This window comes from Oceanisphaera marina (assembly GCF_014643915.1).
Lineage (GTDB): Bacteria > Pseudomonadota > Gammaproteobacteria > Enterobacterales > Aeromonadaceae > Oceanimonas > Oceanimonas marina.
Map to the genome: position 1 here is coordinate 1 of NZ_BMKE01000017.1, position 57,339 is coordinate 57,339.

Sequence of the window (57,339 nt, forward strand, 5' to 3'; positions counted from 1 at the left end):
GAACCAGGTATGGACCTGGGACATTAGTTATTGTCCCTCAGCTGTGCGTGGTCAGCACTGGTACCTGTACCTGATCATGGACATCTACAGTCGCAAGATCATCGCTTGGGAAGTCCATGAGACTGAATCCGGTGAGCTGGCTAAACAGTTAGTCGAGCGCGCCCTGTTGCGGGAAGGCTGCTGGCATCATCCACCGGTGTTGCACTCCGATAATGGCGCGCCGATGACGTCTTACACACTCAAGGCGCGGTTGGCTGAACTTGGCATGCTGATGTCTCACAGTCGACCGAGAGTCAGCAATGATAATCCCTACTCGGAGTCGCTGTTCCGGACCGTCAAATATTGCCCGGAGTGGCCTTCAAAGGGCTTTGCCTCACNGAACCCTGGAAAATTGCAGGAAGTTGAGAGAAATAAACTGGCTGTTTAAAAGCAGTTAGTTGGACAACTGGGTTGAAAAATGCCGTTCTGATGCACTTGGTGCTTAAGTTAACCATAAAAAAGCCCACCCCAACGGTGTTGGGGTGGGCTTTTTGCTTGAGCTACGAGGAACTTAATCGTCCCAGTCGTGCTTGCGCCAGTGTTTGTGCTTATGTTTGTGTTTTTTGCCGTGGTGATAATGATGCACTTCTTGTGGCTTGCGATGACCGCCACCGGATCTGGCACCCAGGGCTGAGCCTGCTCCGCCGCCAATGCCGGCACCGATCAGCCGGCCCGTATTGCCGGCCACTTCATTACCTAAAGCGGCACCCCCCAAGGCACCAACGGCTCCGCCCAAGGCAGCTTCGTTCTTGTTGCCTCTGTTGGCGGTGGCGGCACCACCGGCGGCTCCGCCCAACGCGGCTCCTACCAGAGCACCGGTATCACCGCCCATTTGATTGCCCAGCAGAGCACCGGCCACACCACCGGCACCGCCGCCTAACAGGGTGTTTAAATCTTCACCGGCAAATACCGGCGTGGTGGCCAGTACCAATGGCAGTAAGCCAAAGCTGATCATTTTTTTCTTCAACATAATACAGTCTCTCTTAGGCTGTTTAACTTCTGCTGACTATACAAAGGTTCTGCAGCAAAGGAAGTAGTATAGGTTGTAATAACCAAGGCAGGTTTCAGGTGGTTTTTATGTAAAGCTATGATTTTAAAGTTATTTATTATTTTTTATCTGGTTTGACCACTATTTACAGCCGACAGAAGCTGACCGCAGCAGAGCCAAGTGATCCTTTTGCGAGTGGCAATAAAGCCGTAAGCCTTACGCAAAGTACAAAGTTCGGTATTTATCTTTAGGTCGGCGGGGGCATCAAGAGTCATCCATGACTCAAGAGGATCAAAAATAAGGACGAGGACTTAATCGTCCCAGCGATCTTCATAGCGCTTTTCCCAGTGTTTACGGGCATCTTTGCGACGTTTGTATTCGTATTTACGCATTTTTTCGTGATGCTTGATTTCTTGTTTACGCATCTTCTGATAGTACTTGCGTTGTTCTTTTCGGCGTTTTCTGTCGTATTTATCGTCGTAGTAACCATCATAATCACGATGATAGCCACCGCCATAGCGATCGTCATATCCGTTATGATAGTGAGTGTTATCGCCGCGGTAATGGGTATCGCCGGTTCTGGCACCCAGGGCTGAACCGGCTCCACCCCCCACACCGGCACCAATCAACTGGCCGGTATGGCCGCCCACTTCTTTACCCAGGGCGGCACCGCCCACGGCACCCACGGCACCACCTAATGCGGCTTCGTTTTTGTTGCCTCTGTTGGCTGTTGCGGCGCCACCGGCGGCACCGCCAAGCGCTGCGCCTACCAGGGCGCCGGTTTCGCCGCCCATTTGGCGGCCAATCAGGGCGCCGGCCGCACCGCCGGCTCCGCCGCCTAAAATGGTGTTGATATCTTCACCGGCAAACACCGGCGTCGTGGCCAGCATCAGTGGCAACAGGGCAAAGCTGATCATTCGTTTTTTCAACATAATACAGTCTCTCTCAGGCTGCTTGACTCGAGATCACTATACAAAGTCTGAGGCGCAAATATAGCCACGCCAGGCTGAATGACTGAGCCGGTTGTTAATGTGTGATTGCTAAACGGTTGATATATATGAAGTAATAACTCTAATGTGGCGGTTTTTTATGCGACCAGACATGACCGATACTGGCCATCGCACCCTGTTTGGCGTTTAAGTTGCTATTAGTCTAGTCGGCGTTAAACAGCCAGACCAGAGTGCGCAGCCCTTGCTGCCCATAGCGGGCCAGACGATCAAAACGACGACGCTCCAGCGGTAAATACTGCTTGTCTACCGCACTTTCGCCGGCGGCCTCATCAATGTCCGGATCGTGAATATAGACGAATTCTTTATCGATGGCGCATACCAGCACCCAGTGCGGCGCCTTGCGGCCATCCAGATGATAGGTGCTGATCAGCACCAGGGGCAGGCCGCCTTTATTCAGGCCCTGCTCCAGTTGCTCCAGGGTAAAGTGGCCATATTCGGCTGCTATTCCTGCGTCGGCCATTTGTGCCAAAAACTGCTGGTGTACCCGCTCCAGAATCTGTTTTTTATCGGCGGTACGGACACCCCCTACAAACAAGGGCCCGGTCTGGTTAAGGGTAAGTGCTACCTTGAAACCGCGTCTGTGGGCGGCCAGCGCCAGGCCATGAGGGCCACAGCCACCGTGGCCGCTGGTCATGAATATGGTGGTGGCTTCCCGCCATAGCTGCAGCTCTTCGTCTATTTCAGGCTGGTAATGAGGAGACAAGGCACTGATGGCCATCATCATGGAGGCGGGGCCACAGGTAAAGTCGGTAGTTTGGCGATAATAGGGGACCGCCTTGCTGCCGCTATGGGGATGATAGTGATGTATTCGCTTTTGGTAGCGCAGTGCGAGTTGCTGGTCTTCATAATAGTTGTGGTATACCCCAAACTGGCGATATTCCAGCCGCTGATAGAGGTTTTGCGCCCAGATGTTATCGGCACGCACTTCCAGGCGCATAAACACGGCACCTTGCTCTTGCGCCGCCTGTTCGGCTGCCGTGATCAACACAGCGCCAAGCCCCAGCCCACGCGCTTCTGGTGAGACGGCAATCGAATAAATACGGGCCAGACGGGTATTACGACGAAACAGTACCAAAATATAGCCGAGCAATTGTTGATCCTGCATGGCCAGCAACAGCTTGTCTTGAGGATGTTCAATAAAGCGCTGAAAGCTGCGCCGACTGATCCTGTCGCCCGCAAAGCAGTGCTCTTCAAGGGCCACCAAGGGATTGAGATCGGACTTTTCGGCGGCGCGAACAAAAGGGGCAGGCATAGGGCACCAAGGGCGTGTGGCAAGTGATTCAAGATACGATAATTTACTATTGGCCGCGAGAAAATTTCACTATGCAGGCGCAGATTTATGTATAGAGTAAACGCATCTCATGGTGGCAATGTGAATGGATGATTGTGATGGCTCAACTGGTGTTAGTGGTCGATGAACTGAGTGCCTGGGCGCCGTATTTCCCCAGTGAAAACCTGGTCGATTTTCAAACCTATCTCAAGCAGGCTCCAGCCAAAAATGCGTCCCGTACCCGGGTGATTAACTTGTGTAAAAACAACAAGTATCTGTCAAACGGCTATTATTGTTCGTTATTGGCCGAGGCACGCGGCCAGCACGTGCTCCCTTCGGTGGCGACCCTGAACAACCTGCGCAATAAAGGGCTGTTCGCCTTTGGTTTTAACGGGGTAAGCGAGGCGGTGGCCGCGCTGGCAACCGATGACGACAGCAAACAAATCAAACTGAAAAGTTACTTTGGTCGCAGCCCGGTGCCCGAGCTGGAAACCCTGTGCCGAGAGCTGTTTGAACGGCTGCCGTGCCCGGTGCTGGAAATGACCTTTAAAAAGCGCACGCGCTGGGAGCTGACCGGGTTGGCGACCTTGTCGCCGCGTGAGCTGGCAGGGGAAGAAGAAGACCGTTTTGCCGAGGCGCTGGAAGCCTATTCACGGATCATCTGGCGCAAACCCAAGTCGGTAAAACGCTACCGTTACGACTTGGCCATGCTGGTCAACCCAGAAGAAGAGCTGCCGCCGTCGGATGCCAAGGCCTTGACCCGTTTTGTTAAGGCAGGGGATCGTGCCGGCGTTAATGTAGAGATGATCACCCGTAAAGATTATCAACGGCTGGCGGAATATGACGGCCTGTTCATTCGGGAAACCACCGCCATCGATCACCATACGTTTCGCTTTGCGCAAAAGGCCGAGCACGAAGGCCTGGTGGTCATGGACTCGCCGACCTCCATTCTGCGCTGTGCCAACAAGGTGTTTTTGGCCGAAAGCTTTACCAAACACGGTGTGCCCACCCCCAAAACCCTGATGGTGAACCCCAAAGGAAAAGAAACGGTGGCAAGGCTGGAGCAAGAGCTGGGATATCCATTGGTGCTGAAGATTCCCGACGGTGCTTTTTCGCGGGGTATATACAAGGTGGCCGATCGCGACGCCTTAATCGAGACCCTGGCGATCCTGCGTAATGCCTCGGCGCTGGTGCTGGCTCAGGAGTACTTTTTTACCGAGTTTGACTGGCGCATCGGGGTGTTGAATCACGAGCCTATTTTTGCCTGCAAATACTTTATGGTGAAAGGCCATTGGCAGATTTATCGCCATAACGACGGCGGTAAAGAGGCGGATTCCGGCAGTTTTGTCACCTTGCCGACCTATGAAGCCCCCAAGGCGGTGATCAGCGCCGCCCTTAAGGCGGTAAAACCCATTGGTGATGGCTTGTACGGGGTCGACATAAAAGAAGGCAAGGGGCGGGTGGCGGTGATTGAAGTCAATGACAATCCCAATATCGATCACGGCGTAGAAGACGTGTTTCTTAAAGACAAGCTCTACGACATGGTGATTGCCGACTTCGTACGCCGCTTCGAGGCGAGTTAAGCTGGCTATTCGTGAGGCGTGAGAGCGTTAACACCTCACACCTCACGATGTATTCTTTACGGTATTCTGCTGCGCAGAATATCGCAGCTGAAGCAGCGGCGACAAAAGACGGTGTTCGTCTTTAACATACGGCTTACGGCTTACGGCTTACGGCTTAACACTTACCGCTGCCCGAAGGGCTCGGATTACAGGCATTCACGCTCACCGCGACGCAAGGGGTCGGGTTTGGTGTCGTCATTGGCGCAAAACTCCAGCGAAGCAGAATTCAGGCAATAACGCAGGCCGGTAGGGGCGGGGCCATCAGGAAACACATGGCCCATGTGGCTGTCGCAGCGCTTGCAGCGAATTTCTACACGGCGCATCCCATGGCTGACATCCGACAGCTCGGTAATGTGGTCCGGATGATAGGGGGCATAGAAGCTGGGCCAACCGGTACCAGACTCAAACTTGCAGGCAGACGAAAACAGCGGCAGGGCGCAGAGTTTACACACATAGCTGCCGTCTTGTTTGTTGTCGAGCAGACCACCACAAAACGGCGCTTCGGTGCCGTGGTGCAGCAAAATACGCCGCTCGTCTTCGCTCAGTTGAGCGGCCAATTGCTCTCGCTGCTCTTCACTGGGCGGGCTTAAATCGTAAGGGCTGGGGGTGTATGCCATAAGATTACAGATCCTTTTTCAACCTATGTTTAAAAAAATGCTGCACCTTGGCCACCTTGGGTTGGGCAACGGCGGCAATATAAGGCTGGTTGGGATTGGTGGCTGCATAATTCTGATGATAATTTTCTGCCGGATAAAACTCGGTCAGTGGCTCCATACTGGTCACAATGGGTGCCCTGAACACACTGTTTTGTTCCAACAGAGCAATATAGTCGGCTACCAGCTGCTGCTCGGCCTCGTCTTGATAAAACACCGCTGAACGATATTGGCGCCCCAGGTCGTTACCCTGGCGATTAAGCTGGGTGGGGTCGTGGGCAATACCGAAAAAGACTTTCAGCAAGGTGCCGGGGCCAATTTGATGACTGTCGTATTCAATGCAAATGGCTTCTGCGTGGTTGGTTGAACCACTGCACACCGCATCGTAATTGGCGGTATCTGCACTGCCGCCGGCATAACCGGATACCACATTAAGCACGCCCTTCAGCTGGCGGTAAACGGCTTCTGTACACCAGAAACATCCGCCTGCCAATATCAGGTGGCGTACCCCCTGATCCAGAAAGTGGCCATCGTTGGCATCGGGGAAATCGTTGGGTAACAGGCTCAGCACTGAATCTGGCATCACATTTCTCCTTGGTCATGAAATGCTACGTTAACATAGCTCACTGCCAGGCAAAACGGCCTTGGGCTAAATACAGCGTTAAGCCGTCATTTCAAGCGGTTGATAATACAAAAAATCGCCCGCTCGTGCTCATCTTACGACTTTGGTTCATGGCACCTGTATTGGTCGAGTGTATGCATGTCTGCCAGGCATATCCCCTTAAGTATAAGGCGGAATTCAGGAATCTATCTCTTTTTCGAGCGCTTATGCGCTCGTAACATACTGTGAATGTTGAGTTTTGCTGTTGCTGATCCTGCCATCCTGCTAGGCTATGCGCTTTTATGCTGATGTGGAACTTTTATGGAACTGGAACTGCTTACTCTGGGGCTGTTGGCGTTAGCGGCACTGTTGGCCGGTTTTATCGATGCCATTGCTGGCGGCGGCGGACTGATTACGGTGCCGGCGCTGTTGGCCACGGGCATGTCACCCACCATGGCGCTGGCGACCAACAAGCTGCAAAGCTGCTTCGGTTCATTTTCGGCCACTTTTTATTATTTGCGCCGCGGCATGATCGACTGGCGAACCATGAAATGGGCCGTAGTGTGTACCTTTATCGGCAGCATGCTGGGGACCATTCTGGTGCAGCGTATTGACGCCTCCATCTTGCAAAAAATACTGCCTTTTCTGCTGGCGGCCTTTGCCTTGTACTTTCTGTTTTCACCTCGTGTAGGTGATGAAGACCGTCAACGCCGGTTGGGCATTATTCCTTTCGCCTTGCTGATCGGGACCGGTGTCGGGTTTTATGACGGCTTTTTTGGTCCGGGTACAGGGTCGTTCTTTGCTTTGGGCTTTATTGCGCTGGCCGGCTTTAGTATGGCCAAGGCCACGGCGCATACCAAGTTGCTGAACTTTACCTCCAATATTGCCTCGCTGTTGTTTTTTATTCTGGGCGGCCAGGTGGTGTGGGTGGTTGGATTGTCGATGGCGTTGGGGCAATTTGTGGGCGCGCGTCTGGGCTCCAAGATGGTGGTCAGCAAGGGGTCGCGCATTATCAAACCCATGCTGGTTACGGTTTCCATGGTGATGTCGGGCCATTTATTGTATCAGCAGTATCCGGCCTGGTTCAGCTGGCTGAGTCTGGCCAATTAAGAATAATGAGAAGAGAGCATGCTGGAAGCACTAATCCAACAACAGCAACGTAAATATCAATACTGGCTATGGGGGCTGGGCCTGGCGCTGCTGGCCAGTATGTTACTGAGTCTGCAACTGGGTGCGGTGGGTGTGGGCATAGAGGCACTGTGGCGGCCGGTGTCGGCGCTGGAGCAACAGGTATTTTGGCAGCTGCGGCTGCCGCGTACCTTGCTGGCGGTATTGGTGGGCGCCAGTCTGGCCTTGTGTGGCGCCGTGTTGCAGGTATTGCTGCATAACCCCCTGGCCGAGCCGGGTTTGATTGGCATTTCGAGCGGTGCCAGCCTGGCGGCGGTGCTGACCTTGTCGTTGTCGGTGTCGTTGGGTATAACGCTGCCCTATTGGAGTCTGTCGCTGGCTGCCTTCGTCGGTGCCTTGCTGGTCACGCTGTTACTGCTGGCGCTGGCGCGGCGGCGATTGGGGCCCGGGGCCTTGCTGTTGTTTGGTGTGGCTATCGGTATTCTGGCCAATGCGGTGCTGACCTGGTTGTTGTATCTGGCCGATGACGCCTCATTGCGCAGCTTCTTGTTCTGGATGATGGGCAGCCTGGGCCATGGCCAGCCGTTGTCGTTTCTCTGGTGGTTGCCGGCAGTGGCGACACTGGTGTGGCTGGTGCGTCAGGGCCGGCAGCTGGATATATTGGCACTGGGTGAAAGCCAGGCCCGATTATTGGGGCTGAATGTGCGAAAACTGCAGCCGCGATTGGTGCTGGCGGTGTGTTTGCTGACTGCTTTTAGTGTTGCCATGGCCGGGCCTATTGGCTTTGTGGGGCTGGTGGTGCCGCACTTGCTACGATTGCTGGTGGGCGGCAAACAGCGTTTTTTATTACCGGCTTCGGTGCTGGCCGGCGGTGTGGTGCTGACCCTGGCCGATGTGGCGGCGCGTACTTTGCTCGCCGTGGGTGAAATGCCCATTGGGGCCGTCACGGCGACCCTGGGGGCGCCGGTGTTTATCTGGTTATTGGTGCGTCGTTATGCTGGCGCTTAACGGTTTTGTGCAGGCCGAGCGAGTCGGGCCCGTTAGCGGCGAGTTTGCCGCAGGCAGTTTGACTCTGCTCATTGGCCCCAACGGCAGTGGCAAGTCGAGTCTGTTAACCGGTGCCGCCGGCTTGAGCCGCAGCGAAGGCAAGGGCGAAGTGCGGTTGGCAGGCAAGGCACTGTCTGGTTTCAGCCTGCACGAGCTGGCGCGGCACAGGGCCATGTTGGCGCAACAGGCGGTGTTGCCCCACGGGCTGCGTGGTTACGAGTTGCTGGCCTTGGGGGCCGAGCCGTTGGGTGGTGTCAGTGAGGCGGTATGTGAGTCCATTGCCCGACTGGCCGGCCCTCTGGGATTGGAAAAACTGTATCAACGCCAGTTAAACACGCTGTCTGGCGGCGAGCAGCAGCGATTGCTGATTGCCAGTACCCTGTTGCAGGTTGATCCGGCCATTAACTCCGATGCCCAGTTATTGTTGCTGGATGAACCCCTGGCGGGCCTGGATTGGCAGCATCAGCTCGCCTGCTTGCGCTTGCTGCGCGGCTATGCCGAGCAGGGCCTGGCAGTAGTGGCGTCCATTCACGATATTAATATGGCCTGCCAATATGCCGACAGCATCTGGTGTTTGCATCGCGGGCAATTGGCCGCGTGCGGTGGCCCAGAGGTGATCAGCCCGGAGTTGATTGCCGAGGTCTTCGAGGTCAGGGTCAAGGTCATGGAGCAAGACGGGCAACGCATTATGCTGCCGCAGGAGTAGTCCCTTGGAAACCGCGCTGAGGCGATGCCTGGCGCATGGTTTTGCCGTCATTCTGGCGATCCTCAGGATGACGGCCAAAAGAACACACCGAACATCCAAATTCGGTGTTTTCCTCTTCACTCTTCACTCTTCACAGCCCGTAACCGTGTCATACAGCGTTTTCAGCAACTGTTCGGTATCACTCCAGCCCAGGCAGCCATCGGTAATGCTTTGGCCAAACACCGGGGCCTTGTCGTCGATGACGTCCTGGCGGCCGGCTTCAATAAAGCTTTCCACCATAATGCCGGCAATATAACGGCTGCCTGCGGTCAATTGTTTACAAATATCGTCGGCCACCAGCAGCTGGCGCTGAGGTTGCTTCAGGCTGTTGCCGTGACTGAGATCCACCACCAGCCGCGTTGGCTTGCCCACATGTTTAAGCTCATCGACGGCCAGCGCTATGCTGTCGGCATCGTAATTCGGCGTTTTGCCGCCGCGCAAAATCACATGGCCAAAGGGGTTGCCATCGGTTTTATAGATGGTCATGCGGCCATGTTTGTCGGGTGAGCAAAAAATATGGGAATGGCTGGCGGCGCGCACCGCGTCCAGGGCAATCTGAATATTGCCATCGGTGCCGTTTTTAAAGCCGACCGGACACGACAGGGCCGAGGCCATTTCACGGTGCACCTGAGACTCGGTGGTGCGGGCGCCTATGGCGCCCCAGCTGATCAAGTCCGCAATATACTGGCCGGTCACCATATCCAGAAACTCGGTGGCGGTGGGCAGCCCCAGGGCATTGATGTCGCATAACAGTTTGCGCGCCAGTTGCAGGCCGGTATTCACATCAAAACTGCCATTAAGATGGGGGTCATTAATCAGCCCTTTCCAGCCCACTATGGTGCGTGGTTTTTCGAAATAGGTGCGCATCACAATACACAGTTTGTCGGCATAGCGTTCGCGCAGGGGGGCAAGGCGTTTGGCGTAGGCGAGGGCGGCAACGGGGTCGTGTATCGAGCAGGGGCCAATCACTACCAGCAGCTTGTTGCTGCGGCCGGTTAAAATGGCTTCTATGTCGGCGCGTGCACTTAGTACCGTGCTGGCCATGGTGTCGGTGACGGGGAATTGTTCGTTAAGTTGCTGGGGCGTAATCAGCTGCGCCAAGTGGCGACTTCTTAATTCATCTGTGTGTAAGGACATAGTTTCTCTACTGCAAAATGGGGTGATAGGGGCGCATGATCAAGGATACATGAGCCTCTAGAGCACTATGTTCTTACCATAACGGAAAGCCGTGGCAGGGAAAACCACGGCGAAGGGTTAATTAGGGGTTGGTAAAGCGCTGGCCGGAAATTTCTGGGTGATATATCGGCTGGATCACGTTGCCGGCAGGATCGGTCACATGAAAGCTGCGCGCACCATCACCATGATCGTGCGGTTTGTCCAGCATGGTGACGCCCTTGCTCTGCAGATATAAAAACCACTGATCCAGCTCTTCTTTGCTATCCACAATAAAGCCGAAGTGGTCCATGCTTTGCACGCCGCTGGCGGGTAAGTCGGAGCGGCCCAAAGACAGGTTGTCGTTGCCACAGGTGAGGTATACCAGGTCCTTGTGGGCGCGGCGCAGCAGCTGCATGCCCATAATTTCGGTATAAAACTGCTCACATTCTTCCAGATTGGGCATGGTGAAGGCGATATGGCGCATGCCGTTTAAACGACTGGGTCTTTCCATGGCGGAGCTCCTTGTCTATTGCTTGAAGAGTTGTGTACTATTTGTTGAATTTAAATAAACAGACGGAGTTTACAATGTATTCGATTATTGTCAAAACCAAGCTCAAGCCAGGCAAAACCGATGAATTTCTGGCGGCCATGCTGCCCAACGCCGAAGCTTCGGTGCGTGACGAATCCGGTTGCCATACCTTTGATGTATTGCAAGACAAGGCCGATCCCGAGCTGTTCTGGCTGTATGAAATCTATCAGGATGAAGCCGCGCTGGCCGACCATAAACTCACCCCTCATTATAAAGCCAGCCGCGCCGTGGTGACCGATTTGATTGCCGAGCAGTCGGTGATCCGTGCCGACGTACTGGCGGTTAACCCCAAGCGATAGCGATAAGCCAAGCCCACCGGGCAGCCATAAGCCGTACGCTGTAAGTTCAACTAAAGATTAAAAGGCGGTGTTTATCTTTAACGTAAGGCGCACAGCGTATAGTTTTCAGCTATCTTTTAACCCATTCGGCCAGCAGACTCAGGCTGTGGTGGCGGGCGCCGAGCTTGTTCATATCGTTGTTCAGTATGGTTTTGTTGATTTTATAGAGATGAATTAATGGATATCATGACGCAATTAGCGAGTTGGCAGATCAGGCCACCGCTCATTGAACACCCGCCATTATTTACCTGCGATGAGGCAGACCGGTTATTATTGGATCGACCCGGCACCCGCTTGAAAAACCTGTTTTTGCGCGATAATTACGGTCGTCGCCATGCACTGCTGTTAACGCCGCCCAGCAAGCAGGTCGACTTGAAGGCGCTATCTATTCAGTTGGGCTGGTCGCGGTTAGGCTTTGCCTCAACCGACCGATTGCAGCGCTATTTAGGCGTAGCGCCGGGGCATGTGTCTGTGCTGGCGCTGGTTAACGACACCGAGCAGGCCGTGGAGCTGTGGCTTGATAACGACTTGCGTGAGGCTGATGATTTTCACTGTCATCCGTTGCGCAATACCGCCACCGTGTTGTTAAGCAAAATCGACTTGCTGCACTTTACCGAACACACTGGCCATCCCCCGCAATGGATTGATGTACCGCAGCGTTAATCGCCAGGTAGGCAAATAAAAACACCGAGCTAATTGCCCGGTGTTTTTATTTTCTGACAGCTTAAAGCTGACGACTTACCGTTAGGGTTACATCGCTTCTATCCGTGCCGGAAGACCCTGGCGCACGGCGGCACCGCTGGTCCAGTCCAGCCAGACATTGGCCACATCTTTGCGGGTCGGATCCATCAGGCCCAGCAGGTTCTGGTTTACCCCAGCACCCAGGCGGGGGTTGGCTGCCATGGGCTCGCCGTCCACCATGTGAGTGCGAGCTCCCAACTCGGTGTGACCATAGCCGTGCTCGATGGCGACTGCACCTTCTACTATGCCGTCTCGCACCAGGGCGATGCCTTCTACCTGGCCGCCCGGGGTGATGAGTCGCACCCCCTGACCGTGCACTATGCCCGCGCGCTCGGCATCGTTACGATTGATGCTGATCGGGTTCTCCGGATGGATCATGCGCAGCCGTTCGGCGCCAATACTGGACGAACTCATCAAATGTGACTTGTAAGAGGTCACCAGTAGTGGCCAGTCCTGCGCCGGATAATGGTCTCGCATCGGACTGCCATCGGCAAAGCGCGGACCACATTCGGTGGCACAGCCGGGCAGTTTTTCACCTGTCATCGAATGAATGGTGCTGCCGATGGTCGGGTTCCAGATACACAGGGTATTTTGGGTGCGGTGTTTCATCTGCTCGCCTTCCCAGCCACTTTCAAAGGGGGCAAAACGGCCGCCTCGGCTCAATATAAAGCCCACCTTGCGTTGCTCATCGGGTGTCAGGGTATTGGCAATCAGCGGCATCATGCGCGCCGCATTGGTCAGCATCAAGTCGTCGGCACTGGCATCGGGTACCGGCTGACCATTGGCAAACGCCAGATTGGCGGCGGCGCGCAGATAAAAGTCTGACGCGGTGTGCAGGGCGTGTTGCTGGCCGTTATTATCGGTAATGGCGTTATCGCCGTAGCCGGGCAAGTCCATTTTTTTGGCCACCGCAATAATAAACGACTCCAGACCTACATGATCGCCATTCGGCAACCTGGGTGTGGCCGGTGTCACCACAGGCCAGCGGGCTGTGGTGGTTTTTTGCGGTACGCCGCTCCAGGGTTTGGTAAAACCCCAGCTCTCGTAGGTGAGGGTATCGGGCACAATATAATCCGCCAGCGCCGTGGTTTCGTTGATAAAGCCGTCGATGGCAATAAACAGCGGCAGTTGATCCGGATCTTTCAATTGTTCGCCCAAAAATGCCTGGGCGCCACCAATACCGTACAGCGGATTGGTCATGTGACTGATCCAGGCTTTCAGGCGATAGGGATAACCGGCAAACGCCGCCGCCAAGTGCTCGGTCAGCAAGGGGGACGAAAACGAGAACCAGGGCGCACGAGACGGATAGGGCGGCTCACCCGCCGCCACCTTGCGCTTGTATTCGCTGCTGTCTTCATAAGCAAAACGATTACGTGATAAAAACAGCCCTTTGGGCGCCACTTTACCTGCAAAATTCATCAAGTCGTAACGCGGACCTTCTTCGACGCCGGCGATACCCCCGGCACCGGCGGCATACCCGCCCCTGGCATTGATGTTGCCCAGCAGCGTATTCAGGGTGATCACGGCAAATGAGGTATAAAAAGCATTGCCGCTCATCATGCCGCCGTGGGCATCCACCGAGGCTTTAGTGCCGTGACGTTTCAGCGTTTGGCCCAGGCCGGCAATAATCTGTTCGGGCACGCCACAGTGGGTGCTGTACTGGGCGATGGTCTGGCGCTCGGCCGACTCTTTCAAGCACTGTAGTGATGATTTTACCTGCACCGGTACCCCGTTAATGGTCACGGTGCGAGTCACCCATATTTCGGCAGGGCTAGCCTGGGTATGGGCCATCCACTCCCCGTTGGCGGCATTCACGACCAGGTGGGTGTCGGCATCGCCGAGCCCTATATCGGCGGCGGTTAAAAAGCGGCCAGCTTCGGGGTGAGGGGCCTGCAATACCAGGTGGCTGGCATTGGAGTGGCTGGGCTGGCCGGCGGCGGCCTGAGCGGCCGGGCCGGGCTGAGCCAGATAGGCGGTATTAATGCCGTCGTTTTCCATTAACCAGCGGATCAGTGCCATGGCCAGCGCATCGTCGGTGGCCGGTTTAATGGGTACCCAGCGGCCGCGTTGTTCGTTGAGCCGACTTATGCTGTTGGGCAGCGTCGGGGCAACCACCACATAGTCCAGCTTGCCTTCGCTGCGCGCCTCGGCCAGCTGCCGACCCTGGCGCTTGAAGGGGTTACCGGCCTGTGCCGGCGAGGTGCCGATGCACAGTACAAATTCGGCGTTGTCCCAGTCGGGTTTGCCGTGGCTGAATTTTTGCAGGTCGTTGAATACCGCACCGGAGCCGGCGCGAAACCCAAAACCGCAATAGCCGCCGTGGTGGCCAAAGTTACGGGTGCCAAAGCTGTTGAAAATAAAACGTTTCAAAAAGCTGTCGCGCCCCTCGTCACCGGCGTTGGTCACCAGTAGTTGGTTGGCCCTGGGCCCAAATTCGGGGTTGTGGGCATCCACGGGAGTGGTGAGATCTCGAATGGCACGCAGCCCCTCCACATGGCCTTCGCCAAACAAATCGCCGCCTTCTACTACCTCGCTAATCAGTTGTTCAAAGCTGATGCGCTGCCATTTGGCCTCGCCGCGTTTGCCTGCGCGTTTTAGAATATGCGTCAGTCGATAAGGGCTTTGCAGCTGTTCGGCCAGTGCCGCACCACGGGCACAGGCAGTGGAGCGGTTGTCCAGCCCTGCTTCACCGGCCAGCAGCTTGAAGACTTCCCGCACCGGCGTTTCTTGCGCCGGGGCATGGGTGTTTGACAAGGGGTGATAGGGGTTACCGGCAATACGCAGTATTTTATTGGCCTGGGTGTCTACCCGAGCGCGCAGACCACACTGGGTCCAGCAGCCGAAACACTGCACCGGGCTGACAACCTGGTGTTCGCCCATCACCAGCTCATTATTTTGCGTGATCATAAATTCGGGCTGCAGGGCATTACCGGCAATAGGATCGTTGGTAGGTACGCCACTGGTGCCGTTCAGCAGGCCTTTCACCGCCTTGTTTACCGGCTCGGCATATCCCAGGGCAAAGGCTCCTGTGCCGCCGGCTATCATGCCGGCCTGTAGCAAGGTACGACGTTTCTTATCCATGACGTACTCCCATATTATCCAATAACGCCCACACGGCGCCGGCCAGGGCCAGCCACAAACCCAGGGTGCCAGCCACTATGATGCCGGCCGACGCCACTAGATCGGCGCTTAAATGATAAAGACCGGCACCATATTTAGGCACCGTTTGTACGTTCATTAACACCACCCATCTAAATCCCCAGGGGCAGAGCAGCGCGAGCAGAGCAGGGAACAGATCAACGATAGCGAGAGGTTGGTTGGCGCGAGCCAGGCACAGTATCCACAGCACAAGCCCACCGGCCAGTGACAGCAATATCAGGTCTCGCCAGAACGTGAACTGGTTAAAAATACGGTAAGCCTCCAGCCAGGAAGGTGTGCGCAACATCATGCCTGATAATGCCCACAGCACCATGGCAACGGTGAGAGCACCCAGGGTGGCGAGCAGGGCGCGGCGCAGCACCCACACCCGTTGAGCGCCGGCGTCGGGCATGAGTACCTCCAGCAACAGCAGCAAACCAAACAGTGATAGCAAGGCGGTTAGCAACAGGTTCACCGGTAACCAGGCGGTATCCCACAGGGCGCGTGAGCGCACGACCCTGATCTCCATGCCGGTATATAGCAAGATGCCCACCGCCGATAAGGCGCACAGCCAGGCCAGCAGCTGTAAACTCCGGCCTTTAGGCCACACCGGCAGTGCAAACCACCATCTTAGCCAGGGGTGCTTGGGAGTGAGCAGGTTGACCAGCATGCTGAGTGATACTACTAGCGACAAGGTGACAAACACCGGCAAGATAAGGGCGCCAATCCACATCCAGGAACTGGGAGTCAGTTGCGTATAAAAATGCCAGAATCGAAATGGTTGATGCAGGTCGGCCAGCAGGGCAATCGGGCCGGTAATGGCACTAATGCCCATAATAAAGGCCAGTCGCCAGCGCCACGGTGCCAGTGTAGAGCCTTCTCTGAGGGCCAGAGGCAGCAGCAGCGCAGAGGTCGTCGCCAGGCCGATTAAAAAGAAATATTGCACCGCCCAGGGTAGCCAGGGGGCATCTACATGAGTGGTAAGCAGTTCAATCACAGGCATAACGCCTCCTAGCTGTGTTCGGGAAACCAGAGTCCGGGCTGGCCGTCTATGCGGTCAACAAACTCGTCACCCAGACCGATGTAGTACACTTGTGGCGCGGTGCCCTGCTCGGGCTTGAGCACCTTGATGTCCTGACTGTGCTCATGCAAAAGCCGGCTGATTTTGCTGTCCGGATCTTTCATGTCACCAATAACGCGAGCGCCTCCTACACAAGACTCCACGCAGGCGGGCAGCAGGCCCACTTCCAGCCGGTGCACGCAAAAGGTGCATTTGTCGGCGGTTTGAGTGTCGTGGTTGATAAAGCGCGCGTCATAGGGACAAGCCTGCACACAATAGGCACAGCCCACGCACTGTTTGTTATCGACCACTACTATGCCGTCGGCTCTTTGGTACGTTGCCTGAGTGGGGCACACCGGCACACAGGGCGGATTGGCGCAGTGGTTGCACAGTCGTGGCAGCATCACCTGAGAGATCTGCTCGTTGCCGGCCACGGCGACTTCATATTGCTGCACCGTGGTTCGAAACTGGCCGATGGGGGGGAGGTTTTCCATGCTGCAACTCACGGTACAGGCCTGGCAGCCAATGCATTTACGCAGATCGATAACCATGCCATAACGCTTGTCGGCCAAGGCGGTTGCCGGTGCCGCTTGCAGTTCGGTAACGGGGATCAGGCTGGCGCCAGCGGTGAGCCCGGTCAAATTTCTAAGAAATTGTCGTTTACTGACGTCCATAAATAGCTCCTCGGGAGGGATGAATGCTATTGTCCCGAACCTGTGCTAACGACCTCTACTGTGGTTTACCACATAAGGGACTTTGACTTGATCTGGAACAGGTTTTTATCCGCCATTGTGCTGCTTTTGCTCAGTGCGCCGGTGGCTGCCGAGCAATATACGGTGGGTTTTTTAGCCTTCAGGGGGGAAGCCCAGGCGCGGGAACAATGGTCGGCGACGCTCAATGGGCTGAATAGCGCCACGCCAGGTCATCAATTTGCAGGGCGCTACCTTACCCAGCAGCAACTCGATGAGGCGTTGAGCGCCGGGCAGCTGGATTTTGTAGTGACCCATCCGGCGCATTTCATGTTGAGTCAAAGTCAGAAACTGAACTGGCTGGCATCCTATATTGACCCTTATTATGGCCAGGCGCGCGCCAGCGTGGCGGGCACCCTGTGGGTGCGTGCCAGCAGCCCCATTGTCGAGCCCGGGCAGTTACGCGGTCAGCGGGTAGGGGCGGTGCACGAGCAAGCTTTTGGTGGCTACTTGCTGGTGGCCGAGCAACTGCGTCGTCAGGGGATTTTGCCCACGGATCTCGACTTGCGCTTTAGTGGTTATCCGGTAGATGCCCTAGCGTATTTACTGCGCGACGGTGCCTTGAGTGCGGCCATGTTGCCAACCTGTCTGTTGGAAGACATGCAGCAAGAAGGGCTGATCGAGTTATCGAACTTTCGCGCCCTGATGATGCAAGAAGACGCGCATTGTGTACGTTCTACGCCCTTGTATCCGGGGTGGAGTTTTGCTGCCGTGGGCGTCACCGACGAACAGCTGCTTCGTGCGACCAGTCGCGCTCTTTTGAGTCTGGAGTACCAGCAGCGACCACTGTGGGGAGCGCCCATCAGGCTGGATGAGGTTGAACAGTTATTGAAAGACTGGCAACTGGGGCCGGCGGCCCCAGTGTTGCCATTGCAGTTGCTGCACCAGCTCGTTCTTCGCTACTGGCCTTTTCTGGTGACCCTGGTGATTATTGCACTGGCACTGCTGCTGCATCATTATCGGGTCACGCTGTTATTGCTCAGGCGCACTCAGGAGCGGGACAAGCTGCATACTCTGATACAGGATAAAGAGCAGGAGCTGGCACAGGCACGGCTGCGGATCTTGATGGGCGAAATGGCCACCGGCCTGGCCCATGAACTCAATCAGCCGTTGTCGGCTATTCAAGCGTATGCCCAGGCAGGAGAGTTGGTCAGTCACACCGCGCAACAGCAAGAGGCGTTTGGCCACATAGTGGCTGAAACCGAACGCGGAGCGGCGATTATTCGCCGGTTTCGTCAGTGGGCCACCCAGCCTTTACCCAGCGCCGAGCCGATGGACCTGGCCAAGGTATGTCGGGAGCTGGTGACGCGCATGCAGCCCCGGGCCGATGCGCTTTCGGTGATCTTGTCTGGCCGGTTTAGTGAAGGTTCGCTGTTGAGCGTGCGCCCGGCAATAGAGCAGATTTTGAATAACCTGTTGGGCAATGCCCTGAATGCCCACGGACGGCGGGTTGCCACCTCGGGCCGACAGGGGGGATATATCAAGATCCAGGCTCATCCCGAGCCCGGTGGCTGGCAGCTTACCATCGAAGATGATGCGGGCGGGGTCGACCCCGGTATTATTGCTGCTTTACAGCACAATCTGCCCGCTGCACATTATCACGGCATGGGTATAGGACTGCTGGTCAGCCACCGTTTGGCGCTGCGGCTGAATGGGCGGCTAACATTGGAAAATACCGACAAGGGTACCCGTGCCAGCTTGTTTATACCTGAGGAAAGTTAATGCAGATTTATATTTTAGATGACGATCAGCAGGTAGTGGCCGCCAATCGTTTCTTGTTGAATGCCATGGGCTATGCCAGCCGGGGCTGGTCGGATCCCGAGCAGTTTCTGGCTGAGCTGGATGAGCGAACTCCCGCTATTTTGTTGCTCGATCTGGCCATGCCCACACTCGATGGTCTGGCGGTACAGCAAGCCTTGTTAAAACGCCACTGTGCCATCGCCGTGATCTTGCTCACCGGCCACGGCGATGTCCCGCAGGCGGTAGTGGCCATGAAGCAGGGAGCGGTAGACTTTCTGGAAAAACCCGTCGATGCCCGACGGTTGGCTTGTGCCCTGAAACAGGCCCAAGAGCGGGTAACCTTGCTGACCGAGCAGGCAAGAGTGCGCCAACTTTTTTCTCAGTTGTCGAACCGCGAGCGAGAAGTGGTGAATCTGGTGGCCGAGGGGCTCACCAACAAGGCGATCGCCGAGCAACTGTGTGTGGCGGTGCGCACGGTGGAAGTGCACAGGGCCTCGGCCATGAATAAACTCGATGTTGGCAATATGGCCGAATTGCTCAACCACTGGCGGTTATCTCAAGGCTAAGCCCATCGGTCTTTACCCTGGCCCTTGGCTGCTACTTCATTATCTGCAGATGACGACGGGATCAGTATTCTAGGTAACATCAAGGTAAATCGGGTCCCTTTACCGGGCTCTGAATGCACCTCGATTTTGCCGTCGAGTACGCCGTATACCCACTGACGGACTAAATTGAGACCCAAGCCGGAATGACCAAACTGACGACCGCTGGTCACGAAGGGCTCAAACAGCGTCTCGATCAGCTCAGGTACTATGCCGTGGCCGTTATCCGTCACACTTAAAGAGCACCATTTCTCATCATGAAGCTGGGCATCAATCTGGACTTGACCGCGTGGCAGATCACGAAAGGCGTGCGCCAGGGCATTTTCCATCAGGCTTTGTAACACTTGTGAAATCACCCCGGGCAGACTAAACAGCGTCATCGGCTGGTCGAGCGCGCTGTGAACCGTGACCCTGGCCTGCTTGAGATTGCTGTGCATCACGTTGAGCAAATCGGTGACCACGTCTGTTAATTCGAATAACACAGGCTCTTCACTGTGCCGATCGACGGCCAGACGCTTGAAGCTGCGGACTTGCTGGCGAATTCGGCTCAGGTTATGTTCCGCCAGATCCAGCCCTTCTTGTGACTGTGTGAGAAAGCCTTGCAGTTCGGAACGGGTCATTTGAGTGTCAAAGGCCTGCTGTAGTTGTTGCCGTTGCTGTTGCAGATGGCTGATTGCCATTAACGCACCCCCGGCAGGGGTATTTATCTCGTGAGCGACGCCGGCCACCATCATACCGAGTGACGATAATTTCTGTTTTTCGACCAGCTCATCTCGCAGTTGTTGTTGCTGCTGCAGTACGGCTGAAAGTCGTTGGTTACTGTTGGCGAGCTGTTGTCGTTCCTGATCGATCAGGGAGCTTAAATGGCGTTCTTGTTGCAGTGAATGCCATTCACGACGGATCAGCCATACGCCTGTGCCGAGCAGCAGCAATGAAACCCCCACCGCGCGTAACAGCAATTCATTGTGTATTTTCTGCTGGTAAGCAGGGGTGAGCGAAGCGGCAACATACAGGCGGTTTGCTGCCACGTTGTGGGTTGTCGAGGTGGCAGACGACAAGGTGACCGGCATCACAACCTGCCCAAAGCTGCTGAACAGTTGTTTTATATTTTGCTCACTCACAATGTGCTGCCATAGTTCGGGCGATTGCTTGGCCAGAGTGAGTGATGGTTGGTCGCGCATAAAGCCCCACTCCTTATCGGGATCCGTATTGACCAACCAGTAGCCTTGTTGATCCATCACCGACAGGTTGATCTGTTGGCCCGTCATGGCGCGGACACGATCCAGAATATCGTTGAGATTGACATTGAGTAACAGCATGCCCGGCAGTAAGCCTTCCTGCTCACAGGTTCTGATACTGGCGCGAAGCGTGGCCTGAAAGGGACGAACTATGGTGTTGTTTTCCACATTCAGATCGACCGGCGACAGATAAACTTCGCCACAGGGATACTGCATGGTATGGGTAAAATAGTAGCGTTGGCGCTTTAATTGAAGGTGCTCTTTAGGGACCACCTGCGACTGACCCTCGCTGATATTGACCCTGACGCGTTCATAACCGTCGGCATCGAGCCAGCGAATTTGGGAAATGTTGCTATCAACGCGGCCCATACTGGCCAGAGTCTCGGTTAAGGCCGCCGGATCTGCCTGCTCATTTATACCCAGCCAGTGGCGTACATCCGGTACCGCATAAAGCAACCGCAAGCTGTTGCGAACATGACCCAACCCCAGATTCAGCGTTGAGGTTGCCGACGCGGCCAGATCAGAAAGGTGGATTAGATTACGCACCCGGGCCGCGCTGTATCCCTGCCAGTAAACAAGCAGGCCTATAATGAGCGCAACCAGGATCAGGCTGACTAGCCTGGGGCGAACAAACCGGAGCATCTCGTCTTTCCGAGTGCCCGGGCTATGGTCTGACATTGACAATAGCCCGTCCGCAAAGCCATTCCAGCAGGTGATCGAGTGGCATAGGCTGGGAGAACAGGTAGCCTTGTCCCATTTCGCAACCTTGATGCAACAGGTAGGCTTTTTGTTCCGGATTCTCTATCCCTTCGGCGATAATCGAGAAGCCGAACCGCTGGCCCAGTCGCAGTATCATCTCGGCAATGTGGCGCGCATTGATGTCGGTGGTAACGTCGTCGATGAAGCTTTTATCAATTTTGAGGCTGTGGGCCTGAAGATGGGTTATTTTGGACAGCGAAGAATAACCAATGCCAAAGTCGTCGATGCTGATCTGGATGCCGGCGTCGATCAGCTTGTCCAGTGCCTGGCGAAATTGAGCATAGTCTCCCATGATCTGTGTTTCGGTGATTTCGACTTCCAGCAACCGTGAGCCGGGCTGGTTCGAACGGGCAAAATCAATCAGCTCTGTCATCAGAGCACCGTCGAGCAGATCGCTGCTGGAGAGGTTAAATGCGATGGGCAGTGCGTAGCCTGCGCTGTGCAGAGTCTGTAGTGTCGAAACTACCTGTTTGAATACCAGTCGGTCGAGTAAACCGACTACGCCCGAGGCCTCTGCGATAGGAATGAATTCGCAGGGCGGCACAAAGTGACCATGGGGATGCTGCCAACGTACCAGCGCCTCCAGGCCCACCACGGCTTCATCAGCCAGGCGCACCTTGGGTTGCAGCACTATGCTGAGCTGTTGATGATTGATGGCCAGGCGCAGATCCTGCAGCAGATTGTAACCCGCAGTGGTCTTGTCGCTAAACTGCCTGTCCACATGAATGAACTGCTTGCCTGCCCTGCGTGCTGTAGTGCAGGCAGCACGAGCCAGTACCAGAATGGTTTCGGGCTGGCGGTGGATAAAATGGCGCAGCTCCAGTAGCGAGGCGGTCAGAAACAGCTGCTGGGTCACCTCATCATTCATAATAAGCCGCGGTTTGAAAGTATCGTGAGACAACTCGATTTGCCGAGGCAGCAGTAATGCAAAGGCATTGTCGCCGGTTTTGGCGATGGCGATGGCTTCCGGCAGCTGGCCAGACAGCGTTTGATAAACCTGTTCCAGCAGGCGGTTGCAGAATTGGTCGCCAAAGGCCAGCATGCTTTCATCGAAATGTTCGATTTCAACCATCAGCATCATGGTCTGTTCAATGTCTTGTGCGGCCATCAATTCCAGTTCACGTACCAGCCAGTTACGGTTGTGTATGCCCAGTATCGGATCCTTGTAGGCCAGGTCAGACAGGCGATTAAGCAGGGCTATGTTCTTGAATCCACTGTTTATGTTCTCGCAAAATACCTGCAGCATCGAATGGGAACCATCCGGCAGGGCGGTATTATGTTTGATCACCATCAGATAGGTTTCAGTTGCCTGGGTATTGAAATATAAGACACTGTACTGATCTTGCCATTGATGTTCACGACGAAGAATGGCTTGCTCTATGGCCGCTGCCGGGACATCCAGATGTTCGACAGCAAGCGGGACATTATCGGGCAGATGTTCGAACACACCGCTGCTGGCGATGACCTGCAAGGGGTGTTTGGATTGCGGATTAAGAGCGCAAATAATGCCGCCGTTGCGAAGTCCAATAAATTTGTCAACTTCGCTCAGTACGGAACGGGTAAAACAAGACAGACTTTGCTTGCTGTTGATTAAACGGGAAGCGGCGACAATCATCTGCAGGTTTTGCCGTGCGGTGTTGATTTGACTGATGTAGACCCAGGTGCGGATCTGACTGGTCAGTACACTCGATAAGCGAGAACTGGTCAGTTCGGCCTTGTCCCAGTATTCGTCAATATCGAGTTTATCCATGACCTTGCTGCGCGGCGCCCGGCTGACCGGTCAGCAGTACGATGCGGATGGCCATATTGCCGAGCGTTTCACGAATAGTGCCAACCAAACGCAGTCCGGCGGTATCGTCTTCCATCACCACGTCGAGCAATACCACGGCAATATCCGGAGTCTGGGTCAACACTGTGGCTGCTTCGGCGGCCGAAGCGGCGGTCAGCAACGAGATGGGGCGACCGTGTAAATTCAACCCTTTCAGGGAGTAGGTGAGCGAAGCCTGATAAGCGGGGTCGTCGTCCACGCTCAGCACTGTCCAGCAGGCGTCTGTTTTTTGCTCTAAGGTTTCATCCTTGTGGTCGGCAAATTCAAAAACATCACGTTTTTCCATGTATATCTGGCCTTGTTAGCAGGCGCATGGCTGGCTGCGCACTGTATTCATCCCTGACATATAAAATATTGTCGCAAATTTTCATTATAAGATTAAGCGTGTTGATAAAACGGGTGTTATAGCGTCAGATATATTTGAGACCTGCTTTTGCGTAATGGGCGGAGCATCAAAATGTTTACTGTTGACGACATCCGCAGAAGTATAGCAGGTCAACAGACCCTAAAATACGCCAAACTATACCTTCATGGTGAAGATGTTAAGAAGATAAAAAATGGCAGAGCCGCCCTATGCCGGGCGGCTTAATTCACCCCGCAGGTTTTGGCCCATCATTTTACGGACTTTTTCTGCAGAGAGGTTTTTGCTGAGCAAATAATGCAGTTTTGTCAGGGCGGCTTCGGTGGTCATGTCGTAGCCGGAAATGACGCCGGCGGCGGCCAGCGCCTTGCCCGGTGCGTAGCCGTCCATATTGACGCTGCCACGCTGGCATTGCGTCAGGTTAATGATGATCACTCCACGTGCCGTGGCGTCGGCCAGCAGGGTTAGCATGGCGGGATTTTGCGGAGCATTGCCCACCCCATAAGACAGCAGGATCAGCGCCTTTACCGGTTGCTGCAAGATATTGGCAATCACCTCGGCGCTAATGCCCGGGTACAGGGTGACCACACCGATGGGCTGGGGGGTAATGGGGCTGACCGTCAGCGGTTGGCTACTGGGTTTGCCCAGTGTGCCTGCTTCCAGACTGATATTAATACCTGCATTCAGCAGCGGCGGAAAATTCGGGGAATCGAACGCCTCGAATCCGTCGGCGTGTTCTTTGCTGGCGCGATTGCCTCGATACAGCCGATTATTAAAAAACAGGCCCACTTCATTAATGGGATAATGGGCGGCCACGTACAGGGCATTCAGCAAATTGGGGCGGCCGTCGGATCTGAGCTCGGCCAGTGGAATTTGTGAGCCGGTAACGATAACCGGCTTGTCCAGGTCTTCGAGCATGAACGACAGGGCAGCGGCGGTAAATGCCATGGTGTCGGTACCGTGCAATACCACAAAGCCGTCATAATGTTCGTAGTTGGCCTGAATATCGTCGGCAATACGCTGCCAGTCGGCGGGTGTCATGTCTGCCGAGTCAATCAGCGGATCATATTCATGAATATGATAGTTGGGCATCTCGGCACAGTGAAACTCCGGGGTATTGGCCAGGCGTTCGGTCATAAAGCCCGCCAGAGGCACATAGCCTCTGGCGGATTTTTGCATGCCGATGGTGCCGCCTGTGTAGGCGATATAGATATTTTTAGGCTGCATTAAAACTCCTGACACGCCACACACAGCACATACTGGCCACGAATATCGTCAAACCGACCCAGGGTGTTCAGCTCCTGCTGCAGTTGCTTGCCCGCGGGGCGCAGTGCCGCAGGCAGGGCGGCGTTGGCCAAATCGGCCAGCACATTGGAATCGCTCATAAACTGGGCCAGCAACCTCTCTTTGGCGGTCATTGGCATGGTTACCCGCTTGATGCTGAATTCGCCCAGATTGGCCAGTTCGGCCGCACCGGCCAGCGCATCGTCCAGATAGCCCAGTTCATCCACCAGCCCCAGCTCTTTGGCGTCTTGTCCGGTCCATACATGGCCCTGGGCTGCGCGCTCGACCTGTGCCGGCTTCATGTTGCGGCCCTTGGCGACCAGCTCGACGAACTGACCATAGGTATGTTCAACCCCCATCTGGATCAGCTGTTTGGTGTGCTCGGGCAAGCCCGTGGTCAGGCCGGCGCCCACAAAATCGGTGGTGCCCACGCCATCGGTATTCAGCCCCAGTTTTTCGAAGGCTTCTTCAAAGGTTAAAAACAGGCCGAATACGCCAATAGAGCCGGTGAGGGTGGTGGGCGCGGCATAAATCTTGTCGGCGTCGGCGGCAATCCAGTAACCGCCAGAAGCCGCTGTGCTGCCCATGGAGATCACCAGGGGTTTGCCACTTTCTTTGAAAGTGAGCAGGGCACTGCGAATTTGCTCGGCGGCAAAAGCGCTGCCGCCGGGGCTGTCGATGCGCAGCACCAGAGCACGAATGTCTGCATCCAGACGGGCTTCATTGATCAGCTGGCTTATATGCTCGTCGTTGATGCTGTTGGGGGTGGCGGTGGCACCACTCATGATGGCGCCGCTGGCGGTAATCAACCCCACGGCTGGTGCCGATTTGGGTTTAGGGCTGGCGTGGTTGAGATACGTGGTGATTTCCAGGCTCATATACTGGTTGGTCTGGCTATTCCAACCCACCTGTTCGGCGACGGTCTGCAGCATTTCTGTACGGCTGGCCAGGCGATCCACCAGACCCTGTTCCAGGGCATACCGCGCCGGGTCGCCATTCACGGCGGCAAAGCGGCTAAGCAGTTGCTCTTTGCTTGGGCTGATGTGATCGGTCGGAATGCCTCTTAATGTGGCGACCTTGTCCTGATAATGCTGCCATAGTTGACCCAGCCAGCGCAGAGTATCTTCGCGGCTTTCTGCCGACATGTCGTCGCGAATATAGGGTTCGACAAAGGATTTGTACGTGCCTACCCGAAACACATGAGGCGTGATATCAAAGCGCTCGAACGCCGACTTGTAATGCAGCCGGTACACTCCCAGCCCCTGAATGGTGACGCCACCGGCGGGGTTGAGCAAGATCTCATCGGCGTGGGCGGCCAGGTAATACTGGCCCTGGGTGTAGTAATCGCCAATGGCATAAACGGGTTTGCCCGAGGTTTTGAAGCCTTCGATGGCCTGACCCACTTCATCAAGCTTGGTAATGCTCGATTCGGTCATGTTTTGCAGCTGCAGCACCAGGGCGCCAATACGATCGTCGTTGCGAGCCTGATCGAGCGCGTCCTTGATCTGGTTCAAGGTCATGGCGGGCGGTGTGGTGTCACCGGCAAACCATTTTTCTGCCAGTCGTCTTGGGTTGGCAGTGGTTTCCTGCTCCAGCACCGGGCCTGCCAGCGCCAGAGTCAGCGCCGCTTTTGCCGGCAGTACTGTGGTGTCATCTTTACCACCAAAAATCAGTACCGCAAACACGATAATGGCTAAAAAAAACAACCCCGACACCAAAAGACGAATGGCATTCAGTACCCGGCCCAGAGTACGAAAAAACCACTTGATCGCAGACCACATAGTATTGCCTTAAACGAAATGAGTATTGAATCAAACCATTATGACGGCTGAGAGGGCACAATACCACGCAGAAAACCGGAGCCTGGGGGGTTAATTAACCGAAGTTGGGCGCGAGGTCTTGTTTTTTATTGTACTTAAAACAAACGTTTGAAAGAGCGGAACTGATGCACTAGCCTCAAGTGGTCAAACCTGTAGCGATAGGTGAAAGTATAATGAGCCATTACCCCCATTTATTGGCCCCTCTGGATTTGGGCTTTACCACGCTGAAAAACCGGGTGCTGATGGGATCCATGCACACCGGGCTGGAAGAAGAAAAAGACGGCTTCGAGAAGCTGGCCGCTTTTTACAAGGAACGGGCCCGCGGTGGCGTGGGCCTGATTATTACTGGCGGCATTGCCCCCAACTTTCGTGGCCGCTTGCTGCCCAACGCCGCTCAACTCAGTTTTTGCTGGCAGGTGGCGCGTCACCGGTTGTTAACCGAAGCGGTGCATCAGGAGGGCGGTAAGATTGCGCTGCAAATACTGCATGCCGGCCGTTATGCCTACCACCCATTTGCTCAGGCACCGTCCGCCAAAGCGGCCCCCATTTCGCCGTTTAAACCCAGCGCCATGAGCGCGCGCCAGATCCGAAATTGCATCAAGGACTTTGCCCATACCGCCAGGCTGGCCCGGGAGGCAGGGTACGACGGCGTTGAAATCATGGGCTCCGAAGGCTATCTCATCAATCAGTTTATATGTGCGAGAACCAACCTCAGAACAGATGAGTGGGGAGGAAGCCGTGCCCGGCGCCATCGCTTTGCGGTGGAGATAGTGCAAGCGGTGCGCGCCGCCGTGGGCGAGCAGTTCATTCTGATATTTCGATTATCCATGCTGGATCTGGTGGAACAAGGTTCGACGCTGGAAGAAGTGATTGCGCTGGGCCAGGCGTTGGAAGAAGCCGGCGTTAATATTATCAATACCGGTATTGGCTGGCATGAGGCGCGCATACCTACCATTGCCACCAGTGTGCCCAGAGCCGCCTTTAGCTGGGTGACGGAACAAGTTCGCCGAGCGTTATCGGTGCCGGTGGTGGCCACCAACCGCATTAATACCCCGGAGGTGGCCGAGCATATACTGGCCTCGGACCAGGCGGATTTGGTGTGTATGGCGCGGCCATTTTTGGCCGATGCCGACTTTGTCAATAAAGCGGCGGCGGGCCAGGCCAAGCTGATTAACACCTGCATTGCCTGTAATCAGGCCTGCCTGGATCATGTGTTCAAGCGCCAGCGCGCGACCTGTCTGGTTAACCCCAGAGCCTGTTATGAAACCGAATTGATAGCCACGGCCACCATCAGTCCCAAGCGTTTGGCCGTGGTGGGCTCGGGCCCCGCAGGCTTGAGCTTTGCCTGTCAGGCGGCCGAACGAGGCCACCAAGTGGTGCTGTTCGATAAAGCCGAGGAGATTGGCGGCCAGTTCAATTACGCCAAGCAAATACCGGGCAAGGAGGAGTTTTACGAAACCTTGCGTTATTTTCGCCACCGCCTGTTGCAAACCGGCGTGGAAGTGCGGCTGGGCACAGTGGCCGATGCACAACAGCTGCAGGCATTTGACGAAGTTATCCTGGCCAGCGGTATTTTACCGCGCACCCCCGGTATAGAAGGCATTCACCACCCCAAGGTGTTGAGCTATCTCGATGTGTTGGCGCACCATACCCCAGTGGGTGGCAAGGTGGCGATTATCGGCGCTGGCGGTATTGGTTTTGATGTGGCCGAATTTTTGGTGGCCCATGGTCATCAGAATACCGAGCAATGGCTGGCCGAGTGGGGCATTGATAAAAGCTATGATTCTCCCGGTGCGCTGATGCCGCCCGAATCCATAGTACCGGCTCGTCAGCTGTGGTTGCTGCAGCGCAAGGCGGATAAACCCGGTAAGGGATTGGGTAAAACCACCGGCTGGATCCACAGGGCCAGTCTGCGACACCACGGGGTGCACATGTGGGGGGGCGTGAGTTATCAGCGCATTGATGACCAGGGGTTGCACATAGAGCGGGAGGGTAAAGCCCTGTGTCTGCCGGTCGACAACGTGATTATCTGTGCCGGCCAGCAGCCCAACCGAGAGCTGCACGCCGCACTGATCGGGCTGGGCTGCAAGGTGCACCTTATTGGTGGGGCCGATGTGGCAGCCGAACTGGATGCCAAGCGGGCGATTCGCCAGGGCATGGAGCTGGCGCTTAAAATATAGGGTGAAGAGTGAAGGGTGAAGGGTGAAGAGGACGATATTGACACTAAATCTATTTTTGCCACGGAATACACGGAAGTAGAGCGACGAAGCAAAGTCTAAAAGCTGAAAGAAAGCTTTATTATAAGGCCTTACTTACGATAAGTGATTTTCTTGGCCCTTTTCCGTGGGTTCCGTGGCAAAGAAGTTGTTACTCTCGGTCTTGAGTCCGTCCTCTTCACCCGTCACGTTTTTTGGCGCTCGGCGCCGGGTGCTGCTAAGGTATCGCACCTAATTGATTTTGCTTGTTTATAAAGGTGTTATAGATGGATGCACTGGAACTGTTATTAAACCGCCACTCCAATCCGCGTTTGGTCGAGCCAGCCCCTGCGGGTGAGCAGCTGGACACCATTTTCAAGGCCGGACTGCGCGCCCCTGATCATGCGGCGTTAACACCGTGGGAATTCATCGTGTTTGAAGGTGAGCAGCGCCATGCCCTGGGCAATATTCTAGCCGAGGCGGCACTGGCCAAAGGCGAAGCGCCAGACAGCATCGAAAAAGCCCGTAATGCGCCCTTGCGAGCGCCGATGATCATTACCGTGGTAGCCAAGGTTAAACCCCACGACAAGGTGCCACGGCTGGAGCAGGAAATTTCTGCCGGCTGTGCGCTGATGGCCATGCAGATGGCGGCATTGGCACTGGGCTTTAACGGCATCTGGCGCACCGGCTGGTTTGCCTTTGACCGCAGCGTGCATCAGGCGATGGATCTGACTGATGAAGATCAAATCGTCGGCTTTTTGTATCTGGGTACGCCTCAGGTAGAAGTGCGTAAGCTCCCCGAGCGCGATACAGCCCCCTTTGTGCGCTATTTCGGTCAGTAAACGAAAGTAAGGGTGAAGAGTAAAGGGTGAAGGGATAAACATAACCACACCTGATACAAGACGTTAAAGACTAGAGATTTCTTTACCACGGAATCCACTGAACACACGGAAAAATCAAGACCAAGAAAATAGGATAAAGAGTGAAGGGTAAGGGTTAATTTCTTCACTCTTCACTCTTCACTCTTCACTCTTCACTCTTCACTCTTCACTCTTCACTGTAGCCCTAATCCCTAATCCCTAATCCCTAATCCCTAATCCCTAATCCCTAATCCGTCAGCTCACGCTGATCCCACCAGATAAACGCCCAGGCGCCCAGTACACCGAACATGACTCCCAGTACACTGCTGGCCAGAATATCTACAGGCCAGTGCAGCCCCAGCAACAGTCGTGAATAACACACAGCTACCGCCCACACGGCCAGTGTACCTGTCAGCCAGGGTGAACGACGCCGGTACAGCAATAGCAGACAATAAAAACCGGCAATGGTCATGGCGGCAATGGAATGGCCGGACGGAAAGGAATAGCTGACCTCGTCTTGCCAATGCAGTTTCAGCCACCCGGGCACCTGCTGTTCAGACATATCGCTTAAGCCGTCTGCCAACCAGCGTTCGCGTATGACGGGGATTTGCGCATAAAAACGCTCGCTTTCGGCCAGTCGCCCCTTGTCTGCCAGCCAGAGCACATAAGGTCTGGGCTCTTTGAAATATTGCTTGGCCACGGTTTTGGTAACAAAGGCACTGCCCAGGGCGGCCATCAGGCACAGGAAAAACACCGCAAGCTGGCCGGGACGACGGCGCCAGCGAAACAATGCCAGCGCACTTAACGCACACAAGGTGAAGGCAATGCCGAATTTGCCGACGGTTAGTGTCATGCTGTAGGCAAACAGGGCGGGGGCTTCATCGAGCTCCAGCAAGGGAAACCAGTGCCACTGCGATTGGTAGCCCAGGCTGGCAATCGCCACGGGCAGTACCAGTAACGCCAGCACCGTAAAGAATAATCGAGATGTCATAATATGGGCGCCAAAAAACAGATTGAACAAGAGGCGGCGATTCTAGCAAAACAAGGGACGAATGAAAGCTGAAGCTTGTGCCAACAAAGAGTACAATGACGCGTTATTTCAGGAGGTTGTCGATGAAATTGCTGGCTGACGAAAATATGCCTTATGTACAGGAACTGTTTGGCGACTGGGCAGAAATAGTGACCTGTGCGGGCAGAGATATGACACCGGATCAGCTTGCTGATGTGGATGTATTGCTGGTGCGCTCCATTACTCAGGTTAACGAAGCCCTGTTGGCTCAAGCGCAGCGCCTGAGCTTTGTGGGAACGGCCACCATAGGGTGTGACCACATCGACACCGCCTTGCTGGCCCGTCGTGGCATTGCCTTTGCCAGTGCGCCCGGGTGCAACAAGGTGGCGGTAGGCGACTACGTGCTGGCCGCCTTGCTGAAGGTAGCCGAGCACAAAAGCTGGCAGCTTGCAGACAAAACCCTGGCCGTGGTGGGGGTCGGCAATACCGGTTCTCAGGTGGCGGCACGCGCCCGGGCGCTGGGCATGAAAGTGCTGTTATGCGACCCATTTAAGGCACAGGGTGATCCGACAGCTTTTGTCGAACTGGCTCACGCCTTGACCGCAGACATCGTCAGCTTTCACGTGCCGCTTACCCGAGAAGGACAGCACGCCACCTGGCACTTGTTGAATGAGTCGGCCATTGACGGGCTCAGCAGCGAACAGGTGCTGATTAACGCCTGCCGCGGTGATGTATGGGATAATGCCGCATTGTTGGCTCGCCAGCTGGGTTCTACGCCGTTGACCCTGGTGATGGATGTCTGGGAACATGAGCCCGAGGTGCTGGCGCCTTTGGTGCCTCATGTGCTGTTGGCCAGCCCGCACATCGCCGGTTATAGCCTGGAAGGCAAGGCCAGAGGCACTTTTGCCTTGTATCGCGCGCTGTGTGAACTCAAGCAAGTCGAGATGGTATTGAGCCCAGAGCAGCTGTTGCCAGCACCGCCCATTGGCGCAGTACATCTTGAGAGCCCTCTGGATCAGGGGCTGATCGCGCGACTGGTCAAACTGGTGTACGACATTGAACGCGATGATCGCGCCTTTCGTCTGGCGCTGGGTCAGCCGGGATTTTTTGATCGCCTGCGCAAGCATTATCCGCAGCGCAGAGAGCTGGGATCGCTGCAGTTGATTAACGCAGGCCAGACGGCCTCAGAGCTGGGTTTTAAAGTCTAAGCGAATATGGTCGATATGAGAGTATTGAAATCATTCGCGTTGATGAACAATAGATAAGTTCCTATCGGCACTGTTTTTTTCTACACTGTTTTCTATATACATGGGTCATGGCAAGCCCTGGCCGTTGAACGCTCCGCTACAGCGTCAGGAAAAGGATACAAGAAACTTGATGAAACAACGCAGACCCTATCTTGGTGTGGGCCTGGCTATGTGGCTCGGCTACTCGGCTGCTGCTATAGCGCAGGGCGAATTTTATATTGAGCTCAGAGGGCCCGAATCTGCGGAGCCGGCACGGGCCAATGCACCTGCTGCCGGGCAGCAGAGTGCCAACCCCGCACCTGCATCGGTGCAGCCTGCAGCCAGTCCGGGTCGTTATGGTCCGATACGCAGCACAGATACCCTGTGGGCGATAGCGGCGCGCTACACCCGGGCTCCCACCACGGTGCAACAGACCATGGTGGCCATGTATCACCTCAACCCTCAGGCATTTGTACGGGGTAACATCAACTACCTGCAACGCGGTGCCCAATTGCGCCTGCCGACCGTCACCCAGGCCAGGCAACGTTCGGCACAAGAGGCTGAAGCGGAATTTCGTCGTCTGAGTCGCCAGGGCAGTCGCAGCAGAACCCGGGTTGCAGCGCCACCTGCACCGGCCACGCCGACTCCCATGGTTGCGGCCAGGCCGGTTGCCCAGCCAGAGGCTAAACCAGAAACCAAGCCAGAGGCCAAGCCGGCCGCCAGTCCTGTTGCGCCCGTCGAGCAAAGTGCGCCCGTTGCCGCAACGCCGCCAGTGCCGGTTAGCCAGTCAAGCGAGACTCAAACCGCCGCCCCTGCCAATGGTTTGAGCGAACCCAAGGCCGCGCCGGTACCGGTTGCTGCCCCCAGCCCTGAACAGGCTGAAGACGCGGCGATGAATCGTCTGCAACTGCAACTGATGGACGAGCTGCGTGAACAGGTCGCCATGTCCAATGAACAACTGGCGTCGCTGGCCGATAATAATCAGGCATTGCGCCAACGTTTGACGCAGTTGACGGCAGAGGTAGAGGATCTAAAGGTGTCCCGTCAAGCGGAGCCTCTCAACGCGCAAGATAACAAGCCGGATGAGATTAAGTCTGAAAAAGGTTGGTTGAGCGAGCTGCTCAACAGCCCCTTGAATCTGGCGCTTATTCTGATATTACCGGCCTTGCTGTTGCTGGCGCTGTTTACCTTGTGGTGGCGTAACCGGGAACGACGCAACCTGGCCGAGCAAGAGCAGGAGTTATCGGAAACCAGCGCCATGCTGGACGATGAGCGCGACGAGTTTGAAGATCTGTTTGCCACCGAAAGTGACAATACTCCTCTAACCGAAGAGTCAGAGAACAACATACCTGAGCAGGATGTGGACGAAGATGCGTTCGCCCGCTTCCTGGAAGAACAACAGCTGCTGGAAGAGCAAGAAGCCCAGCGCCTGCAACCGACGCCGGAAGAGAACGAGGAGCCGGATCTGTCCGACGCCTTGTTTAATGATGAAGCTCAGTTTGATGATGAAGCCCAGTTTGATGATGAAGCCCAGATGAAGGGCGAAGGGCTGGCTGACGATGATCAGCCGGTATCTAATGATGATATCGACGACTTGTTCGGTGAGTCGTCCGTGACTGCCGAGCCTGAGGTAGTTGCACTGGACGAAGATGCGTTATTTGATGATGAAGCTCTTCTGGCGGCAGGAGATGATGCTGTATCCAATGACGATATTGATGATCTGTTCAGCGATACGGCGGTTACCGCCAGTGACGCAGACGTGCCTGACAACCTCAGCCAGATGGATGATGCTGAACAGGCCACAACGACTGCCGCGATGGGTACGGCGGAAGACGCCTATGTCTCGGTGGACAAGTTGATGGCCGATGCCGAGCTGGGTGATGGCCCGGATCCGGAACTGGAGCGCAAGCTGGACCTGGAACTTGATAACTATGCCAATGTGATAGGTCAGGGTGACGGTGTGGACATAGATGCCGATGAAGGTGGAATTGGTGCCCAGCTGGACCTGGCCCGCGCCTACATTGAAATTGATGACATCGACAGCGCGCGAGAGTTGCTGAACGAGGCCATAGAACGCGGCAATGAAGCCCAACAGCGTGATGCACAAAAGCTGCTGCAGCGACTCGCCAAGCTCGGTTAAGCCTTTACCGGCCTCAACACGAGGCCGGTTCTTCAATTTATCTCGCTAACGAGTATAATTGCCGTCCTTTTTATCCCGTGGAATTAATTTTTATGCGCATTGCTCTTGGCATCGAGTATGACGGCAGCCGTTATTACGGCTGGCAACGACAACGAGAAGTCCCCAGTGTGCAAGCTGAGATAGAAAAAGCCTTGTCGAAAATTGCCGATCATCCCGTCACGGTGCAATGTGCAGGCCGCACCGACGCTGGCGTGCATGGCACCGGCCAGGTGGTGCATTTTGATACTCTGGCCGATCGTCAGCCCGGCGCCTGGACACTGGGCATGAATGCGAACCTGCCCATGGACATTGCCGTGCGTTGGGTAAAGAACACCAGCGACGACTTTCATGCCCGCTTCAGTGCCACGGCGCGTCGTTATCGCTACATTATTTTTAACCACAATATGCGCCCGGCTATTCATGGTAGCGGTGTGAGTCATTATGTGGGCGATATTGATGCACAAAAAATGCATGAGGCTGGGCAGTGTTTGCTGGGCGAGCATGACTTTACCTCTTTTCGGGCCGTGCAGTGTCAGTCTAAAAGCCCGTTTCGCAATATTTTACATTTGAAAGTTCAGCGCTACGGGCATTACGTCGTATTGGACATTAAAGCCAATGCCTTTGTGCACCACATGGTACGCAATATCGCCGGTACCCTGATCAAGGTGGGGCTGGGCGAAATGGAGGTTAGCTGGGTGAAAGAGGTACTGGCGGCACGGGACCGTAACGTAGCGGGCCCGACCGCCAAGGCCGGTGGTCTGTATTTGGTGACGGTGGATTATCCCGAGTCATTTGGCCTGCCAGCGACCATACCCGGCCCCTTGTGGCTGCCCGATACATTGGGCGCCTAGTACAGAGCCACAAACCGATAATTTTTTATCAACGAGCAGGCTGATATATGGTTTAATGCACGCCATAACAACGGGGTCTCCCAAGAAAGCACACCCGGCAGCCTGTCTGCTTTTGTTGCAATAATTTTGCAAAACCCGCAGCTTGCAAGCTGCAATAACGATGCAATCACGCTAAGGATTTCCATGAGTTGGCTAGAGAAAATTCTTCCCAAGAATAAGAACATCGGTGTTCGTCGTCACAATATTCCAGAAGGTGTCTGGAGCAAATGCACCAGTTGCGAGCAGGTATTATACCGCGCCGAGCTGGATCGCAATTTGGAAGTGTGCCCCAAGTGTGATCACCATATGCGCATTGGTGCACGCCTGCGTCTGGACAAATTTCTGGATCAGGACGGCCGCGTAGAGCTGGGTACCGAGTTTGAGCCACAAGATGTGCTTAAATTCAAAGATTCCAAGAAATATAAAGACCGCATCAGCGCGGCACAAAAAGCCAGCAACGAAAAAGACGCCATCGTCTCCATGACCGGCACCCTGAAAGGCATTCCGGTGGCGGTGTGCGCCTTTGAGTTCTCCTTTATGGGCGGCTCCATGGCGTCTGTGGTCGGTGCACGCTTTATCGCCGCCGTTAACGCCTGTATAGAAGAAAACCGTGCCTTGGTGTGTTTTTCTGCCTCTGGTGGTGCACGTATGCAAGAAGCCCTGTTCTCGCTGATGCAGATGGCCAAAACCAGCGCGGCCCTTAATCGTTTGTCACAAGCCGGTCTGCCTTATATTTCGGTATTAACCGACCCCACCATGGGTGGCGTATCTGCCAGTCTGGCGATGCTGGGTGACATTAACGTGGGCGAACCCAAGGCCCTGATCGGCTTTGCCGGCCCACGCGTTATCGAGCAAACGGTACGCGAAAAGCTGCCCGAAGGCTTTCAGCGCAGTGAATTCCTGCTGGAACATGGCGCCATCGACCTGATCATCGATCGCCGCGAAATGCGCGACAAGGTAGCAGGGCTTATCGGCAAGCTGATGAACCAGGAGCCTGCCGAAGCATAATGAGCCGCACAAGCACAGTGCCGCAGCGTTCGCTGGCCGACTGGCTGGCGGTGCTGGAAGGCCTTAACATGGCGCACATCGAGCTTGGGCTGTCCCGCATGAGCCTGGTCGCAGAGCGATTGGGTTTATTGAGCCTGCCCAGCTATGTGATTACCGTGGGCGGCACCAATGGCAAGGGCACAACCTGTGCCTTGCTTGAGTCCATGTTGCGCGCGGCGGGCCGCAGTGTGGGGGTGTATTCATCCCCTCATCTGGTGGACTATCGCGAACGGGTACGCATTAATGGCGACAGCCCGGCCGCGACCGATTTTTGTGCCGCCTTTGCGGCGGTCGAAACGGCCAGGGCCGAGGTGGCGCTCACCTACTTCGAGTTTACGACGTTGGCGGCGCTGTGGTTGTTTCGTGCAGCCAGCCCCGAGGTGGTGTTGCTCGAAGTCGGGCTGGGCGGACGGCTGGATGCCACCAATGTGGTGGCCTCGGATCAAACCGTGGTCACCACCATTGCCCTGGATCATACCGACTGGCTGGGCTCGGATCGGGAAAGTGTCGGCTTTGAAAAAGCCGGTATTTTTCGCCAGCACAAGCCTGCGGTATGTGGTGATGCGGATCCTCCTTCCAGTTTGCTGGCCCATGCCGAGCAAGTGGGTACCCCCTTGTATTGCACCGGACGGGAATACGCCTGGCAGCTGCAAGATAGCCAGGTACCCGCACAGGCGCAGCAGTGGTCCTTTACCGGCTTTGGCCTGGCGTTAACCGGTTTGCCGTTACCTTCTTTACCCGTCATGAATGCGGCCACGGCGCTGGCTACATTGGCGTTGTCGCCATTTATGCCGGATATTGAGGCCATCAAGGTCGGGTTGGTGCAGGCGCAGCTGACCGGCCGCTTGCAACAGCTGGGCCCAAGCTTGTGGGTGGACGTTGCCCATAATCCGGAGTCGGCGGCTTATCTGGCCAGCCGCTTGCCGTCGATCAAAGGCAAGGGGCGCTGTGTGGCGGTGGTGGGGATGTTGAAAGACAAAGACATCGCCGCCAGTCTGGCACCCTTGCACGACCTGGTTGACGACTGGTATCTGGCGAGCCTGGGTGGGCCAAGAGGCGCCAGTGCGACCGAGTTGTCTCGGTGCCAGCCCGGGCACTGTTTTGATTCGGTGGCCGATGCCTTGGCGGCGGCGCAAGCCAACGCCGGCGAGCAGGATGTGATCATTGCGTTCGGCTCTTTTTTCACCGTTGCCGACGTACTGGCAAGTAAATCGTTGGCAAGCAGAAGATAATCAGCGCCGTTACCGGCAGCATAACCGGCAATAAGTAGGGAGGGGCTTTGGCAACACAGTTTCAGCAACGATTGGTAGGCACCGTTATTCTGGTGGCATTGGGCGTGATCTTTTTGCCCGATCTGCTGGACGGTAAGCAACAGCTGGCCCCCGATGAGGCGGTCACCATACCGTTGCGCCCCGAGCTTGAGCCTGTTCGCCCTCTGGTAGTGGCCCCCGAGCCGGCTCAGGCGGCTCAGCGTGACGCCGAACCCGAGGTGTGGACCATAGAAGAAGCCAGGGAAGCGCCGCCTGTGGCGCCCAAACCGGCGGCACCTGCACCACAGCCACAACCTGAACCGCAGTCGAAGCCGGCACCTGTCGTTAAACCTGCGCCTATAGTCAAGGCCGCCCCTGTGGTACAGCCGGCGCCGACGATCAAGCAGGTGGCCCCGCAGCATGGTGAGCACGTGGTGCAGCTGGGTGCGTTTCGTAATGCAGACAACGTGAATGCGCTGGTGAAAAAGCTGCAGGCAGCGGGATACCGTGCTCAAACCACACCCTCGGTTCCGCGTCATGGCGAGCTGAACAGAGTCTGGGTTGGCCCCGACGACAAGGCCCGGCTGGAGCAGCAGTTAGCGGCTCTGGAACGGTTGACCGGTCTCAAGGGCAGAATCAGGGCCAAGTAATTTATTCTACTAGCTCCACATAAAAAAAGCCGAGTCATCAGACTCGGCTTTTTGTTGTTACTGACCGCTTTACAGCTTGATGCTTACGACGTTTTTGCCGCGGGAATTTGCTGGGTAATGCAGTGAATGTTGCCGCCGCCGAGCAGAATTTCCCGGGTGGGCACACCCACCACGTCCAGCTCGGGAAAGATGGTTTGCAGCATCTCTTGAGCTTGTTGATCAGTACGTTCGTCGAGCAGCGGAAAGACCAGCCGGTTGTTGGTGATCAGGAAGTTGATGTAAGAGGCGGCCATGCGATCCCCCGCACGCCGAGGCACGCCGGCGCCTTCTACCACACCCGCCGCTTCCTGTTTGGTGATATGCAGGGGGCCGGGTTGCGGCAGCTTCCATATTTTCAACTGGCGGCCCTTGGCATCCCGCGTCTGGTTCAACACCTTGAAGGCGGCTTGAGAGCGGGCATATTGTGGATCGTTTTTATCGTCGGTCCAGTGCAATATCACTTCACCTGGGCGGGCGAAACAGGCCATGTTATCGATATGGCCGTCTGTTTCATCCAGGTACACACCCTGCGGCAGCCAGATAAAATGCGTGACGCCCAGATATTCAGACAGCTGCTGCTCAATATCCTGCTGGGTGTAGTCCGGGTTGCGATTGGGGTTAAGCAGGCATTCGGCCGTGGTAAGCAGGGTGCCTTCGCCGTCCACATGAATCGAGCCGCCTTCCAGCACCAGTGGCGACGGGTGCATGGGCAGCCCCTGGCGCGCCAGCATGGCGCCCGCCATGGCCTGATCTTTTTCCCACGGAAAATACAGGCCCTCTTCGTGGCCGCCCCAGGCGTTGAATATCCAGCTGATGCCGGCGCGATCCCCGTTATGGTTGATGACCATGGTAGGCCCGGTATCGCGTGCCCAGGCATCGTCACTGTCTATGGCTACCAGCTTGACTTGTGGCGGCATCACTTGTTGGGCGTGAACCATTTCTTCTTCTGGCACCGCCATGTATACAGGCGTGGCCACGGCAATGGCCTCGGCCAGGGCCGCAAAGGTAGCTTGCGCCGGTTTGCCGTTATCGCGCCAGTTATCGGGGCGGTGAGGCCAGATCATCCATACCGCTTCTTGCCGAGCCCACTCCGCGGGCATATAAAAGCCCTTTAGTGCGTCCATTAACGGCCTCCCGGCTGTTTGCCGTCCGAGGTTTGCAGTGTGTCATACATGCCAGGGCGACGATCGCGAAACAAGCCCCAGCTGGCACGGTGTTTGGCTACCTGCTCCAAATCGAAGCTGTGCACCAGTACCCCTTCGCTGGTTTTATCGGCCTGCTGTACCAGGGCACCAAACTCGTCGGTGATAAAAGAAGAGCCGTAAAAGGTGATTTCCACGCCGTCCAGGAATTTGCTCTGCTCGGTACCAATGCGGTTGGAGGCAATCACCGGCACCAGGTTGGCTGCCGCGTGGCCTTGCTGGGTGCGAGTCCAATGCGGTTGACTGTCTATGGTCGCATCCTGGGGCTCGGAGCCGATGGCGGTCGGGAAGAAAATCAGCTCGGCACCCATTAATGCCAGGCTGCGCGCGGTTTCGGGGAACCATTGATCCCAGCAAATGGCCACGCCAATCTTGGCGTAACGAGTTTGCCAGACCTTGAATCCGGTGTCGCCAGGAGTAAAAAACTGCTTTTCCTGATAGCCGGGGCCATTGGGAATATGGGTTTTGCGATACAAGTCGAGCACGCTGCCATCGGCATCAATTACTACCAGTGAATTGTAAAAAGCGGTGCCGGCACGCTCGAAAAAGCTCAGCGGTAATACCACTTCCAGCTCCTTGGCCAGCGCCTGAAAATGCTGGATAAGCGGGCTGTTATCCACTTCCTGAGCCAGGGCAAAATGCTCGGGGCTTTGGTCGATACAGAAGTAGGGTGCTTCAAACAGCTCTTGAATCAGGATGATTTGTGCGCCTTTGGCGGCGGCGTCGCGTACCAGTTTTTCGGCACGGGCAATATTTTCGTCTCTGTTCCAGCTGCAGGCCATCTGGGTGGCGGCGACAGTAACCATGGTCATATTCAGTTCCTCAACGTGATAAAGGGGGGCGAGTCGTCAAGGCACCTGAAGGCTATCATCAAGTGAGTCTTCAGCGCAGAAGCATTGCTTCCACCAAGGGGCCAAACCATCCATATTTTAACAACTCTTATTCAAGGCCGCAGTGTGCCTTTAAGGTACAAAACTCGCAATTAGAACTTATGATTTTTTGATAAAAAAGCCGCACGCTCAAAATGAGTGTGCGGCTTTTTTTATGCTTGGTGTTTTTTGTGGCTGACAGCTTACGGCTTAATGCTGACTGCCTTTTTGTCTCACAATATCATGGCTGCCAGCCAGCCAAAGCCGATCAACGGCAGGTTGTAGTGAATAAAGGTCGGTACCACCGAGTCCCAAATATGGTCATGCTGGCCATCGGCATTCAAGCCCGAGGTGGGGCCCAGGGTGGAGTCGGAAGCCGGAGAACCCGCATCCCCCAGGGCGCCGGCGGTACCAATAATGGCCAGCGTTGCCAGCGGCGAAAAGCCCAGGGCGATACACATGGGCGCATAAATAGGCGCAATAATGGGAATGGTCGAAAACGACGAGCCTATGCCCATGGTGATCAGCAAACCCACAATCAGCATCATCAGGGCCGCCAGAGGCTTATTGTCACCCATGGTGCTTTCCACGGCCATGACCAGGCTGCCAATACCATCCGTGGCCTTGATGACGGCAGCAAAGCCGGCGGCGGCAATCATGATAAAGCCAATCAGCGACATCATCTTTACCCCCTGGGTGAAGGCGTCCTGACTTTCTTTAAACTTGATCACGCCACCAAAGGTAAAGATGATAAAGCCGACCATGGCCCCCAGAATAATAGAGTCACTATATAGTTGCAGAGTCAGGGCGGCGCCAATGGCCACCACGGCAATCAGCAGGTGCGGCACATTGATTTGAATGTGCTCGGGCTCTACCGCTACAATTTTGCTTTCATCATATTCACGGGGTTTGCGGTAACTGAAAAACAGCGCCACCAACAAGCCTAAAAACATGCCGCCCACCGGGATGCCCATGGCAATTGGCAGCATGGATTTAGTCACTGCAACGCCGTTTTCCAGCAGATTGGCCAGCAAGACGGTATTCAGAAAAATACCGCCAAAGCCAATGGGCAGCATCATGTAGGTGGCGGTCAGACCAAAGGTCAGCACACAGGCCACGGCGCGACGGTCCAGTTTAAGTTTGGCTATTACATGCAGCAGCGGCGGGATCAGAATCGGAATAAAGGCAATGTGGATGGGGATCAGATTTTGCGATGAAACCGCCACCAGCAGCAAGGTACCCAGCAGCACACTTTTGATCCATAACATGCGCCCGGCACTGGCATCTTTACCCAGCGCCTTGATGACCTTGAACGCCAGCAAATCGGTGATGCCCGAACGAGCAATGGCAATGGCAAAGGCGCCCAGCATGGCATAGCTCAGCGCTATGGTCGCGCCGCCGCCCAGACCACCGGCAAAAATATTGGCGGTATCGGTGAGCGACAAGCCCCCGACAATACCGCCGACAAGGGCGCTGAGGGTGAGAGAGATCACCACGTTGATGCGCAGCAGGCTGAGTACCAGCATCAGACAGACTGCGATAACAACAGGATTCATTGATTATCCTTATGAGTTTATAAGACGAGGGGGGCTAGTTTGCGAATTCAGCCCTGAATGTCGAGCTTTTTTGATCATTAATATCCTGGCCCTGGTGTCATTTTGTGCAAACGAGTAGATATAGCCGACGGTCCCCCTTGGGTTTGAAGGAGGGCGCCCATATACTAACAAGTCGAACGACGTGGTTTGTTGCAAACCCATTAGTGTAATTACCAAGGAGATAGACATGAGCGTATTGGTAGGCCGTCAGGCCCCAGACTTCACTGCTGCAGCTGTACTGGGCAATGGCGAAATCGTTGAAAACTTCAACCTGAAAGAGTTCACCAAAGGTAAAGCAGCCGTGCTGTTCTTCTACCCGCTGGACTTCACCTTCGTATGTCCTTCCGAGCTGATCGCCTTTGATGATCGCTTTGAAGAGTTTCAAAAGCGCGGCGTAGAAGTGATCGGCGTGTCCATCGACTCTCAGTTCAGCCACAACGCATGGCGTAACACCAGTGTTGAAAACGGCGGTATTGGCCAGGTGAAATACCCGCTGGTTGCCGACGTTAAGCACGATATCTGTAAAGCATACGACGTTGAGCATCCAGAAGCCGGTGTGGCTTTCCGTGGCTCTTTCCTGATCGACAACAACGGCCAGGTTCGTCACCAGGTAGTAAATGATCTGCCTCTGGGTCGTAACATCGACGAAATGCTGCGCATGGTTGACGCGCTGCAGTTCCACGAAGAGCACGGCGAAGTATGTCCTGCACAGTGGGAAAAAGGCAAAAAAGGCATGCAGGCTTCTACCGAAGGTGTGGCCAAGTACCTGACTGAAAACGCAGGTGACCTGAAGCGTTAATACGTTTCAGATTAACTGAGTAATATAAAAATGCCGGCTTATGCCGGCATTTTTGATTCTGGTTATCGGTGATTTTCTAACTGCCCCTTGATAGCCTAAGGCTGACGCACCCCGCAGGGTTATGCCGTTTGCGGTTCACGCAGCAGGGTAAGCAGTGCCTGGGCATGCTCACTGGCTTCCCGGCCCAGATCGGTCAGGTAACCGCCATCGTTCATGGTGATCAAGCCTTTTTCATGCAGGGATTTCGCCGCCGCTATGACTTCGGGATCGGCATTTTTGTGTACCTTGAGCCCTTGCTGAGTAGTGTCCAGATTGAAATTGAGCAGAAAATTCAGTTCGTTGAGCAGGTCCGGATGATAGCGCATAGTCAACTCCTCGATTAAAGACAACACCTAAACGTTAGCCTGTTTCTGCCCCTTTAGTTGCGCGCTGGCTCACATTTAAGACGCGCATTTTTATCGGACGTCCTCTTGCATCGCAGCGCTGGGTTGTTAATGATGTCGGCTTTGTCTCATTATGGAAAAGGAATTCAGCTCCCATGACTGCTATTTGTATCAGTAACGCCCATTTTGCCATTAGCGAACAGCACAGTTTGCGTATCAAGCAACTCGAGCTGCACGCCGGGCAGTGCTGGAGCTTTGTGGGTGCCAATGGCAGTGGCAAAACCGCACTGGCTCGCGCCCTGGCCGGTGAGCTCAAGTTGCTGCAGGGGGCGTCGGAAAACGGTTTCACGCGCACCGAGTGGGTGTCGTTTGAACAACTGCAACAGTTGGCCGACCGCGAGCGGGAAGAAGACGAAAGTGACTTGCTCGATTATGAAGATCAGGGCCACACCGCACGGCAAATCATGCTGGAACAGGGCGGTGATCCTGCCGAGCTGGCGGCACTGGCCGAGCGTTTTGGCATTACCACGCTGCTGGATCGTGGCTTTCGTTATCTGTCTACCGGCGAAACGCGCAAAGTTCTGTTGTGCCGCGCCTTGCTGCAACACCCCGAGTTGCTGATCCTGGATGAACCCTTCGACGGACTGGATGTGGGCGCCCATGCGGGGCTCATGAGCCTGTTGCAGGAACTGGTCACGGCCGGGCAAACCCTGGTGTTGATTGTAAACCGATTGGAAGAGCTGCCCGAGTTCAGTGATCGGCTGGGCCTGTTAGCCGAATGTGAGCTTAGCCTTGCCGGGCCGCGTGCCGAGATTGCCGCCTCGGCCGAGCTGCTGCAATTAAGCCATCTGGCGGCCATGGAAGCCGCGACCCAGGCCTTGCCACCCGCCGACCCGGATGCCGAGCGCCGCGCCCTGGATGTCGACACGCCTCGTATTGTGATGCGTGACATACAGGTCAGCTATGGCGACAAGCGTATTTTAACCGGTTTGAACTGGCAGGTGGATCCCGGGCAGCACTGGCAGATCATCGGCCCCAATGGTGCCGGCAAGTCGACGCTGTTAAGCCTGGTCACCGGCGACCATCCTCAGGGGTACAGCAACGATCTGACCTTGTTCGGGCACAAGAGAGGCAGCGGCGAAAGCATCTGGGATATCAAGCAGCACATTGGTTATGTGAGCACCAGTATGCAGCAGGACTATCGCGTTACGGCGACTCCCAAGGCAGTGATTCTGTCGGGATTTTTCGACTCTATCGGCGTGTATCAGCAGCCGGGCAGCACCCAGCTGGCACTGGTCGAGCAGTGGCTGACGCTGTTGGGCATGGCGCACCTGGCCAACGAGCCGTTTCGTCATTTATCTTATGGCCAGCAGCGGCTGTTGCTGATTGCCCGCGCCATGGTCAAGCATCCGCCTATCCTGATCCTCGACGAGCCGCTGCAAGGCCTGGACAGCTTCAACCGCCACTGGGTAAAACGCTGGATCGACTTGCTGGTCGCCGAGGGCAGCACCCAGTTGCTGTTTGTCTCGCATCACGAGCAAGACGCCCCCGGCTGCATCAGCCACCGCCTCACTTTCGTGCCCGACGGCGACCAGTATCGCTATGACTGCACAGCGGTCAGCCATCAGCTGTCAGTAAAAGATAAAAACAGCTTTCAGCACCAAGCGCTTGGCTAAAAATACACGCTGTCTTTTGTAGCCCTGCGCTTTAGCTGCAGGTTCTGCGGAGCAGAATGGTTTCCAAGGTTTTAGCCACGCAATACACAAAAGCACTCGGGGAAAGTTAATCATCAGCACCGAGTCGGCAGGTTCGGTGTTTTTCTGCCGGCTTATCGCTGAAAGCTTCCAGCTGCTTTTCAGGCTTGACCCGCAGGCGAGGGCGGGGGAATATGGTGTCCCCCTCGTCTGTCGGGACACGAACCGATGCTGAATATGAATTTCTCCCAATCCCTTTCCCTTCGCTACGATGCCGACCGCTGGCAATCTTCACCAGCGTCGGGTGTATGGCGCTATCCTATTGAACGCGAGCAGGCAGAAAGTGGTCATGTCACCAGCCTGGTACGTTTTGAGCCCGACTCGTATTTTCCCGAGCATCTTCATCCTCTGGGTGAAGAATTCTGGGTGCTGGAAGGGACCTTTTCGGATGAAAGTGGTGATTACCCTGCCGGCTCTTATGTTCGTAATCCTCCGGGCAGCCGTCATCGTTCTTTTACCCGGGATGGCTGCACGATTTTTGTGAAATTGAACCAGTTCTCGCCAGACGATGACAAGTGGATCAAGGTGCTGCCAGAGCAGGGATTATGGATAACCGGCCATAAAGGATATCGCCGTTTGCCGTTGCATCAGCATAAGGGGGTGCATACCAGTGTGCTGCATTTTCCCGAGGGTGGCGTATTTCCGGCCTGTTGTTATAAAGGCGGATTAGAGCTGTTGGTGTTGGAAGGCGATGTGCAGCAAGGTGACGCCAGTTATGCGGCGTTAAGCTGGTTTAGGTTTGCCCCGGGCAGTGAGCCAGACTTGCAGCTGGCACCCCAAACCCGACTCTGGGTGAGAACCGGGCACCTCTCCGAGGAGGTAACGAACCAGAAACGGGCTCAGGCGTGATAGGGCACCATCAATACCAACGGCAGCGTCAGACGCTGCCGTTAATAGATTATCCCGGTAAAGATTAAAGGGCGCGACTGGCCGAGTTATCAACAGGCTGATCTTGTTGAGGCGCCTGATCGTTTTCAACCGGCGCCAGTGGCCAGCCACCCAGCGCCTTCCAACGATTGACGATCCGGCAGAATAACTCGGTGGTTTTTTGCGTGTCGTACAGGGCGCTGTGCGCTTCTTTATTGTCAAACTCCATGCCGGCGGCTTTGCAGGCCTTGGCCAGTACGGTTTGCCCCAGAGCCAGGCCCGCCAGACTGGCGGTGTCAAAGGTGGCAAAAGGGTGAAACGGATTGCGCTTGATATCGGCACGTTCGGCGGCCGCCATCACAAAGCCATGATCAAAAGAGGCGTTGTGGGCCACAATAATGGCGCGCTGGCACTTGTTGGCCTTGAGCCCTTTGCGTATGCCCTTGAAGATCTGCTCCAGGGCTTCGCGTTCGGTTACCGCGCCGCGCAGGGCACTATGAGGATCGATACCGGTAAACGCCAGGGCGGCGGGCTCCAGATTGGCGCCCTCGAAAGGGGATACATTAAAATGGAACGTCTGATCGGGTATCAGCCAACCGTCTTTATCCATTTTCAGGGTAATAGCGGCAATTTCGAGCAACGCATCTGTTTTGGCATTAAAACCGCCGGTTTCCACGTCGATTACCACAGGGTAATAGCCCCGAAAGCGCTCGTTAAGCTGAGTTAAAGCTGCTGTTGCCGTCATTATCGTCCTATAGTGCCTGAAAAACTGGGCGGCCATTATGCCAGAACCGCCGCCAGTCGTCGCCTGTCTCTACGGTAAGGGCCGAGAACAGCACCATAATGGCGTAATATTGCGCAACCAGTTATGTGATGGCAAAAAAAGATTGCACCCGCGCCGTCGCTTGCCTACTATACGCCCCGCTGAACAAGCCAATAGCCTGTTATTGCAACAAAAAATCTGGTGAGGTGTCCGAGTGGCTTAAGGAGCACGCCTGGAAAGCGTGTATACGGCAACGTATCGAGAGTTCGAATCTCTCCCTCACCGCCATATTCAAGAAAAACCCGCTGAGCAATCAGCGGGTTTTTTGTGTTTCAGCACCGTCATTTTATCTCATTATCTCATCTCAGGCAGTTCATGCCGGCATGCTGCATTTTTTAGAGGTTTTCATGCGGCAGCGATTCATCTACATTAGAGACATCCAAACGAGGCTCCGCATGTATCTGCCGGGCTAAGCCCCGCTCGATACAGCACGTCTGACGCGAAAGGAATCAATACGTTGACGCTACATCCTGGTTTTATCAAAAATCCTTGGTCATTGCTTACCCTGATTGTCGGACTGGTAGTGAGTATATTATTGGCCTGGCAACTACATCAGAGTAACGAGCAGCGAGTCGAGAAGGCGGTAGCCGACGCCGCGGCGCGAGCCAACACCGCGGTACTCCAGCGGCTTGAACTCTACCAGTATGGATTGCGCGGCGCTCGTGGCGCCGTGCTGAGCGCTGGAGATAATGAATTCAATCGGGAGCTTTTTCATCGGTACAGCCTGGCGCGAGACATAGATCAAGAGTTTCCCGGTGCCCGGGGGTTTGGTTTTATTCGCCGGGTGTCGCAAGCCGGCACCGACGCGTTTGTCGAACAGGCCCGCGCCAATGGCTGGCCGGATTTTCGCGTCAGAGAGCTGAATGCTCATAACAGTGAACGTTATGTTATCCAGTATATTGAACCCGTGGAGCGCAATATCGAGGCGGTCGGCCTGGATATCGGCTCGGAGAAAACCCGCCGCGCCGCGGCAGAGGCGGCGATGCGTAGCGGGAAAGTTCGGCTAAGCGGGCCCATCACCCTGGTACAGGCCAGCGGCAAGCCACTGCAATCCTTTTTGATCCTGATGCCCGTTTATCGTAATGGCATAACGCCGGCCACCGAGGCCGAGCGTGAGCAGCAGACGATTGGCTGGAGCTATGCTCCCCTGCTGATGGAGGAGGTGTTGTCTAGCCTGAATCTGGATGTTGATGCTGCACAACTCGAATTGTTTGATGTGACCTCGAAGGATGAAAGCACACGCTTCTACAGCAGTAACTCCAAGGCCATCGCGTCTCCGTCTGCCTATACCCAGACTATTCAGTTAGAGGTGTACGGTCGCCGCTGGGAGTCGCGATTCAGCGTGACTCCTGCCTTTATTGCCGCCCTGAATCCAAGCTCGCCGCTGCAATTTTTCCTGCTGGGAGCGCTGATCAGCCTATTGGCGGCCTTGCTTATCGGCACCACTCATCTCAGTCGACAACGCCGCCATCAGGTATTGGACGAGCAGGCCAGACTGGCGGCCATCGTCGAGAGCTCGATCGATGGCATCATCGGCAAGACACTCGATGGGGTCATCACCAGCTGGAACCGGGGCGCAGAACAGCTATTCGGTTATCCCGCGTCGGTGGCAATCGGTCAGCCGTTGACTCGCCTGGTGGTGCCGCAAGACCGGCAACAGGAAGAGGCCAGCATTCTTGCCCGGGTTCGCAATGGCGACCATATTCCCCATTTTGAAACTCTTCGCCAGCGGCAAGACGGCAGTCGATTCCCTGTGTCTGTTACCGTCTCGCCCATTCTTAACAGCGCGGGCCAGGTGATCGGGGCCTCGAAGACGGTACGGGATATCACCAGTCAGAAAGAGGCCGAGGCACGGGTACTTGAACTCAACAGCAGCCTGGAAGCCGAGATCGCCCTGCGGACCGCCGAACTGACGGCGGCCCGGGATCAGTTGTTGATGGCGGCAGATATTGCCCGGCTGGGTATCTGGACCTGGACGCTGGCGGACAATAGGCTGGACTGGAACGACAAGATGTTCGAGCTTTACGGTTATCCGGTGAGCCTGCGCAAACAGGGGCTTGGCTACGAGCACTGGCATGCCCGACTGCATCCAGACGATGCAGATCACGCCGTTGCTGCCATGGAAGCAGCAATGAAGGGCACTGCCTCTTACGATCCGGTGTTTCGGCTGCGGTTACCCAATGGCGATATCCGCTATATACAGGCGGGTGCCCAGGTCGAACACGATGCCGAAGGGCAGGTCATTCGGATCACGGGCATTAATCTCGATATCACCCCCCAGCGTGAACTCGAAACCGGCTTGCGCCAGGCCAAGGCCCGGGCCGACGAAGCCAGTGCCGCCAAGTCGACCTTTCTCTCCAACATGAGTCATGAAATTCGCACCCCCCTGAATGCGGTGCTGGGCATGTTGCAGCTGGTGCAGCAGACGGCGCTGGATCAGCGGCAAAGTGATTACATCGCCAAGACCTACAAGGCCGCCCGTTCCTTGCTGGGGCTGCTTAACGACATTCTCGACTACTCCAAAATCGAGGCTGGCAAACTGCAGCTGGAGCCTCACCCGTTTGAGCTGGAAGATCTGATGCAGGAGCTGGCGGTGGTATTGTCCGGTAACCTGGGCATCAAACCGGTCGAGCTGATGTTCGACTTTGCGCCCTCGCTGCCCGGCAGCCTGATTGGCGATCGCTTGCGACTGCAGCAGGTTCTGATCAACCTGGCGGGTAACGCCATCAAGTTCACCGAGCAGGGAGAAGTGGTCATTCGTCTCAGTGAGCTGAGTCGATGCCCGGAATGGGTGCGACTGCGGGTAGAGGTCATCGATACCGGTATCGGCATTGCCGAGGACAAGCTCGACTATATTCTCGAGGGGTTCAATCAGGCGGAAGCTTCCACTGCACGTCGTTTTGGCGGTACCGGCCTTGGGCTGGTGATCAGCAAACGGCTGCTGGCGCTTATGGGGACCGAGCTGCATGTGAGCAGCACCCTGGGCGAGGGAAGCTGCTTCTGGTTTGAGGTGATGCTGGGTCTTGAACAGGAAGTGCAGCCGCTGGTGACGGCGGAGATATCCGAGCAGCCGCTGCGAGTACTGGTGGTGGACGATCATCACATATCGGCCGACATTCTGGCCCGGGTGGCCCGCCAGCAGGGCTGGCAAGTGAGTACAGCCAACAGCGGACAGCAAGCCTTGCTGGAAGTACAACAAAACAATGACTATGACCTGGTGCTGATGGACTGGGCCATGCCGGACATGAACGGCCTGGAGGCGGCGACGAAGATCCGGACTCTGGTTCAGGAGCACCTGCCTACCGTTATCATGATCACGGCCTATGGTCGCGAACAACTGGCTCAAGCTCAGCAGACGGCGAATCCGCCCTTTACCGACTTCCTTACCAAACCCGTGACGCCGCAACAGCTGATCAGCACAGTGCAGCGAGCTTTGGCAGGAGAGACGATGGCGTCGGAGCATAAGGCCATTCCTGCTCCCTCACGGCAACGACTCATAGGGTTGCGCCTGTTGGTGGTGGAAGATAATGCCCTCAACCGCCAGGTTGCCGCCGAATTACTGCGCGGCGAAGGCGCCGTTGTCGAGCTGGCCGAAGGCGGGCTGGAAGGGGTCAGCAAGGTGGTTGGGGCGCCGACGGCGTTCGACATGGTATTGATGGACATGCAAATGCCCGATATCGATGGTCTGGAAGCCACCCGGCGTATCAGGGCCCATGGTGCCTGCCTGGAATTACCGATACTGGCGATGACGGCCAATGTGAGCATGGAAGATCAGCGAGCCTGTCTGGCGGCGGGCATGAATGCGCACATCGGCAAGCCGGTGGATATAGAGCAACTGGTGGCCGTGTTACTGTCGTTTTGCTCTAACTCCGGCGGTCTGGTCGTCGAGCGGGCGGTAGAGAGCCACGTCGAGGCAGGCGACAACATCGCGGCTATTATCCGTCGTTTCGGTGGCGATGCCGGTTTGTACCAACGACTGCTGATCGGATTCGAGAAAGAAGCAGGCGCCTTGTTTGATGAGCTGGAGCGCCATGTTGGAGCGCGAGATCCGGTGGCAGCAGCGGCGACACTGCATACCTTCAGAGGGGCGGCGGGCACCATGGGGGCGGCAAGCTTTGCTGCTCGCCTGTCCGCGCTCGAGCAACAGCTTCGCGACCAGAACACGGAGCAGGCCTTTTCCTCGTTGAACGCCGCCGCTCTGTCTGCCTTGAAAGCACAGCTGGCGCAGGAGCGGGCGGCTTTGCTTGAAGCCGTCAGCATGCAGGTGACGGCCGCCAAGCCAGTGGCGAGTGTGGAGGCGATACCTGACACCCAGGAAGCGACGGGGGGCTGCCCCAAAGAACAACTCGAGCAGCTACTGGCGCTGCTGGAGGCGGGGAATATGGACGCCATTGACTGCTTTGAGCGGCTGCCGGTTTCGGTACTCGAGTCATTGAATGACCAGCGGCCATCACTGACTGCCGCCGTCCAGAATCTTGATTTCGCCGCTGCGAGCAGGATAGTAAGTGAACGATTGGAGGCGTTATGAATCTGACACAATTACTGGATGCCTTTCCCCATCCTGTAGGCCCGCTACGGATCCTGATTGTGGACGATCAGCCGGTCAACATACGGGTGCTGCATCAGGTGTTTCGGGGTGAATTCGAGGTGCTGATGGCCACCGATGGCGAACAGGCGATGACCGTTTGCCGGGAGCAACGCCCGGACATCATATTACTGGACGTGGTCATGCCGGGGATCAGCGGCCATGAGGTGTGTCGCCGGTTGAAGGCCGATCCGGGGACTCGGGATATTCCGGTTATTTTCGTGACCTCGCAAAATCAGGATGGCGACGAAGCCTTGGGCTTTGAAATTGGTGCGGTGGATTTTATCACCAAGCCGGTCAATCCAGTGATCGTCTCGGCCCGGGTACGCACCCATCTGGCGTTGAAGCTGCAAAGTGATCTGCTGCGCTCTTTTGCCATGATCGACGGTCTGACCAAGGTCGCCAATCGACGAAAATTCGATGAAGAGTTGGCTATCAGCTGGCGCGCCTGTCAGCGCGAGGGGCATCCCTTGTCGTTGGTGTTGCTGGATTTGGACTCGTTCAAGCAATACAACGACACCTACGGACACCAGCAGGGAGATGCCTGCCTGGTGGCGGTGGCTGGCGTATTGACTCAGACGGTGAGAAGGCCTCATGACTTGGTGGCGCGCTACGGTGGCGAAGAGTTTGTGTGTATTCTTCCCGAAACCGATAGCCTGGGTGCTATTCAGCGGGCGGAGGCGATGCGGGCGGCAGTCAAGGCGCTGGAGATAAAGCACCAGGACTCGGCTGCCGGCCCCCTGGTGTCGATCAGTCTTGGTGTTGCCACTCAAATACCCGGCGCGGATTCCAGCCCCGAGGCCTTGCTGGCGGCGGCCGATGCGCAGTTATATCAGGCCAAAGCAGCCGGTCGGGATAGGGTAAGTGCGATTGAGCTGAGCTGACCTGACAGTCATGGTGATTATTTGTGAAATACATCAATCACCTGGGCGTATCTCGGTGAACAGTTTCGGCTATGCTATTGAATATGAAACTTCTTAGCTGCCAAGGATGCCCATGACTGACACCGCCGATAAGCTGCCGCTGGCCATGCTCTACGAACGAGCCGAGCGTCAGCCCGAAGATGTTTACTTACGCCAGCCAAAAGACGGGCATTGGCATTCCTTTTCCTGGTCTCAGGTGCTGGATCAGGCTGCGCGCCTGGTGGCTGGCTTGTATGCCCTGGGGCTGGAGCCTGAAGACAAAGTGGCGTTGCTGTCCAAAAACTGCGCCGAATGGTTTATTTGTGATTTTGCGCTGCAAATGGGCGGTTTTATCAGCGTGCCCATTTATCCTACCGCGGGAGCAGACACGGTGCGTTATGTGCTGGAGCACAGCGAAAGTCGGGCCATTATTACCGGCAAGCTGGACGATCCCGGCATTCAGGAAGCAGGTATTCCCGAGGGCATCATCCGCATTGCCATGCCGTATCCGTCGAGCCTCGACTGCCAGCATGATTGGAAAACACTGCTGGCGCACGAACCCATCACTCTACCGCCAGTGCCCAGCCCCAAGCAGTTGATGACCATTGTGTATACCTCGGGCAGTACGGGCGCACCCAAAGGCGTGATGATCGACTTTGGTGCTTTTGCCGCCGCCGCGCAAGGGGTGGTGACCACCACGGCGCTGGATAAGCATGATCGTGTGGTGTCTTATCTGCCGCTGTCACACATAACCGAACGGGTTTACGTGCTGGGCTCCAGCTTGTACAGCGGTATGCAGGTGGGGTTTGTGCAAAGCCTGGACACCTTTATTTCGGATGTCAGTCACACCTCGCCGACGGTGTTCATTTCTGTGCCCCGCTTATGGACCAACTTTCGCAGCGGAATTCTGAACAAACTCTCCCAGCCCAAGTTGGATATATTGCTGAAAATTCCGTTTGTTTCCGGGCTTGTCAAAAAGAAGATCCGTGCGGGTTTGGGGCTGAAAGACGCCCGCATTCTGGGGTGTGGCTCGGCACCTGTGTCCCCCTCGTTACTGCGCTGGTACGAACGGCTCGACATGCCGATCACCGAAGCCTGGGGCATGACCGAAAATCTGGCTTACTCTACTCTTAACTATCCCTATCGCTCCGACAAGGTGGGCACGGTGGGCAGGCGGGGAGTACATGTGGATATTCGCATCAGTGAGCAGGGTGAAATTCTCTGTCGTTGCCCGGGCATGATGCGGGGTTATTACAAGCAGGAAGACGCCACGCAGCAGGTACTGCAAGATGGCTGGTTACACACCGGCGATCAGGGAAAACTGGACGGTGAAGGCTTTCTCAGTATTACCGGGCGCCTTAAAGATGCGTTTAAAACCGCCAAAGGCAAATATGTGCTGCCCGTGCCCATTGAAACCCGCCTGGCCGAAAATGCCCTCATAGAGCAAAGCTGTGTAATAGGTAGTGGCCTGGCACAGCCGCTGGCGCTGGTACAGCTGGCAGACGGCGTTGATCTGCACCACAAAGGAAAAATAGTCGAGCAGCTGGCTGCCACGTTCGAGCAGATTAACCAGCAGCTGGAGTCTCATCAGCGCCTGGCGGGTATGTTGGTGATGCAGGCCCCCTGGACCATTGAAAACGATTTGATGACGCCGACCCTGAAAATAAAGCGCCATCTGCTGGAAAAAAAATACGCAGAGCTTGATCAAGTCTGGCCAGAAGGTCGGGTGATTCTGTGGGAGGAAGAGCTGGACAAGGCACAGTGAAACACACTTTACGCCTTACGCTGTAAGACAAACAGGTGTTGGTCTTGAACGTATGGCGTACGGCGCTGAACGTACCGCGATGTCTTAATATCTTCAAGGATTCAAATAACTACGCAGCAGCGTTACAAACTCGGGGGCGTCACGGTCGAGTGACGACTCGTGAATAAGCAAGTCGTAACCATACAGATCCCGTAAATGGGTCATGCGGTGGCCCAGCATGGCAGCCAACCCCTGATAGTCTTGCCCTTTGGACGAGCGATAATGGCTGTCTTCCACCAACCACTCTTGCAGCTCGTAGCGGCTGATGGCGCCGTGGCGCAACGCCATGGCCAACAGCGGCCGTTGCTCGGTGAGCAGATGAACCACCATCCGCGGCGTCATAAGGGGCAACAATTCATCGTAGTCGCGGATTTTAATACCGATATAGGGCAGCTCCTCCAAATTAAGCCCACTGTGCAAGCGCGCCTGATCAATACGAATAATGTTGCTCCAGTGCAGACTCCAGCCGCCTATTTTGTGATGAAAATGCAGGTGCTCGGCACTCAGCGAAAAACTGTAACGAGGCTCACGCAGTTTGAGGGCGCCCAATATCGACATGATCATGCAGGCTAAAAACAAAAACACCAACACCAACCGAGCTTGGCCGTCCAGCCAGTAGCCCACGGCCAGCACCACAGGCATCAGTATCAAACCTGCCACTGTCAGCGCTAAGCCGTTGTGACGCGACATGGGCTTTATGTGTTGAGTTTCTCGCACTGCGTCTCCCATTTGGCACTTAATTCCATTAAGGTAATAATACACATAGAGTGACAGCAAGAGGTAATCATGTCCGCCGCTACATCCAGCACCATCACCGTAATGCGCCAGCACAGATCCATTCGCCAGTTTACCGAGCAAACCGTGAGTGACGAGCAGCGCAACGCCATTATGGCGTCTGCCCAGGCGGCCTCCAGTTCGAGTTTTCTGCAGGCGTCTGCCGTTATTCGCATCAGTGACCCCAACCTCAGAGAGCGGGTGATGGCCCTGTGCGGCAACCAGGCGTATGTGGGCAGCGCCGCCGAATTCTGGGTATTTTGCGCCGACTTTCATCGCCATCTGCAGTGGGTGCCAGAGGCCAAAACCGGCTTTGCCGAGCAGTTGCTGATTGGTGCCATCGACACCGCGCTAATGGGACAGAATGCGTTAACCGCCGCCGAGTCGTTGGGACTGGGAGGGGTGTTTATTGGTGCGGTGCGTAACCAGCCTCATGAATTATGTGACCTGTTGCGGCTGCCGAAGGGCGTGATTCCCCTGTTTGGGCTGTGTCTGGGGTATCCGGCACAAGACCCTGAACCCAAGCCACGGTTACCGTCGAGCCTGATGTTTTGTGAAAATCACTATCCGAGCGAGTTTGATGCCCGGCAGATGCAAGACTATGACCAACAGGTGCAGCACTATTACCGCACTCGCACCGGTGGCAACAAGGAAATGAGCTGGACGGGGCAAATAGGCGATACCCTGGCCAAAGAAGCACGACCCTTTATGCTGGATTTTTTACGCCAGCAAGGTTTTTGCGTTCGTTAATACTGGGCTTATATCGTCATAAGGCGATGTACTTCAAACTTCTGGTTTTTTTGCGTCGTGATGTTCGGAGAGTTTGATCACCAGCAAATCGCAGCCATTAATATCGAGAAAGCCGGTAGAGTTGGAAAAAAAGTGCCCAAGGAAAGGGCGCTCAAGCTGACGACCACAAATCAGCAAATCGGCCTGATGCTCTTTTACCGCCTGTTGCACCGCCTGATGAATATCGCCATTGGGGAGCGAAATCGTATTGGCATTGTGCTGTTCGCACTTTAGCATTTGCACGATTTCGTGGCCGTTTTCCAGCCGCAGTTTATTTTTCAGCTGGCGCAAGTCCATATTAAGGCTGCCGGTGTACACCCCTCCCAGCTCAGGTGATACATGAATGATATGCAGCCGGGCCTGATGGCATTCCGCCAATTCTACTGCTCGTTTCAATAATGGCTTTTCGCGGTGATTCAGCTCCAGAGCCACCAGAATATTTCGATAAGGCATTCTGACCTCCTTGGCATCGGTGATTATCATGCCACCAGTACAACCAGGTTGTTGCTGTCTGAGCCACTATTAGCCCTGTGTCTTTTAAAAGCAAGCGCAGGGGAGCGCTCAAACTCAAGCATAGCGATATTGTTGTTAACGAGACGGAACCTGTATATGCCGGAATCTGACGGATACAGGCGAATACTCTGACCTTATTCGTCCATTCCTTTGCCGGGCATATCCTGCGTTCGACGCTGCCAAGCCGATAAAAGTTGTGTTAATCTTGCGCAATCAGGAGGGTTTTATATGTTCCTTATCTTAACTTTAGCGGCTCCGGTGTTTGGCAGCATGTTTTATATTGGTGCGTTGCACAGTGCCTTGCCACCACGGCGTTGGGCCTTGCTGGGCTGTCTGTTTGGGCCGGCGGTATTGCCACTGTTCATGGCCAAACGACGCTGGTCATTGTTGCGTGCCCGAGGGCTTGATTATAGCTTGCTGCGCGCCTGAACTGTGCTTTTCGTCACCGTAATTCTACAAGGCATTCATGAGTATATTAGAAACGTTACTGCAACAGGTGTGGGACTATTCCGCCATGCCGCTGTTGTTTTTGCTGGGTTTTATTGGCCTGTCGGCCGGAGCCTGTCTGTTCTTGATATGGCTTGATAAACGCCGGCGCTGAACCGGTTTTTATTGATCCAGGTCATCTTTTTACATGGCAGCAAGCGTATGCTGATGCAGTGTTAGGGGCAGTCACCACTAACGTTTACGTCATCCATCACCTGTCTTGTTTCATGCAGCTAATGTGAGTTTTACTGGCCAATGGCCAGTTTTTTTTGTCTTTATTCCGGTTCTGCCTTGTCGTTGTCATCTGGCTGTCATTCGCCGTCTATAGGCTTTTACGCGATCTTCTTCCCCTGATATGGTTAAACCGGACTAAGATCTATAAGTGAGCATGAGACTCACTTTTGTTACCTGATTTATGTTATAGGTAAGTTAATGGAGAGAAAGCAGGTCTTGATAGTAGAGGCCGGTGGCCGGCATAAAATGAATAAAGAACGATGGCTAAAGAGTGAGCTAGATCCTTGAGCACAACCAGATGCAGGGGTATGATGCCCGCCGATGAAAAAGGCGGGTTCGCCTGACAGTGAGGTGGAGATGAATATCTTTATCATGCGCCATGGGCAAGCAGCCGCACAGGCATCTACCGATGCATTGCGGCCGCTCACCGAGCAGGGAAGGGATGAAGTCTGCTTGATGGCGCAATGGTTAGCACCGCAGGTGCCAAAGTTCGATCGTGTGCTAGTGAGTCCTTATCTGCGTACCAGCCAGACCTGGCAGCAGTTATCAAAATATGTTTCTGCCAGCCAGGTAGAAACCTGCGACGAGCTGACTCCCGATGCCGATGCCGATATAGCGGCCAGTTTGTTGCTGGCGTACGGCGACTTGCATCCCGAGGGCAACCTGTTGGTGGTCAGTCATATGCCGATAGTGGGCTTTTTGGTAGAAAGCCTGTGCCCGGCAACCATGGCACCCATTTTTGTTACGTCCGGCATTGCCAAAGTGTCTTTCGGCACCGGACAGGGTGCGGTATTCGACTGGCTGGAGGGGCCGCATAATATTCAGCCCCATTACCAGCACCGTTTTCAGGCCCTGAGATCCCTGGGTTAGTTTTCATTTTAAAGACAACATTACAAGCAGAGGTGCGAGATGCGTATATTCCACAAATATCAGCCTTTGTTGATCGCCAAGCATGTAAAGGGATTTTTCAGCGGTCGCCTTTATATTCATGGCCGGGGTGCGTTCAGCTATACCATGGGCTTGCTGGTCATGCCCGAAAATGCCAAGGCACGGCACAAAGAAACCGTGCTGGAAATCAACCGCTTGATTGCACAGATGCAAATACCGAGC

The 57,339-nt window shown here is 55.4% G+C and carries 49 protein-coding genes, 1 tRNA gene and 2 pseudogenes (1 of these 52 only partly in view); 29 read left to right on the forward strand and 23 right to left on the reverse strand.

What is annotated here, in order from left to right:
- Positions 1-376, forward strand: a pseudogene (locus IEW52_RS10820) (transposase); the annotation flags it as partial.
- A gap of 174 nt (positions 377-550) precedes the next feature.
- Here IEW52_RS10820 and IEW52_RS10825 read toward each other — a convergent pair.
- The 3 genes and pseudogenes from IEW52_RS10825 to IEW52_RS10835 all read right to left on the reverse strand — a co-directional run bounded on the left by IEW52_RS10825 (position 551) and on the right by IEW52_RS10835 (position 3,289).
- The gene (locus IEW52_RS10825) at positions 551-1,009 is read right to left on the reverse strand and encodes a YMGG-like glycine zipper-containing protein (RefSeq protein ID WP_188630093.1); all 459 of its coding nucleotides are present in this window, start codon (positions 1,007-1,009) and stop codon (positions 551-553) included.
- A gap of 577 nt (positions 1,010-1,586) precedes the next feature.
- Positions 1,587-1,944 (reverse strand): annotated as a pseudogene (locus IEW52_RS10830) (hypothetical protein); the annotation flags it as partial.
- Positions 1,945-2,179: 235 nt separating this feature from the next.
- Positions 2,180-3,289 (reverse strand): GNAT family N-acetyltransferase/peptidase C39 family protein, encoded by a 1,110-nt coding sequence (locus tag IEW52_RS10835; protein ID WP_188630094.1) that lies wholly within the window; start codon positions 3,287-3,289, stop codon positions 2,180-2,182.
- Positions 3,290-3,426: 137 nt separating this feature from the next.
- Between IEW52_RS10835 and IEW52_RS10840 the strand changes: the two genes are divergently transcribed.
- On the forward strand, positions 3,427-4,890 hold the full coding sequence (locus tag IEW52_RS10840) for a RimK family ATP-grasp domain-containing protein (RefSeq protein WP_188630095.1): 1,464 nt from the start codon (positions 3,427-3,429) through the stop codon (positions 4,888-4,890).
- A 185-nt stretch (positions 4,891-5,075) separates the two neighbouring features.
- On the opposite strand, the gene msrB is transcribed toward IEW52_RS10840, so the two are convergent.
- Both msrB and msrA read right to left on the reverse strand, forming a co-directional pair.
- The gene (gene msrB / locus IEW52_RS10845) at positions 5,076-5,546 is read right to left on the reverse strand and encodes a peptide-methionine (R)-S-oxide reductase MsrB (protein ID WP_188630096.1); all 471 of its coding nucleotides are present in this window, start codon (positions 5,544-5,546) and stop codon (positions 5,076-5,078) included.
- Positions 5,547-5,550: 4 nt separating this feature from the next.
- The gene (msrA, locus tag IEW52_RS10850) at positions 5,551-6,165 is read right to left on the reverse strand and encodes a peptide-methionine (S)-S-oxide reductase MsrA (protein ID WP_188630097.1); all 615 of its coding nucleotides are present in this window, start codon (positions 6,163-6,165) and stop codon (positions 5,551-5,553) included.
- Positions 6,166-6,504: 339 nt separating this feature from the next.
- Between msrA and IEW52_RS10855 the strand changes: the two genes are divergently transcribed.
- From IEW52_RS10855 to IEW52_RS10865, 3 genes are read left to right on the forward strand one after another with little or no spacing between them, the layout of a single operon-like run.
- Complete coding sequence (locus tag IEW52_RS10855; protein ID WP_188630098.1) at positions 6,505-7,293, forward strand: TSUP family transporter; 789 nt, start codon at positions 6,505-6,507, stop codon at positions 7,291-7,293.
- Between the two features lie 18 nt (positions 7,294-7,311).
- A complete protein-coding gene (gene btuC / locus IEW52_RS10860) occupies positions 7,312-8,319 on the forward strand; it encodes a vitamin B12 ABC transporter permease BtuC (RefSeq protein WP_188630099.1) in 1,008 nt (335 codons plus the stop codon).
- Positions 8,306-9,064: a vitamin B12 ABC transporter ATP-binding protein BtuD gene (locus IEW52_RS10865; RefSeq protein ID WP_188630100.1), complete on the forward strand. Its 759-nt coding sequence runs from the start codon at positions 8,306-8,308 to the stop codon at positions 9,062-9,064. The genes btuC and IEW52_RS10865 overlap by 14 nt, the downstream gene beginning before the upstream one ends.
- Positions 9,065-9,187: 123 nt before the next feature.
- Here IEW52_RS10865 and IEW52_RS10870 read toward each other — a convergent pair whose 3' ends face one another.
- Both IEW52_RS10870 and IEW52_RS10875 read right to left on the reverse strand, forming a co-directional pair.
- Positions 9,188-10,240 carry a 3-deoxy-7-phosphoheptulonate synthase gene (locus IEW52_RS10870; protein ID WP_188630101.1) on the reverse strand — a complete coding sequence of 351 codons (1,053 nt, stop codon included), beginning with the start codon at positions 10,238-10,240 and terminating at the stop codon, positions 9,188-9,190.
- Between the two features lie 121 nt (positions 10,241-10,361).
- Positions 10,362-10,769, reverse strand: a complete 408-nt coding sequence (locus IEW52_RS10875; RefSeq protein WP_188630102.1) for a VOC family protein — start codon at positions 10,767-10,769, stop codon at positions 10,362-10,364.
- A 74-nt stretch (positions 10,770-10,843) separates the two neighbouring features.
- On the opposite strand from IEW52_RS10875, the gene IEW52_RS10880 reads away from it, so the two are divergent.
- Together IEW52_RS10880 and IEW52_RS10885 are read left to right on the forward strand one after the other, a co-directional pair.
- Complete coding sequence (locus IEW52_RS10880; RefSeq protein WP_188630103.1) at positions 10,844-11,146, forward strand: putative quinol monooxygenase; 303 nt, start codon at positions 10,844-10,846, stop codon at positions 11,144-11,146.
- 225 nt (positions 11,147-11,371) lie between these two features.
- Positions 11,372-11,848 carry a prolyl-tRNA synthetase associated domain-containing protein gene (locus tag IEW52_RS10885; RefSeq protein WP_229667907.1) on the forward strand — a complete coding sequence of 159 codons (477 nt, stop codon included), beginning with the start codon at positions 11,372-11,374 and terminating at the stop codon, positions 11,846-11,848.
- A gap of 87 nt (positions 11,849-11,935) precedes the next feature.
- Here the strand turns inward: IEW52_RS10885 and IEW52_RS10890 are convergent, their stop codons facing one another.
- From IEW52_RS10890 to dsrO, 3 genes are read right to left on the reverse strand one after another with little or no spacing between them, the layout of a single operon-like run.
- Complete coding sequence (locus IEW52_RS10890; protein ID WP_188630105.1) at positions 11,936-15,007, reverse strand: molybdopterin dinucleotide binding domain-containing protein; 3,072 nt, start codon at positions 15,005-15,007, stop codon at positions 11,936-11,938.
- On the reverse strand, positions 15,000-16,067 hold the full coding sequence (gene nrfD / locus IEW52_RS10895) for an NrfD/PsrC family molybdoenzyme membrane anchor subunit (protein ID WP_229667908.1): 1,068 nt from the start codon (positions 16,065-16,067) through the stop codon (positions 15,000-15,002). The genes IEW52_RS10890 and nrfD overlap by 8 nt, the downstream gene beginning before the upstream one ends.
- A gap of 8 nt (positions 16,068-16,075) precedes the next feature.
- Positions 16,076-16,798, reverse strand: coding sequence for a sulfate reduction electron transfer complex DsrMKJOP subunit DsrO (gene dsrO, locus IEW52_RS10900; protein WP_188630106.1), 723 nt, complete (start codon positions 16,796-16,798; stop codon positions 16,076-16,078).
- Positions 16,799-16,885: 87 nt separating this feature from the next.
- On the opposite strand from dsrO, the gene IEW52_RS10905 reads away from it, so the two are divergent.
- Both IEW52_RS10905 and IEW52_RS10910 read left to right on the forward strand, forming a co-directional pair.
- The gene (locus IEW52_RS10905; RefSeq protein WP_188630107.1) at positions 16,886-18,595 is read left to right on the forward strand and encodes a PhnD/SsuA/transferrin family substrate-binding protein; all 1,710 of its coding nucleotides are present in this window, start codon (positions 16,886-16,888) and stop codon (positions 18,593-18,595) included.
- Positions 18,595-19,179, forward strand: a complete 585-nt coding sequence (locus IEW52_RS10910) for a response regulator transcription factor (RefSeq protein WP_188630108.1) — start codon at positions 18,595-18,597, stop codon at positions 19,177-19,179. Before IEW52_RS10905 ends, IEW52_RS10910 begins: the two co-directional genes overlap by 1 nt.
- Here the strand turns inward: IEW52_RS10910 and IEW52_RS10915 are convergent.
- The 5 genes from IEW52_RS10915 to sppA form a co-directional block, all read right to left on the reverse strand.
- On the reverse strand, positions 19,176-21,095 hold the full coding sequence (locus IEW52_RS10915) for a sensor histidine kinase (RefSeq protein ID WP_188630109.1): 1,920 nt from the start codon (positions 21,093-21,095) through the stop codon (positions 19,176-19,178). The genes IEW52_RS10910 and IEW52_RS10915 overlap by 4 nt on opposite strands.
- Positions 21,096-21,117: 22 nt before the next feature.
- Positions 21,118-22,962 carry an EAL domain-containing protein gene (locus IEW52_RS10920; RefSeq protein WP_188630110.1) on the reverse strand — a complete coding sequence of 615 codons (1,845 nt, stop codon included), beginning with the start codon at positions 22,960-22,962 and terminating at the stop codon, positions 21,118-21,120.
- The gene (locus IEW52_RS10925) at positions 22,955-23,326 is read right to left on the reverse strand and encodes a response regulator (protein ID WP_188630111.1); all 372 of its coding nucleotides are present in this window, start codon (positions 23,324-23,326) and stop codon (positions 22,955-22,957) included. Before IEW52_RS10925 ends, IEW52_RS10920 begins: the two co-directional genes overlap by 8 nt.
- Positions 23,327-23,611: 285 nt before the next feature.
- Positions 23,612-24,628 (reverse strand): asparaginase, encoded by a 1,017-nt coding sequence (gene ansA / locus IEW52_RS10930; protein WP_188630112.1) that lies wholly within the window; start codon positions 24,626-24,628, stop codon positions 23,612-23,614.
- Positions 24,628-26,466 (reverse strand): signal peptide peptidase SppA, encoded by a 1,839-nt coding sequence (gene sppA / locus IEW52_RS10935; protein ID WP_188630113.1) that lies wholly within the window; start codon positions 26,464-26,466, stop codon positions 24,628-24,630. Before sppA ends, ansA begins: the two co-directional genes overlap by 1 nt.
- Positions 26,467-26,678: 212 nt before the next feature.
- On the opposite strand from sppA, the gene IEW52_RS10940 reads away from it, so the two are divergent.
- The gene (locus IEW52_RS10940) at positions 26,679-28,685 is read left to right on the forward strand and encodes an NADPH-dependent 2,4-dienoyl-CoA reductase (RefSeq protein WP_188630114.1); all 2,007 of its coding nucleotides are present in this window, start codon (positions 26,679-26,681) and stop codon (positions 28,683-28,685) included.
- Positions 28,686-28,987: 302 nt separating this feature from the next.
- The gene (locus tag IEW52_RS10945; protein ID WP_188630115.1) at positions 28,988-29,542 is read left to right on the forward strand and encodes an NAD(P)H nitroreductase; all 555 of its coding nucleotides are present in this window, start codon (positions 28,988-28,990) and stop codon (positions 29,540-29,542) included.
- 265 nt (positions 29,543-29,807) lie between these two features.
- Here the strand turns inward: IEW52_RS10945 and IEW52_RS10950 are convergent, their stop codons facing one another.
- Positions 29,808-30,551 (reverse strand): phosphatase PAP2 family protein, encoded by a 744-nt coding sequence (locus IEW52_RS10950; protein WP_188630116.1) that lies wholly within the window; start codon positions 30,549-30,551, stop codon positions 29,808-29,810.
- Between the two features lie 122 nt (positions 30,552-30,673).
- Here IEW52_RS10950 and IEW52_RS10955 point away from each other — a divergent pair, with 122 nt between their 5' ends.
- The 6 genes from IEW52_RS10955 (at position 30,674) to IEW52_RS10980 (ending at position 37,811) form a co-directional block, all read left to right on the forward strand.
- Positions 30,674-31,777, forward strand: coding sequence for a 4-phosphoerythronate dehydrogenase (locus IEW52_RS10955; protein WP_188630117.1), 1,104 nt, complete (start codon positions 30,674-30,676; stop codon positions 31,775-31,777).
- A 169-nt stretch (positions 31,778-31,946) separates the two neighbouring features.
- The gene (locus IEW52_RS10960) at positions 31,947-33,935 is read left to right on the forward strand and encodes a FimV/HubP family polar landmark protein (protein WP_188630118.1); all 1,989 of its coding nucleotides are present in this window, start codon (positions 31,947-31,949) and stop codon (positions 33,933-33,935) included.
- Positions 33,936-34,027: 92 nt separating this feature from the next.
- The gene (gene truA / locus IEW52_RS10965) at positions 34,028-34,825 is read left to right on the forward strand and encodes a tRNA pseudouridine(38-40) synthase TruA (RefSeq protein WP_188630119.1); all 798 of its coding nucleotides are present in this window, start codon (positions 34,028-34,030) and stop codon (positions 34,823-34,825) included.
- Between the two features lie 183 nt (positions 34,826-35,008).
- Positions 35,009-35,872 (forward strand): acetyl-CoA carboxylase, carboxyltransferase subunit beta, encoded by an 864-nt coding sequence (gene accD / locus IEW52_RS10970; RefSeq protein ID WP_188630120.1) that lies wholly within the window; start codon positions 35,009-35,011, stop codon positions 35,870-35,872.
- Positions 35,869-37,143 (forward strand): bifunctional tetrahydrofolate synthase/dihydrofolate synthase, encoded by a 1,275-nt coding sequence (folC, locus tag IEW52_RS10975; RefSeq protein WP_373286229.1) that lies wholly within the window; start codon positions 35,869-35,871, stop codon positions 37,141-37,143. The genes accD and folC overlap by 4 nt, the downstream gene beginning before the upstream one ends.
- Positions 37,144-37,190: 47 nt before the next feature.
- Positions 37,191-37,811, forward strand: coding sequence for an SPOR domain-containing protein (locus tag IEW52_RS10980; RefSeq protein ID WP_188630122.1), 621 nt, complete (start codon positions 37,191-37,193; stop codon positions 37,809-37,811).
- Between the two features lie 83 nt (positions 37,812-37,894).
- Here the strand turns inward: IEW52_RS10980 and aguA are convergent, their stop codons facing one another.
- From aguA to IEW52_RS10995, 3 genes are all read right to left on the reverse strand, one after another.
- On the reverse strand, positions 37,895-38,974 hold the full coding sequence (gene aguA, locus IEW52_RS10985; protein WP_188630123.1) for an agmatine deiminase: 1,080 nt from the start codon (positions 38,972-38,974) through the stop codon (positions 37,895-37,897).
- A complete protein-coding gene (gene aguB, locus IEW52_RS10990) occupies positions 38,974-39,864 on the reverse strand; it encodes an N-carbamoylputrescine amidase (RefSeq protein ID WP_188630124.1) in 891 nt (296 codons plus the stop codon). Before aguB ends, aguA begins: the two co-directional genes overlap by 1 nt.
- 290 nt (positions 39,865-40,154) lie before the next feature.
- On the reverse strand, positions 40,155-41,477 hold the full coding sequence (locus IEW52_RS10995; protein WP_188630125.1) for a Na+/H+ antiporter family protein: 1,323 nt from the start codon (positions 41,475-41,477) through the stop codon (positions 40,155-40,157).
- 226 nt (positions 41,478-41,703) lie between these two features.
- Between IEW52_RS10995 and IEW52_RS11000 the strand changes: the two genes are divergently transcribed.
- Positions 41,704-42,315, forward strand: a complete 612-nt coding sequence (locus tag IEW52_RS11000) for a peroxiredoxin C (RefSeq protein WP_188630126.1) — start codon at positions 41,704-41,706, stop codon at positions 42,313-42,315.
- A gap of 119 nt (positions 42,316-42,434) precedes the next feature.
- On the opposite strand, the gene IEW52_RS11005 is transcribed toward IEW52_RS11000, so the two are convergent.
- A complete protein-coding gene (locus IEW52_RS11005) occupies positions 42,435-42,680 on the reverse strand; it encodes a TIGR02647 family protein (protein WP_188630127.1) in 246 nt (81 codons plus the stop codon).
- A 173-nt stretch (positions 42,681-42,853) separates the two neighbouring features.
- Between IEW52_RS11005 and modF the strand changes: the two genes are divergently transcribed.
- On the forward strand, positions 42,854-44,374 hold the full coding sequence (gene modF / locus IEW52_RS11010) for a molybdate ABC transporter ATP-binding protein ModF (protein WP_188630128.1): 1,521 nt from the start codon (positions 42,854-42,856) through the stop codon (positions 44,372-44,374).
- A gap of 246 nt (positions 44,375-44,620) precedes the next feature.
- Positions 44,621-45,301 (forward strand): cupin domain-containing protein, encoded by a 681-nt coding sequence (locus IEW52_RS11015; protein WP_188630129.1) that lies wholly within the window; start codon positions 44,621-44,623, stop codon positions 45,299-45,301.
- A gap of 64 nt (positions 45,302-45,365) precedes the next feature.
- Here IEW52_RS11015 and rnt read toward each other — a convergent pair whose 3' ends face one another.
- Positions 45,366-46,064 (reverse strand): ribonuclease T, encoded by a 699-nt coding sequence (gene rnt, locus IEW52_RS11020; protein WP_188630130.1) that lies wholly within the window; start codon positions 46,062-46,064, stop codon positions 45,366-45,368.
- A gap of 218 nt (positions 46,065-46,282) precedes the next feature.
- Here rnt and IEW52_RS11025 point away from each other — a divergent pair.
- The 4 genes from IEW52_RS11025 to IEW52_RS11040 all read left to right on the forward strand — a co-directional run bounded on the left by IEW52_RS11025 (position 46,283) and on the right by IEW52_RS11040 (position 53,394).
- A tRNA-Ser gene (locus IEW52_RS11025) sits at positions 46,283-46,370 on the forward strand.
- Between the two features lie 229 nt (positions 46,371-46,599).
- Positions 46,600-50,670 (forward strand): CHASE domain-containing protein, encoded by a 4,071-nt coding sequence (locus IEW52_RS11030; protein ID WP_188630131.1) that lies wholly within the window; start codon positions 46,600-46,602, stop codon positions 50,668-50,670.
- Positions 50,667-51,611, forward strand: coding sequence for a diguanylate cyclase domain-containing protein (locus IEW52_RS11035; RefSeq protein ID WP_188630132.1), 945 nt, complete (start codon positions 50,667-50,669; stop codon positions 51,609-51,611). The genes IEW52_RS11030 and IEW52_RS11035 overlap by 4 nt, the downstream gene beginning before the upstream one ends.
- Positions 51,612-51,723: 112 nt before the next feature.
- Positions 51,724-53,394, forward strand: coding sequence for an AMP-binding protein (locus tag IEW52_RS11040; RefSeq protein WP_188630133.1), 1,671 nt, complete (start codon positions 51,724-51,726; stop codon positions 53,392-53,394).
- Between the two features lie 93 nt (positions 53,395-53,487).
- Here IEW52_RS11040 and IEW52_RS11045 read toward each other — a convergent pair whose 3' ends face one another.
- Complete coding sequence (locus IEW52_RS11045; protein WP_229667909.1) at positions 53,488-54,150, reverse strand: DUF2982 domain-containing protein; 663 nt, start codon at positions 54,148-54,150, stop codon at positions 53,488-53,490.
- Between the two features lie 69 nt (positions 54,151-54,219).
- Between IEW52_RS11045 and nfsA the strand changes: the two genes are divergently transcribed.
- Entirely contained in the window at positions 54,220-54,957 is a 738-nt protein-coding gene (gene nfsA / locus IEW52_RS11050; RefSeq protein ID WP_188630135.1) for an oxygen-insensitive NADPH nitroreductase, read from the forward strand.
- A 33-nt stretch (positions 54,958-54,990) separates the two neighbouring features.
- On the opposite strand, the gene IEW52_RS11055 is transcribed toward nfsA, so the two are convergent.
- On the reverse strand, positions 54,991-55,449 hold the full coding sequence (locus IEW52_RS11055; protein ID WP_188630136.1) for a universal stress protein: 459 nt from the start codon (positions 55,447-55,449) through the stop codon (positions 54,991-54,993).
- A 288-nt stretch (positions 55,450-55,737) separates the two neighbouring features.
- Here IEW52_RS11055 and IEW52_RS11060 point away from each other — a divergent pair, with 288 nt between their 5' ends.
- The 4 genes from IEW52_RS11060 to IEW52_RS11075 form a co-directional block, all read left to right on the forward strand.
- Positions 55,738-55,938 (forward strand): hypothetical protein, encoded by a 201-nt coding sequence (locus IEW52_RS11060; protein WP_188630137.1) that lies wholly within the window; start codon positions 55,738-55,740, stop codon positions 55,936-55,938.
- A 37-nt stretch (positions 55,939-55,975) separates the two neighbouring features.
- Complete coding sequence (locus tag IEW52_RS11065) at positions 55,976-56,110, forward strand: DUF2374 family protein (RefSeq protein ID WP_188630138.1); 135 nt, start codon at positions 55,976-55,978, stop codon at positions 56,108-56,110.
- Positions 56,111-56,586: 476 nt separating this feature from the next.
- Positions 56,587-57,099: a phosphohistidine phosphatase SixA gene (sixA, locus tag IEW52_RS11070; RefSeq protein ID WP_188630139.1), complete on the forward strand. Its 513-nt coding sequence runs from the start codon at positions 56,587-56,589 to the stop codon at positions 57,097-57,099.
- A gap of 39 nt (positions 57,100-57,138) precedes the next feature.
- Positions 57,139-57,339 carry the 5' portion of a DUF1107 domain-containing protein gene (locus IEW52_RS11075; protein ID WP_188630140.1) on the forward strand. Its footprint extends 12 nt past the window's final position, so the window shows 201 of its 213 coding nt (coding positions 1-201); its start codon is at positions 57,139-57,141; its stop codon lies beyond the right edge, outside the window.

What these genes read in the sequence shown, in the direction of transcription:
- IEW52_RS10950 (WP_188630116.1), bottom strand. Translation starts at nt 30,551, where the DNA reads ATGACATCTCGATTATTCTTTACGGTGCTGGCGTTACTGGTACTGCCC.
- IEW52_RS10880 (WP_188630103.1), top strand. Translation starts at nt 10,844, where the DNA reads ATGTATTCGATTATTGTCAAAACCAAGCTCAAGCCAGGCAAAACCGAT.
- IEW52_RS11055 (WP_188630136.1), bottom strand. Translation starts at nt 55,449, where the DNA reads ATGCCTTATCGAAATATTCTGGTGGCTCTGGAGCTGAATCACCGCGAA.
- msrB (WP_188630096.1), bottom strand. Translation starts at nt 5,546, where the DNA reads ATGGCATACACCCCCAGCCCTTACGATTTAAGCCCGCCCAGTGAAGAG.
- IEW52_RS11035 (WP_188630132.1), top strand. Translation starts at nt 50,667, where the DNA reads ATGAATCTGACACAATTACTGGATGCCTTTCCCCATCCTGTAGGCCCG.
- IEW52_RS10945 (WP_188630115.1), top strand. Translation starts at nt 28,988, where the DNA reads ATGGATGCACTGGAACTGTTATTAAACCGCCACTCCAATCCGCGTTTG.
- truA (WP_188630119.1), top strand. Translation starts at nt 34,028, where the DNA reads ATGCGCATTGCTCTTGGCATCGAGTATGACGGCAGCCGTTATTACGGC.
- IEW52_RS10825 (WP_188630093.1), bottom strand. Translation starts at nt 1,009, where the DNA reads ATGTTGAAGAAAAAAATGATCAGCTTTGGCTTACTGCCATTGGTACTG.
- IEW52_RS10940 (WP_188630114.1), top strand. Translation starts at nt 26,679, where the DNA reads ATGAGCCATTACCCCCATTTATTGGCCCCTCTGGATTTGGGCTTTACC.
- nfsA (WP_188630135.1), top strand. Translation starts at nt 54,220, where the DNA reads ATGTCCGCCGCTACATCCAGCACCATCACCGTAATGCGCCAGCACAGA.
- IEW52_RS10835 (WP_188630094.1), bottom strand. Translation starts at nt 3,289, where the DNA reads ATGCCTGCCCCTTTTGTTCGCGCCGCCGAAAAGTCCGATCTCAATCCC.
- ansA (WP_188630112.1), bottom strand. Translation starts at nt 24,628, where the DNA reads ATGCAGCCTAAAAATATCTATATCGCCTACACAGGCGGCACCATCGGC.
- IEW52_RS10955 (WP_188630117.1), top strand. Translation starts at nt 30,674, where the DNA reads ATGAAATTGCTGGCTGACGAAAATATGCCTTATGTACAGGAACTGTTT.
- sppA (WP_188630113.1), bottom strand. Translation starts at nt 26,466, where the DNA reads ATGTGGTCTGCGATCAAGTGGTTTTTTCGTACTCTGGGCCGGGTACTG.
- IEW52_RS10915 (WP_188630109.1), bottom strand. Translation starts at nt 21,095, where the DNA reads ATGCTCCGGTTTGTTCGCCCCAGGCTAGTCAGCCTGATCCTGGTTGCG.
- modF (WP_188630128.1), top strand. Translation starts at nt 42,854, where the DNA reads ATGACTGCTATTTGTATCAGTAACGCCCATTTTGCCATTAGCGAACAG.
- IEW52_RS10960 (WP_188630118.1), top strand. Translation starts at nt 31,947, where the DNA reads ATGAAACAACGCAGACCCTATCTTGGTGTGGGCCTGGCTATGTGGCTC.
- IEW52_RS10855 (WP_188630098.1), top strand. Translation starts at nt 6,505, where the DNA reads ATGGAACTGGAACTGCTTACTCTGGGGCTGTTGGCGTTAGCGGCACTG.
- btuC (WP_188630099.1), top strand. Translation starts at nt 7,312, where the DNA reads ATGCTGGAAGCACTAATCCAACAACAGCAACGTAAATATCAATACTGG.
- IEW52_RS10925 (WP_188630111.1), bottom strand. Translation starts at nt 23,326, where the DNA reads ATGGAAAAACGTGATGTTTTTGAATTTGCCGACCACAAGGATGAAACC.
- IEW52_RS10995 (WP_188630125.1), bottom strand. Translation starts at nt 41,477, where the DNA reads ATGAATCCTGTTGTTATCGCAGTCTGTCTGATGCTGGTACTCAGCCTG.
- rnt (WP_188630130.1), bottom strand. Translation starts at nt 46,064, where the DNA reads ATGACGGCAACAGCAGCTTTAACTCAGCTTAACGAGCGCTTTCGGGGC.
- nrfD (WP_229667908.1), bottom strand. Translation starts at nt 16,067, where the DNA reads ATGCCTGTGATTGAACTGCTTACCACTCATGTAGATGCCCCCTGGCTA.
- IEW52_RS11005 (WP_188630127.1), bottom strand. Translation starts at nt 42,680, where the DNA reads ATGCGCTATCATCCGGACCTGCTCAACGAACTGAATTTTCTGCTCAAT.
- IEW52_RS11065 (WP_188630138.1), top strand. Translation starts at nt 55,976, where the DNA reads ATGAGTATATTAGAAACGTTACTGCAACAGGTGTGGGACTATTCCGCC.
- accD (WP_188630120.1), top strand. Translation starts at nt 35,009, where the DNA reads ATGAGTTGGCTAGAGAAAATTCTTCCCAAGAATAAGAACATCGGTGTT.
- IEW52_RS11000 (WP_188630126.1), top strand. Translation starts at nt 41,704, where the DNA reads ATGAGCGTATTGGTAGGCCGTCAGGCCCCAGACTTCACTGCTGCAGCT.
- IEW52_RS10875 (WP_188630102.1), bottom strand. Translation starts at nt 10,769, where the DNA reads ATGGAAAGACCCAGTCGTTTAAACGGCATGCGCCATATCGCCTTCACC.
- aguB (WP_188630124.1), bottom strand. Translation starts at nt 39,864, where the DNA reads ATGACCATGGTTACTGTCGCCGCCACCCAGATGGCCTGCAGCTGGAAC.
- aguA (WP_188630123.1), bottom strand. Translation starts at nt 38,974, where the DNA reads ATGGACGCACTAAAGGGCTTTTATATGCCCGCGGAGTGGGCTCGGCAA.
- sixA (WP_188630139.1), top strand. Translation starts at nt 56,587, where the DNA reads ATGAATATCTTTATCATGCGCCATGGGCAAGCAGCCGCACAGGCATCT.
- IEW52_RS10865 (WP_188630100.1), top strand. Translation starts at nt 8,306, where the DNA reads ATGCTGGCGCTTAACGGTTTTGTGCAGGCCGAGCGAGTCGGGCCCGTT.
- IEW52_RS10885 (WP_229667907.1), top strand. Translation starts at nt 11,372, where the DNA reads ATGACGCAATTAGCGAGTTGGCAGATCAGGCCACCGCTCATTGAACAC.
- IEW52_RS11015 (WP_188630129.1), top strand. Translation starts at nt 44,621, where the DNA reads ATGCTGAATATGAATTTCTCCCAATCCCTTTCCCTTCGCTACGATGCC.
- IEW52_RS10890 (WP_188630105.1), bottom strand. Translation starts at nt 15,007, where the DNA reads ATGGATAAGAAACGTCGTACCTTGCTACAGGCCGGCATGATAGCCGGC.
- IEW52_RS11040 (WP_188630133.1), top strand. Translation starts at nt 51,724, where the DNA reads ATGACTGACACCGCCGATAAGCTGCCGCTGGCCATGCTCTACGAACGA.
- dsrO (WP_188630106.1), bottom strand. Translation starts at nt 16,798, where the DNA reads ATGGACGTCAGTAAACGACAATTTCTTAGAAATTTGACCGGGCTCACC.
- IEW52_RS10920 (WP_188630110.1), bottom strand. Translation starts at nt 22,962, where the DNA reads ATGGATAAACTCGATATTGACGAATACTGGGACAAGGCCGAACTGACC.
- msrA (WP_188630097.1), bottom strand. Translation starts at nt 6,165, where the DNA reads ATGCCAGATTCAGTGCTGAGCCTGTTACCCAACGATTTCCCCGATGCC.
- IEW52_RS10910 (WP_188630108.1), top strand. Translation starts at nt 18,595, where the DNA reads ATGCAGATTTATATTTTAGATGACGATCAGCAGGTAGTGGCCGCCAAT.
- IEW52_RS10870 (WP_188630101.1), bottom strand. Translation starts at nt 10,240, where the DNA reads ATGTCCTTACACACAGATGAATTAAGAAGTCGCCACTTGGCGCAGCTG.
- IEW52_RS11060 (WP_188630137.1), top strand. Translation starts at nt 55,738, where the DNA reads ATGTTCCTTATCTTAACTTTAGCGGCTCCGGTGTTTGGCAGCATGTTT.
- IEW52_RS10840 (WP_188630095.1), top strand. Translation starts at nt 3,427, where the DNA reads ATGGCTCAACTGGTGTTAGTGGTCGATGAACTGAGTGCCTGGGCGCCG.